Raw genomic sequence first — 51,613 nt, forward strand, 5'->3', positions numbered from 1 at the left:
GGGGGGGGGGGGGGGGGGGCCCGCCCCCCCCCTGGGGGGGGGGGGCCCCACCCCCCCCGGCCGGGGGGGGGGGGGCGGGGGGGGGCCGGGGGGGCCCGGGGGCCCCGCGCCGGGCACGGGGGTGGTGATGCTGACGACCTTCGGCGAGGACGACTACATCCTGCGGGCGCTGGCGGGCGGCGCCTCCGGCTTCCTGGTCAAGTCCGGCGCGCCCGAGGAACTGATCGCCGGGGTGCGCGCGGTGGCCGGGGGCGCCGCCTACCTGTCACCGGCGGTCGCCGCCCGGGTGGTCGCCCATCTCGCGGCGACCGGCGCCGGGACCGCCGCCGGCCGGCGCGCCGCCGCCCGGGAACGGGTGGCCGCCCTGACCGCCCGGGAACGGGAGGTGCTGGTCCATCTGGGGGCCGGGCTGTCCAACGGGCAGATCGCCCGGCGGCTGCATGTGGTGGAAGGCACCGTCAAGGCGCACGTCAGCTCGATCCTGGCCCGTCTGGGGGTGGACAACCGGGCCGCGGCCGCGGTCGTCGCCCACGAGGCGGGCGTGACCGCCGCCCCGGTTTCCCGGGAACCGTGAGTTCTTGAGGAACCGTGACACCGGCCGCAGGGCGAGCGGCAGGAGGAGGAGCCGGGCGGCCGCCGCGACGGCGGCGCCCAGCACGGCCCCGGCCAGGACGTCGTGGGGGTAGTGCGCGCCCACGGCGACGCGCAGGACGCAGGCCAGGACGCCCAGGGGCAGGACGAGCGCGGCGCTCTTGGGCCGCAGCAGGGCCAGGCCGGCCGCGAGCGCGGCGGCGAGGGTGGAGTGGTTGCTGGGGAAGGACCAGTCGCCGGGCGGCGGGCAGGGGTCGACGGTGTCCACCCCGCGCAGGGCCCGGCAGGGCCGTTCCTCGTCGACGAAGGTCTTGAGGACCTCGCTGACGGCGTAGGCGGCGACGGTCGCCGCGCCGGTCAGGAGCACCCCGGCGAGCGGGAGCGCCTCGCGGCGGCGCAGGGCGGTCCAGCCGTGCCACATCAGCAGCAGCCCGAGCACCACCAGGGTTCCCTCGGTGGCCAGGGCGAGGAGCGAGCCCGTCCAGCCCGGGGCGTCGGCCGCCGTGCCGGCGACGGAGCGGTAGAGGGAGGCGGAGGGACCGCCGGTGACCAGAGCCTTGCCCGCGGGGGCCGGTCCGCCCGGGGCCGTCCAGGCCAGCACTCCGGCCGCGGCGGCGAGGAGGCCGGTGGCCGCCGCCGCCCGCGCGCCGGTGCTCCGGGGGCGGTCGGCGCGGTGGTGTCGTGTCACGTGTTCCATGCCGCCGGACGCTACGGTTCCGCACCGGCCCGGCACACGGCCCGAAGGGCACGTTCCCACCCCTGACCTTCGTCGGGGTTGCGCCCGGGCCCCGGAATCCCACCTGACCTGCGAACTGTTTGCAATTACGATAGAGATGCAAGTGAGTCAGTGGTGACGAAGGGATCCGTGAGCACGACGTGCGTACCGCCGACATCCGTACCCGATTCCTGGAGTTCTTCGCGGCGCGCGGCCACACCGTCGTCCCCAGCGCTCCCCTGCCGACGCCCGATCCGACGCTGCTGTTCGTCAACGCGGGCATGGTGCCCTTCAAGCCGTACCTGACGGGCGAGTCGCCCGCTCCCTGGCCGCGGGCGACGAGCGTGCAGAAGTGCGTGCGCACCCTCGACATCGAGGAGGTCGGCCGCACCACGCGGCACGGGTCGTTCTTCCAGATGAACGGCAACTTCTCGTTCGGCGACTACTTCAAGGAAGAGGCGATCGCGCACGCCTGGGAGCTGTCCACGGCGCCGGTCGCCGACGGCGGCTTCGGCCTGGACCCGGCCCGGATCTGGGTGACGGTGCACCACTCCGACGGTGACGCCCGCGGCATCTGGCGGCGCGTCGCCGGGCTGCCCGACGAGCGGATCGTGGCCCGCGGCGACGAGGACAACTTCTGGTCCATGGGCGTCCCGGGGCCCTGCGGGCCCTGTTCCGAGCTGTACTACGACCGGGGCCCGGCCCTCGGCCCCGAGGGCGGCCCGGCCGTCGACGAGGACCGGTACATGGAGTTCTGGAACCTGGTCTTCATGCAGTACGAGCGCGGCGAGGGCCCCGGCAAGTCGGGCTACCCGATCCTCGGGGAACTGCCGCGCCGCAACATCGACACGGGCATGGGCATGGAGCGCATGGCCACCCTCCTCCAGGGGGTGGACAACCTCTACGAGATCGACGAGACCCGCCCGGTCCTCGACCGCGCCGCCGCCCTGGCCGGCACGCGGTACGGCGCGGACGACGGGGCCGACGTGCGACTGCGGGTGGTCGCCGACCACGTCCGCACGGCCCTGATGCTGCTCGCCGACGACACGGTCCCCGGCAACGAGGGCCGGGGGTACGTCCTGCGCCGGATCCTGCGGCGCGCGGTGCGCTCGATGCGGCAGCTCGGTCACGAGGACCCGGTCCTGCCCGAACTGCTCCCGGTGGCCCGGGATTCGATGGCCCCCGGCTACCCGGAGGTGGCCGAGAACTTCGGCCGCATCACCGAGCGGGCCCACGCCGAGGAGGACGCCTTCCGCGAGACCCTCAAGCAGGGCACCACCGTCCTCGACACCGCCGTCGCCGAGGTCAAGGCGGCGGGCGGCCGTTCGCTGCCGGGCAAGCAGGCGTTCCTGCTGCACGACACCTACGGCTTCCCCATCGACCTCACCCTGGAGATGGCCGCCGAGCAGGGCGTGGAGGTGGACCGGGAGGGCTTCACCGCGCTGATGAACGCCCAGCGCGAGCGCGCCCGCGCCGACGCCCGCGCCCGCAAGTCCGCCTCCGCCGACACGGCCGCGCTGCGCTCCGTCCTGGACGAGCACGGACCCACCGACTGGCGGGCCTGGGAGGCGCTGGAGAGCGAGTCCCGCGTCCTGGCCCTGCTCGGCCCGGCCGGTCCCGTGCCGGTGGCGCGCACCGGTGAGATCGTCACCGTCGTCCTGGACCGCACGCCGTTCTACGCCGAGTCCGGCGGCCAGGACAGCGACGCGGGCCGGCTCACGGGCGCGTCCGTGGAGGCCGACGTCCTCGACGTGCAGCGGCCGCTGCCGGGCCTGGTGGCCCATCAGGTGCGCATTACCGCCGGGGAGTTGGCCGCGGGGGACGGAGTGCGCGCGGCGGTCGATCCCGAGTGGCGGCTGGGCGCCAGGCAGGCGCACTCCGGCACGCATGTGCTGCACGCCGCGCTGCGCGAGGTCCTCGGCCCCACGGCCCTGCAGTCCGGCTCCTACAACCGCCCCGGCTACCTGCGCCTCGACTTCCCCTGGCGCGGCGCCCTCGGCCCGGCCCTGCGCGGCGACGTCGAGGAGGCCGCCAACCGAGCCCTGCGCCGCGACCTGCCGGTGGGCGTGCGGTGGATGACCCTGCCGGAGGCCCGGGAAGTGGGTGCCCTGGCCCTGTTCGACGAGACGTACGGCGAGCGGGTGCGCGTGGTCGAGATCGGCGGGCCGTGGTCGCGGGAGCTGTGCGGCGGTACGCACGTGGAGCGCTCCTCGCAGATCGGTGTCGTCTCGGTGGTCTCGGAGTCCTCGGTCGGCTCGGGCATGCGCCGCCTGGAGGCCGCCGTCGGTCTGGAGGGCTTCGACCATCTGGCGCGCGAGCGCGACCTGGTCTCCCGCCTCGCGGAGCAGTTGCAGGCTCCGCGGGCCGAACTCCCCGACCGGGTCGCGGCGTTGCTCGACCGGCTCAAGACCGTCGACCGGGAGAACCAGCGGCTGCGCGCCGGGGCGACCGCCGCCCGGGCGGCCGCGCTGGCGGAGGCGGCCGTGGACGCGGGCGGGGTGCGGGTCGTGACCGCCACGGCCGACGGGGGCGCGGACGCCGGGCGCGCGCTGGCCCTCGCCGTCCGGGACCGGCTGCCCGCCGGTTCGCCGGGTGTCGTCGCCGTCGGCGGCGGCACCGGCACGCTCGTGGTCGCCCTCAACCGCGCCGCGCGCGAACGCGGCCTGTCCGCCTCGGCTCTCGTCAAGCGGCTCCTCGACGGGCGGGGCGGTGGATCGCCGGACGTCGCCCAGGGCGGTGGAGTGCCGGAGGGGCGGATTTCGGGGGTGTTGGGGGATGTGGCGCGGGTGGTTGTGGAGGGGTAGGGGGGAGGGGGTGTGCGGTGGGGCGGGAGCGCGGCGTGGTTGTTGCCCCGGTCCCTCCCCCGGAGGGGGCACCCCCATTTCACCGTTTCCCGGGGCAAGCCCCGGACCCGGCGCCGCGCTGCGCGCGACGGGCGGGGCTCTGCCCCCCGCTTCCTCACTGCTCCGCCCCTGGCCCCGCTTCGGGGTCCGCCCCGGACCCCGCAACCGCGCTCCGCGCGGTTGTCCTCAAGCGCCGGACGAACTGGGGCGGTGCGGCTTCGCCGCAGGTCCTCGTCCGCACCAGGTGCGTCCCGGCCGGGAGTCCGGGCGGGGCACGCAGTTGGCGTGGACGGACGACCGGCCCGGGTTCCCGTCCGGGGCTTCCCCCCTTCGGCTTTGAGGACAGCGCCTGCAACGGCGCTTCGGGCTGCAGGGGCAGCACCCTCGGTTCGGGGGGGCCGGGGGGCGAACTTGCAGGGGCAGCCCGCCACGTGCCCGTAGGCGAAGCCCGGTCAGGGGTGCAGGGGGCGGAGCCCCCGCCTCCGCGTGAAGCGCGGGCCCGGCGCGACCCGCGCCAGCGGGTTACGAAGGGGCGCAGCCCCTGCGGAAACGGTGAAATGGGGGTGCCCCCTCCGGGGGAGAGGCCGGGGCGGACAACCAAAGCACCCCATCCACCCCGCCCCCTACTCCAGCCAGAACGCCGCCCCCGCCCTCCACCGCGCGAACAACTCCCCGTCCCCCCGCACCTCGACACGTCCCTCCGGCACGGGCCGCCCGTACATCAGCAGGAGCAGGTCCGTCGCGCCACCGCGCACGCTCACCGCGGCATCGCCGCCGCCCCGCCGCCACACCGGCGACGGCCCGGTCAGGTCCACGAACCACTCCGCCCCCTCCCCCGCCGAGAAGTGCAGCGTCCACCCGGGCCCCCTCAGGGGCGGCGCCTCGGGGGACGTGGAGAAGCCGATCCACTCGTCGAGGGCGTCCACCCCCGCCCAGCCGTCCAGTGCGTACCGCGCCCCGGTCGCGAACGCCGCGTCCGCCCGGTGCACCGCCGTCTCGTGGGCCATCCGCCGGGCCCAGAACGCCGTGGTCCCGCCCGGGCCCGCGGTCCACACCGTCGTGTCCGGGCCGGCCTCCCGCAGCGTGGCGGCGAGGTGCCCGGCGTTCTCGGCGCAGCGGGCGGCGAGGGCGGCCGGGTCCTCGTCGTCGGGGCCGGCGACGTCGTTGACCTGGTCCTCGGGGACGGGGGTGAGGGCTCGGGCCGCGACGACTCCCGTGGCCCAGGCGTGCGTTCCGGCCAGGTGCCGGAGCAGGTTCCCCAGGTTCCATCCGGGGCAGGTGGGAATGGGGGTGTCGGTCGCGGCGTGTGCGACGTGGGTCAGCAACAGATCTGTCTGGGACAGGATTTGCTCGCAGTGACGTTCGAAGTCCGAAGAGACGGAGGCCATCTCCTCACCGTACACCGGGGAGTTGACCTCAAGGCTCCTTGAACCGGCACGGTGAATCACCGAACCACACATCTCCCGGCACGAGGAAGTGATGGACATGCGTCCCCCGGCTGCGCGGTGAGGACCCCCCGGAGGCGCGCGTGCGGGAGCTCCTCCATCTCAGCCTCACCCGCTGGCTGGCGCTCATGCCGGACTTCAAGGACCGGATGAGCATGCGCACCGGGCTGGAGGTCCGCGTACCCTTCTGCGACCACCGCCTGGTCGCCTGTCCGTGGAACGTGCCCTGGCGCTTCAAGGCCCCGGGCGGCCTGGTCAAGGGCCTGCTGTGCGACGCCATGGCCGGTGCCGTGCCGGAGGAGGTCCTGCGCCGGCGCAAGACGTCCTTCCCGGTCGACGCCCACCCCGGTTACGAGAGCGCGCTCCGCGAGGAGCTCCGGGCCGAGCCGGCCGACCCCGGCTCGCCGCTCGCGCCCCTGGTCGACCGCCGCGCCCTGGAGTCGCTCCTGCGTCGCGGCGCCCCGCCACGGGGCGTGTGGCGCACGGCGGACACGTTCGCGACGCTGCTGCAGATCGCGGCGTGGCTGCGCGTGTACCGGGTCGGCCTGCTCTGACGCGGTCGCGCCCGGGCCGGAGTGCGCGGCCGCCTCGCCCGTCCGGTCCCCGGACAGGCGCCCGGTCCGCCGGGAAGGTAAGCAGGAGACATGCGCCGTACGCACCGGACGTCCGGGTTCGGGGAGGGCCGGCACCGCCGTCCCGCGCTGCTGGCCGTGCCCCTCGGCCTGATCGTGGTGATCATGGTGCTGGACCTGCTGACCGGGCCGGAGATCCACCTGGGCCCGCTGCTGGTCGTGGCACCGGCCCTGACGGCCGCGTTCGCGGGCCCGCTGGCGACCGGCGGCGTCGCGGTGCTGGCCGTGATCGCCCAGCTCGTGCTGGCGATGTCCCTCGGCGGGCTGACCACGTCCAACCACGAGGCGCAGTTGGCCGCCCTCGTCGCGATCTCCGGCTTCGTCGTGGTCTTCCGCTACGCGCACGAGCGCCACCTGCGGGAGCTGAACCAGGTGCGCTCGGTGGCCGACGTGACCCAGTCCGTGCTGCTGCGGCCGCTGCCGGAGCGCAGCGGCCCGCTGCGGATCGCGTCCTTCTACGTGGCCGCCGAGGAGGAGGCGCGGATCGGCGGCGACCTGTACGCGGCCGCGCGCAGCCGGCGGGGCACCCGGCTGATCATCGGTGACGTGCGCGGCAAGGGCCTGACGGCCGTGGGGGACGCCGCGCTGCTGCTCGGGGCCTTCCGCGCGGCCGCCCACCGTGTGCCCCCGCTGCCCCGGCTGGTGGCGCACCTGCAGAACACCGTGTACTGGGACGCGGCGGATCCGGAGGCGGGGCCGGACGCCTCCGAGACGTTCGTGACGGCCGCGGTGCTGGAGATCCCCGACGAGGAGCCCACGCTCGAACTGATCAGCTGCGGCCACCTCCCGCCGCTGCTGCTGCGCGACGGGAGGGCCACCCCGCTGGCGGTCCGTGACCCGGCGCTCCCCCTGGGGCTGGGTGAGGCGGACGTGACGGAGGACGACTACGCGGCCGAGGTCTTCGCCTTCCGCCCCGGTGACCTGCTGCTGCTCTACACGGACGGTGCCGTGGAGACCCGGGACGCGCGGGGCCGTTTCTACCCGCTGGCCGAGCGGGTCGCCGCCTGGCGGGAGGCGGACCCCCAGCGGCTGGTGCGCCGCATCCACGACGACCTGCTGGCGCACGCGGGCGGGGCGCTGGACGACGACGTCGCCGTCATCGCGGTCGAGCGCGGCGGCTGAGCGGTCGTCCCGTTCAGGCCCCGGCCGCCGGTGCGGGCTCCTGGCCGAAGACCCAGGGCGCCAGCACCACGACCCAGCCGTCCGGGTCCTCGAACAGCACGGCGCCGTGGTCGGTCCAGTAGGGGTTGGCCGCCGCGACCGGGCGGTGTCCGCGCTCCTCCAGGCGGCGCACCGCCGCGTCCCGTGCCCCGGTGCCGCGCAGGTAGAGCACCAGCTGGTTCTCCGGGTCGGGGGCGGGGATGCTCGGCCGGGTGCCGTGCTGGGTGATCTCCATCTGGACGGGGGTGCCGGGCAGGCCGAAGACGACGCCGTCGTAGCCCGCGTGGCCGCGGAAGGAGGCGAGCACGGGCAGGCCGAGGTCGTCCCCGTAGAAGGCCGTGATGGCCTCGTAGTTGGCGGTGGGGCGCGCGAACCGGACGGCGCCCACGGCGAGATGCTCGGGCCAGGTGTGTTCCATACGCCCACCCTGTCACACCGGCCCCACCAGCCTCTTCCGTCATGCGTCCTTGCCCTGCCTGGGTCCTCCGGCCTAGGCCGTTCTACCTGCCCCGGGCAGGGCCGTCCCCCGTCCCCGACGCGGCCAGGACCGCGTCCGCCACGTGGTCGCGGAACCAGCGGTGCCCCGGATCGGCCGAGTTGCGGGGGTGCCAGGCCATTCCGATGTCGAGGGAGGGCAGGTCGAGGGGGATGGGGAAGGTGCGCAGTCCCAGTGCGGCGATGGTGCCGGGGAGCCAGTCGGCCACGGTGAGCGCGACGAGGTCGGTGTCCCGGGCGAGCATCATGGCGCTCGTGTGGCTGGGGACGACGGCTGCGATCCGGCGTCGCAGTCCGAGTTCCGCGAGCGCGCTGTCGATGGGACCGAGGCGCTTGCCGAGCCGGGAGACGCCGATGTGGTCGGCGGCGGCGAACCGGCGGGCGTCGATCCGTCCGTCGAAGAGGGGATGGCCGCCGCGGGCGATGCCGACCGGCGTCATCCGGGTGAGCGGCCGGGTCCGGATCTCCGGGTCCAGGTTTCCGAGGACGCCGAGTTCGACGTCCACCCGGCCCTGCCGCAACGCGGGGCCGCCCTCCACCGCCTCCGGCAGGAAGACCACGTCCACGTGCGGGGCCTGCGCGTGGATCCGGTCGGTCAGGCTCCCGGCCAGTCCCACCAGGAGCAGGTCGGTGGCCTGCACGGTGAAGGTGCGCCGCAGGCGCGCGGCGTCGAAACCGGCCCCCGGCCGCAGGACGTTGTCGCAGCCGCGCAGCAACGCGCCCACCTCCTCCCGGAGTTCGACGGCGCGCGGGGTCGGGACCATCCCCTGGCCCGCGCGGACCAGCAGGGGGTCGCCGACGGTCCGGCGGAGCCGGGCCAGGGTCCGGCTGACCGCCGCGGGGGACGTGCCGAGTCGCTCGGCGGCGCGGGTCACGCTGTTCTCCTGGAGCAGGGCGTCCAGGACGCGCAGCAGGTTGAGATCCATGGGCACTCCTGAACTGCGGCTTTACGGATGGGGCAATGATTCGATGCCCATCTTTGCATTGCTCCGGGCACCCCCTCGCGCCGAGAGTGGAGATGCCCGCGAACGACGCGCGGCATCCCCTTCCGCCCCGTCAGAGGAGTCCTCTGTGCAGCAGTCCCCCCGCGCCGGCCGGGACGGCGACGTCCTGGCCGTGGTCAGCCAGAGCGGACCGACCGTCTCGTTCTTCGACGCCGCCTCCGACCGGTACCTCGGTGCGGTCGCGGTTCCCGCGGAGCCGCACGAGTTGTGCTTCGATCCGGCACAGCGGCTGCTGTGGTGCGCGACGACGTACCGCTCGGGCTACTACCACGCGAACAGCGGCCGGCGCACCGAGCTGACCGTCATCGACCCCGACACGCGCAGCATCGTCGAGATCGTCGACCTCCACCCGGAACACGGCCCGCACGGGCTGGCGTTGGACACCGCGCGTCAGCTCCTCTACGTCAGCGTGGAGAGCTCGGACGACCGGCCCGGCGGTGTCGTCGTGATCGACACGCGGACCCGTCGTCCCGTCGGCCGGATCGACACGGACGCGCCCGGCCCGCACTGGTTCGCCGTCGACCCGGCGGGGAGGACGGGTTACGCCACCAACAAGGAGGCGCCGTTCGTCTCGGTCGTCGATCTCCGACGGGGAACGCTCACCGCGAAGGCCGAAGTGCCGGGCAGCGAGGGGCTCGCCGTCTCCGCCGACGGCGCGCACATCTTCGTCGCCGCGCCCTACGGTTCCTTCTCCGGCGCCGACGAGGAGCGGCCGGTGCCGGGGATCCGGGTCATCGACGCCCGCACGGCGACCGTCGTCGACACCCTGCCCACGGAGGGCGTCGTCCTGCCGGTGCACCTGACATCGACCGGCAGGCTGCTCGTCGGCGAACTGGCCATGGAACCCGACCCGGTGTCCCGGCTGGGACGCCACGCGCCGGGCCGCCTCACGGTGTTCTCCGCCGACACCCACAAGCGCCTGGGCGACATCGAGGTCGGGCTCTTCCCGCTGACCATCACCTCGTCGCCCGACGGCCGGATCGCCTACGTGGCGTGCGTCGTCTCGTCCACCGTCGACGTCGTCGACCTGGAGACGCTGCGGCGCCTGGCGAGGCTGGACGTCCCCAGACTCGGCGAGGCGGGCGCCCACGGCCTGGCCTACGTCCCCCGCCCGGCCTGACCCGGTTCCCGGACACGACCGCCCGGTCCCCCACGACCGGGCGGTTCGCCGTCCGGGGGCCGCCCGCCCCGGCGTCGCCCCCGACCACGGCGGCCGCAGGGGCGGAGGGGACATGGCCGGGGCCGTGGAGCGGGTGGGGGTTCCCCGGCGGGCGCCTATGTGGCAGTGCTGGGCGCGGGGGCCGCCGGGCTGACGGCGGCGCACGAACGCGCCGAGCGGGGCTTCGAGGCGACGGTCCACGAACGCCGCCCCGTCCCCGGCGGCGGGACGGTGCACGGCAACCGGGCGGTGCGGGCGTGTTACCTCTTCGTCTCCTTGAGGGCCACCCCGGTGCCGCCGTCACCGGGCAGCTTCTCGTTGGGGCAGGTCTTCAGGACGCGGGCCATCGCGTCCTTCTCCCCCTGGTGGACGGCCAGCCCGTACTTCTTCTTCACCGCGATCTGACGGGCCACGTAGGTGCACTGGTAAGCGGTGTTGCCCGGAAGCCACTTGGAGGCGTCCTTGTCGGACTTCTGGCCGTTGGCCGGTCCGTCGGCCGCTATCAGGTTGAGCGGGTCGTTGGCCAGTGCCTCGCGCTGCCGCTGGCTGATCTTCTGCGCGCCGGAGACCCAGGCCTGGCCGAGGGCGACGACGTGGTCGATCTGCACGGCGGAGGACGTGCCCGTCCCGCGCTGGAACTTTATCTTCTTGCCGGTGTAGGGGTCGTCGAGCGTGCCGGAGGCGACGACGCAGGACGACGAGCCGTCGTTGCGGGGGCTCTTGAGGTCGCGGGCCAGGATGTCATTGCGGGTGTCGCAGCGGTTGCCGGAGCCGGGGGCGTCGGTCTTGTCGGACCAGGCGCGGCCGAACTTGCCCTCGCGGTCGTAGCCGGACTTGGCCGCGGGCTGCTTCACGCTCAGCGTGTCCAGCGCCGCCCGCGCGGTGCCGTTGGCGGCCTTGCCCTCGGCCTTGTCGTCCTTGGACCCCGAGCACCCTGTCACGACGACGGCGAGCAGCACGGCGGTGCACACGGCACCGGGGGTACGGGATTTCACGGGGCCTCACTTCTGCGTTGCGGATCGGTGTGCTCGTAAATGATCACTTATGCGACCCGGTGAGTCACATCGGCAGCGGGTGGGACACTTCTTGTCTAGCAACGGGAACCGGCAACTCGGTATCCGCCGAATGGAGTTGGCGGGTGGCTCCGGCGCGCGTTCAGTCGGTGCGGATCGCGGCGGTGACCGCGACTGCGGCGTAACGCATCGTGAAGCCGCCCCCCATCGCGTCGACGGCGGCACCGGTGCGCGTGAGCAGTTCCCGCAGCGCGGACGGGGCGAGCCGGCCCGCGAGCCCGCTGGTGGGCAGCTGGTCCAGCCACTCGTCGCGGCTGTACGGGCGCTCCCAGCCGACGCTCCACCGCTCGGGCTCGCCGAACGCGCCCGCCCGCCGCATGCCGTCGGCCGCCCTGGCCCACAGGGGCCCCTCCGAGGCGTCCGCCGCCCAGGGGTTGACCGGCGCGTCCGGCATGACCCGGCGGTGGATCCCGGCGAAGACCTCCGCGACCTCGGGCGAGGGCCGGAACACGTTCCAGAACACCGCCAGCCGGCCGCCGGGCCGCAGCACGGAGGCCGCCTTGGCCGCTCCCGCGACCGGGTCGATCCAGTGCCAGGTCTGCGCGGCGACGACCGCGTCGAACGAACGGCCGCCGGCGTCCCAGGACTCGAAGGGCGCCACCTCGGCCCGCAGCCCGTCGCGCCGCGCGAAGCCGGCCATCCGCGCGTCGGCGTCGACGCCGAGCACCCGGCACCCGGCCGCCCGGAACTGCCGGGAGGCGATGCCGGTGCCGCAGCCGACGTCGAGGACGTCGGGGCCGGGACTGCCCGCGACGATCCGCTCCACCAGGGCGTCGGGATAGCGGGGCCGGGCCCGGTCGTAGCGTTCGGCGTCCGATCCGAACGACTCGGCCATTTCGCGGTGTTGATGCGGCGCGGGTGCGGAATGATCGGACAGCGGAGCGCGCTCCGGCGGTATAGTGGGCATGCGCCCACTATCGTGGGCGCGCGCCCACTCGTCAACGGCTGGGCGGGGCGAGCGACATGAAGGAGATCCGTGCCGACAGGAGTGGCCATCCGTGATCCCCGGCGGCAGTTGTTCGCCGCCGCCGAACGCGTCCTGCTCCGCGACGGGCCCAACGCGCTCACCAGCCGGGCGGTCACCACCGAGGCGGGCTGCGCCAAGGGCGTCCTGCACCGGCACTTCGCCGACTTCGACGCCTTCCTCGCCGACCTCGTGCGCGACCACGTCGCCCGCCTCGACGAACAGGCCGCCACCCTGCGCGCGGCCGCCGGGACCGGCAGCGTCGCCGGCAACCTGGCCGGCGCGCTGACGACGCTGTTCGAGTCGGTCGCCGTCGCGATCGTCGGCCTCGTCACCTCCCGCGACGAGCTGCGCGCCCGGCTGCGCCGGGCCACGCCGGCCGGGGTCCCGCTCCTGACGGAGGCGACGGCCGTGCTCGCGGGCTACCTCACCGCCGAGCGCGCGCTCGGCCGCATCGCGGAGGACGCCGACGTCACCGCCCTGGCTCCCGCGCTGATCGGCACCGGCCACCTGCTCTTCGCCGACCGGAAGGGCACGCCGCCGCGGGCCGAGGCCGTCCGCCAAGCCGTGGAGACGGTGATCACCGGCGCCTTGCGGTAAGGGCCGTCCCGGACGGGCCGAAACTCCCTGTTCCCCTCCCGTACCGCCCGGCGTCACAGTGAGGCCACTGCCCCTTCGGCACGTCCCGCTGTCCTGGGGGCGCTTCTTCCGCTTCCGTCCCCCGACACCGCAGAGGTCACCTTGCCCATGGGAGAGATAGACCGCCGGCGCTTCCTCCAACTGGCCGGCGGGACAGCCGCCTTCGCCGCCCTGTCGGAGAGCATCGCCCGCGCCGCCGCCATCCCCGCCCGCCGGCGCACCGGCACCGTCCAGGATGTCGAGCACATCGTCGTCCTGATGCAGGAGAACCGGTCCTTCGACCACTACTTCGGCTCGCTGAGGGGGGTGCGCGGCTTCGGCGACCCGCATCCCGTGACCCTGCCGAGCGGCAGGTCCGTGTGGCACCAGTCGGACGGGATCCGCGACATCCTGCCGTTCCGGCCCGAGGCGGACGACCTGGGGATGCAGTTCCTCCAGGACCTCAACCACGACTGGGCGGGCGGCCAACGGGCCTTCAACAAGGGCAGGTACGACCGGTGGGTACCCGCCAAGACCGCGACGACCATGGCGTACCTCACGCGCGAGGACATCCCGTTCCACTACGCGCTCGCCGACGCGTTCACCGTCTGCGACGCGTACCACTGCTCGTTCATCGGCTCCACCGACCCCAACCGCTACTACCTGTGGACCGGGTACACGGGCAACGACGGCAAGGGCGGCGGCCCGGTGCTGGGCAACGAGGAGGCCGGCTACGGCTGGACGACGTACCCCGAGCGCCTGGAGAAGGCCGGCATTTCCTGGAAGGTCTACCAGGACGCCGGCGACGGCCTGGACGCCGCCGGCCACTGGGGCTGGACGAACGACCCCTACATCGGCAACTACGGCGACAACTCCCTGCTCTACTTCAACGCCTACCGCAACGCCAAGCCCGGCGACCCGCTCCATGAGAAGGCGCGCACCGGCACCAGCGCCAAGAAGGGCGAGGGCCCCTTCGACGTCCTCAGAGCCGACGTGAAGGCCCGCAGGCTGCCGCAGATCTCCTGGATCGCCGCCCCCGAGGCGTTCTCCGAGCACCCCAACTGGCCGGTCAACTACGGCGCCTGGTACATCGCGCAGGTCCTGGACGCGCTCACCTCCGACCCCGAGGTGTGGAGCCGGACGGCGCTGTTCATCACCTACGACGAGAACGACGGCTTCTTCGACCACGCCGTCCCGCCGTACCCGCCGGCCGACGCCGGCCGGGGCCGCTCCACCGCCGACGTCTCGGCCGACCTCTTCAAGGGCGACCTCGGACACGTCGCGGGCCCCTACGGGCTCGGCCAGCGCGTGCCGATGCTCGTCGTCTCGCCCTGGAGCACCGGCGGCTACGTGTGCTCCGAGGTCTTCGACCACACCTCGGTCATCCGCTTCATGGAGCGGCGCTTCGGCGTGCGCGAACCGAACGTCTCGCCCTGGCGCCGGGCCGTGTGCGGCGATCTGACCTCGGCCTTCGACTTCAGCCGGGCGCAGACGGAGCCGGCGGCGCTGCCGTCCACGGCCGGGTACGAGCCGCCGGACCGCGAGCGCCACCCCGACTACGTCCCCGAGCCGCCCGCCGTCGGCACCCTCCCCCGCCAGGAGCCGGGCACCCGTCCCGCGCGGCCGCTGCGCTACGCCCCGTCCGCCGACGCCGCGCCCGACCCGGCCACGGGCAAGGTCACCCTGACGTTCGGCGGCGGCGCGGAGGCGGGCGCGCAGTTCCTGGTCACGTCCGGCAACCGGACGGACGGGCCGTGGACGTACACCGCCGAGGCGGGCAAGCGGATCGCGGACACCTGGAACACGGCGTACTCCCGCGGCGTCTATGACCTGACGGTGCACGGCCCGAACGGATTCTTCCGGACCTTCCGCGGGGAGGGGAAGACGGCCGGCCCCGAGGTGACCGCCCGCCATGTCGCAGCCACCGGCCATCTGGAACTGACCCTGACCAACCCCGGCCCGCGCCCCCGCCACCTCACGGTGACCTGCGCGTACGGCACCCCGGCCGAGACGCTGACGATCGGTCCCGGCGCCACCGTGCGGCACGCGGTGCGGCCGCGCGCCGCCGGGCGCTGGTACGACGTGACGGTGACCTCCCAGGAGGACCCCGCCTTCCGGCGCGGCTTCGCCGGGCACGTGGAGACCGGGGCCTCGGGCGTGAGCGACCCGGCCCTCGGCCGGCGCTGAGCGCTCCGCCGGCAGTGCCGCGCCGGGTCGTCGATCGGCTGCGGCGCCGTCGTGGCCGGTCGCGCCCCACGCGGCGGAGCCGCACGGCGAAAGGGCACCACGCCCCTTCGGGGCGCTGCCGAACCACAGCGGACTTCGCCCGGCCCGCTCAGCCGGGCTCCGGCCACCCGCCCGTGCGCCACAGATGGGTGATGGCCCGGGCGATCTCCCGGGACTCCGGCGCGCTGACGCGGCCGGGGTCCCCGCCGGCCGCGGCGAGGTCGTCCAGGAAACGGCCCACCGCGGCCCGGCCCACCCGGGCGAGGGTGGTGGCGTGGTGACGCCCCACCAGCCCGGTGGCGCGCAGCTCGCCCTCGTCCCGTCCGGTCAGCCGGGCGGACAGGGCGAGGAAGCCGGGGTACTCGTCCCGCTCCATGACCTCCTTTTGTAGCGGAACTCCCGTACCGGGAGAAGACGGTGTCCGCCGGCCCCGGACCGGAATCCGTGCTGCCGCGCGGGCATACCCCACGGAACCAAGGGCAGGAGCGCACCGAACCGAACACCCGACAAGGAGGGCGCACGTGACCAGCACAGGCGTGACGCGAACGGCGACAGCCACGCGGAACGGCACTGCGACGTGCGGGCCCGTCGGTGCCGACCTGCCGCAGGTGGACGACGCGGGGGCGGTCGACCCGCGTGACGCCCGGGCCCTGACCTCGCTCTTCCTCCACCGCCTGGCGGTCCTGGAGGAGGGCACGCACGAGTACCAGTACGTCCGCAACACGCTCATCGAGATGAACCTGTCCCTGGTCCGCTTCGTCGCCGGCCGCTTTCGCAACCGGGCGGACCAGATGGAGGACATCGTCCAGGTGGGGACGATCGGACTGATCAAGGCGATCGACCGGTTCGACCTGACGCGCGAGGTCGAGTTCACCACCCTCGCCATCCCCTACATCACGGGCGAGATCAAACGCTTCTTCCGCGACACCAGTTGGGCGGTGCACGTCCCCCGCAGACTCCAGGAGCTGCGGGTCGAGCTCGTCAAGGCGACCGAGGAACTCTCCGGCCGGCTGGGCCGCTCCCCCACCGTGCGGGAGCTGGCCGGGGCGCTGGACCTGACCGGGGAGGAGGTGATCGAGGCCCAGGTCGCCGGCAACGGCTACACCGCCCACTCCCTCGACGCGCCGGCCGAGACCGGCCCCCGCGGCCCCGACCGTCCGCGCGCGTGGTCCGACCGCATCGGCGCCGCCGACGAGGGCCTGGAGAAGGCCGAGTCCCTCCAGGACCTCAAGCCGCTCATCCGGGAACTCGACGACCGGGAGCGGCTGATGCTGGAGCTGCGCTTCGGCCAGGAGCTGACGCAGTCACAGATCGGCGCCCGCCTGGGCATCTCCCAGATGCACGTCTCCCGGCTGCTCGGCCGCACCCTCGCCCGGCTGCGCACGCGCATGCTCGCCCAGGGATGAGCGCGGCGTCCGCGGCGGGCCGCGCGGAGGGGACCTCCGGCGGGGTTGACCGCGCGCTTCCGGGCGAGGCGTGGGGGAAACCGACCCGGAACGGAGGTCCGTGATGAAGGAGAAGTGGCGCGAGCACGCCGCGTGCCGGCACGAGGATCCCGACCTGTTCTTCCCCGTGGGCTCCGGCGCCCCCGCCCTGGCCCAGACGGAGGGCGCCAAGTCCGTCTGCCGCCGCTGCCCGGCGCGCGAGCCGTGTCTGCTCTGGGCGCTGACGACCCGCCAGGAGTACGGGGTGTGGGGCGGGACCACGGAGACGGAACGGCGGGCCCTGCGCCGGGGGAGCGAACCGCGGCGCGTGGGTAGCACTCCTCGGGACGGCGGCCCCGGCGCGCGCTCATGACCGCGTGCGCGCCAGGGCCCTGCGGGGAACGAGGTGACGTTGTGCACCACACGACGGCCGCGGACGGAGCGTTCGCCCACCCCGCGCTGTTCTACCGGGATCCGGACGAGTACCTGTCCGCCGTCGGGGCCTTCGTCCGCGCGGGCCTGGCGGCGGACGAGCCGGTGGCGGTGGTCGTCCCCCGGGTCAACCTGGAGCTGCTCCGCGGCGAACTGGGCGACGGCGCGCGGGCGGTGCGGTTCACGGACATGGAGGAGGCCGGCCGCAACCCGGGCCGGATCATCCCCCGGGTGCTGCGCGCCTTCGCGGACGCGCACCCCGGCCGCCGGGTGCGCATCGTCGGCGAGCCCGTGTGGGCCGGGCGCTCCCCGGCGGAGTACCCGGCGTGCGTGCAGCACGAGGCCCTGATCAACCACGCCTTCGCGGGGCGGCCGGTGACGATCCTGTGCCCCTACGACGCGTCCCGGCTCGGGCCCCGGGCGGTGGCCGACGCGTGCGCCACGCATCCGCTCGTCATCGACGGCGGACGCGGCGAGCCGAGCGCCTCGTACGCGCCGGACCACATGGTCTCCGCCTACAACCAGCCGCTGCCGGACCCGCCGGACGCCGTGGACGTCGTCTCGTTCGACTTCGACGACACGCTGCTGCCCGACGCCCGGCACCTGGTGGTGACGCGGGCCGCGCGGCTGGGCCTGGCCCCGGTCCGGTGGGACGACCTGGCGCTGGCCGTCGCCGAGCTGACCGCCAACAGCGTGGTGCACGGCGGCGGAAGAGGCACCGTGCGCGTCTGGGCGGAGGACGGCCGGGTGGTGTGGGAGGTGCGCGACCGCGGCCACATCCGCGACCCGCTGGCCGGCCGCCGTCCGGCCCGGCCGGGACTGCCCGGCGGGCGGGGGCTGCTGCTCGTCCACGCGCTGAGCGACCTGGTGCGCACGCACACCGGCCCGGACGGCACCACGACGCGGTGCCACCTGCGGCGTGCGCCGTCCCCGTGACCTCGCGAGCCCCGGCAAGCGGGTGAACCTCGCCGGGTTCGGTTGCGGCCGCGGACGAGGGCGGGCGAACGTGAACGGGCGCCCGTCAACCGGGATGTGGCGCGCGAATCCCGAAGAAAGCCAAGGAAAGCGGAGTAGATGAAGCGCATCGCTGTGAGAACCCGCTGGGCCCTGCGCGCGGTCGCGGCGGCGGTCGGCGCCGTGGCACTGTTCACCGCCACCGCGCCCCCGGCGTCGGCGAATTGGGGCGGCTGTGGGGGCCAGGCCTGCCTGGAGGTCGAGGGCTCGGGGCTGTACGTGGCGCGGCTGACGGTCACCCCGGCGCCGGGCTCCCATTTCTACGGCCACTTCCGCCTCTACGGCCCCGGCATCAAGGGGCAGAGCGCGGTGATGAACTGGCACACGGGCTCGCGGTACAGCGTCGGGGTGGGCCACGGGGTGAACAACCACACCAAGATCTGCGCCGAGGGGTGGGAGCACGACGCCTCCGGCGCCGTGAAGCGGGCCATCGGCCGGGCCTGCGTGGACGTGCACATGTGACGTGACGTCATGGGACGGGCGGTGGCCGGTGGCGGCCGCCGCCCGCCCTCAACCCCCGTACGACTGAAGCTCGATCAGGTTGCCCTCGGGGTCGCGGAGGTGTGCCGTGCGCAGGGAGGGGCCCCACTCGGGGCGGTCGGCGGGGGCGGCGACGGCGGTCCCGCCGCGGCGGAGGCAGAGCGCGAAGCCGGCGTCGACGTCCGCGACGCGGCTGACGAGCATGGTCCGGTCCTGGGCGGCGGGCGGTTCCGCGGGGAGGCCGGACGTGCCGAGGGTTTGGGCCATCGCGCCGCGGTCGAAGAGCATCAGCACGCCTTCGCCGTCGAGGTCCCAGTGGGCGTACGGGCCGTCCTCGGTCCCCTGGACCAGCCGGGCTCCGGTCAGTTCGGGCAGGACGGCGGCGTAGAAGCGGAAGGTGTCGGCGAAGCGCGAGACGAGCAGGCGGGAGTGCAGGGCGTCCACGGGAACCCCCATCGTGGGTTGCGGCCAATGATGGGTGACAACCTACAATAGTGGTGTGACCGAGACCGAGACACCCCCCAGCCTCACGGCCCTCACGACCTATCTGCTCTCCCGCGTGGGCAAGGACGCCCGCGGCCGCATCGCCGCCCGGCTGGCCCGACGGGAGCTGCGCATGTGGCACATGGCCGTCCTGGCGGCGCTCGCCGACTTCGGTCCGCACGCGCAGCGCGACCTGGGCGCCCGGCTCTCGATCGACCCCAGCGACATGACGAAGATCCTGGACGAGCTGGTGGCCCGGGGCCATGTGGACCGCACCCGCGACCCGCGCGACCGCCGCCGTTTCTCGGTCGCCGTCAGCCCGTCCGGCGTACGGGAGTTGGCCCGGCTCACGGCCGAGGCCCGCGCCGTGCAGGACGAGGTGCTCGCCCCGCTCGACGCCCGGGAACGGGAGCGGCTGCACGCGCTGCTGGCCAAGGTCTTCGCGCATCGGGACGTCCGCTGAGCGGACGGCGGGGCTGCACGCGACGGGACGGGGAGCGGACGGGGCGACGAGATGCCGCCGTGCGGCAAGGGTGACCTCGCGCATCGACACCCGGGGCATCCGCTCCGGCGCCGGACCGCGCTCCGGGGCGATCTCCCGCAGCCAGGCCCGCGCTTCGGACGTGACGGACCGGACTTCGTCGTCCGGACCGACGATGACGACCCCGGCCGGCAGGTACGGCCGGCCGGACCTCGGCCCGCCTGCGGTCGCATGGTGGCGCAGCAAGGCGATCAGGGGGGAGGAGAGCCGGGCGAGGGCGCAACCTGCGCTGGTTGTTCGGCGTCCTGTACGAAGCCGTGCTCATCACGGCTCATGAAGTCATGAACAGGAGGAACCGGGATCGTGGGTGCAGGGGACGACATAGGCGGTACGACGGCGCCGGCCGGGCAGGCGCTGTGTCCGCGGGGGCTGGTGGACCTGCGCGGGCACAAGCGCGGCCCGGAGGTGCTGGCCTACCCGCCCGGGGCCGTGGTCGTCGTCTCCGGCCTGCCGGGCAGCGGCAAGAGCACGCTGCTGCGCCGGTGGTCCGGGGCCGGCCGCGTCGTGGATCCCCGCGACGTGCACGTCGCCTGCGAGTCCGCGATGCCGGATTTCCTGCCGTACGCGGCCTACCGCCCGTGGGCGCGAGTGCTCCACTTCCTGCGGCTGCGGACCGGTGTGCGCGCCGGCGGCCCGCTCCTGGTGCACGACTGCGGGAGCCGCGCGTGGATGCGCCGCTGGCTCGGCCGCGCGGCCGGACGCCTGGGCCGTGAACTCCACCTCGTCCTGCTGGACGTCGGCCCGGCCGAGGCACTGGCCGGCCAGCATGCTCGCGGCCGCAGCACCCGCCCCCACGTCTTCGCCCGCCACCGCCGCGGCCTGTCCCGCCTCCTGTCCGCCCTGCCCGCCCCCGGCACGGCGACCCGCGGCCGCCGCCCGGTGCCGCCGATGGTGGCGGAGGCGGCATCGGTGGTCCTGCTGGACCGGACGACGCGGGAGCATGTGAGAGTTGTGACGTTCGGGGCGGCGTAGCCCCGACGTTCGGGGGGGTAGCCCGTGCAGGGTGCCTGAGCCGAGGCGGCCGAGCCGCTCACGGATCGGGTGGGGCCCGGTATCGGGTCACGGTCGGGCGTGGGAAGCGGAACCTCCGGCAGGGAGCAACCGCCGCGCGGAGCGCGGTACCGGGGTGCAGGGGCGGAGCCCCCGCTGCCGCCCGAAGGGCGGTCCGGGGACCGGGGCTTGGCCCCGGGGAAACGGTGAAAGGGCGGGGCCGGGGCAAACCCCTCCCACAACTCCCCTCGCCCAAGCCCCCACTCAACCCCCTGCTAGATTCCCCTCCAGCAAAGCCAGACACTCCGCAACCCCCGCCCCAGTCTCCCCCACCTCCCGCAACCGCCCGTCGTCCCGCCGCAGTTCCCGCAACGCCGCGTCCATCGCCGTCTGCGCGGCGAACAGACACGGCGTGCTGTACACGGCGACATCCACGCCGAGCCCGGCCAGCTCGCGCAGGCTCAGCCGCGGCGACCGTCCCCCGGCCATCTGGTTGAACACCAGCGGCTTGGCATCGGCCACGGCCCGGATCCTCCGGATCCACTCCACGTCGCGCACTCCGTCGACGAGGACCGCGTCCGCCTCCGTGGCGGCGAGCGCCTTCGCCCGGCGGAGGATCTCGTCGCCGTCGGTGGCGTCGGTCCGGGCGACGACGACGAGGTCGCGGCGGGCGTCCAGGACCCGGACGATCTTGTCCAGATACTCCTCCAGCGGCAGGATCCGCTTGCCGTCCACGTGCCCGCACCGCCGCGGCCGTTGCTGGTCCTCCAGGATCACTCCGGAGGCGCCCACGGCCTCCAGCTGCCGCACGGTGTGGCAGGCGATCTCGGGATCCCCGTAACCGTCGTCGATGTCGACGAGCAGGTGCCCGTCCGGGAAGGCCGCCCGAAGGCGCTGGACGAAGGCGAGCATGTCCGGCCAGGCGATGAAGCCGATGTCCGGCAGCCCGTAGTGGGAGGCGGCGAAGCCGAACCCGGAGACGAACAGGCCGTCGTAGTGCCGCGCCGCCACAGACGCGGAGAACATGTCGAAGACCCCGATGAGCGGCGTCGTGCCCTCCGCGGCCATCGCGGTGCGCAGGCGGTCAGGATGGTTCACGGCGTCCCCCGTCGTGCCGGAGCGGTGCGCCCGCCGGTGCGGCGGCGGACGCGTCGTCCCCCGAGCCGTACCCCCGTACCCGAAGCTTCACGCACAGTGATCGGCATTGGTCAGGTCCGGCCCCGGACCGTGAACGGACGTACGGATACCGGCCGTCCATGGCCAAGACCGATCACCGATGGCACCCCGTCCGCGCACGCGCCCCGGCACCCGTCATACCGGGGGGGCAGACGCAACCTGGCTCCCCGGTATGACGTCCTGCTCCGGGCCGGGTCCCTACCTTCCCTCCACCACGCGCGCCACCCGCGCGACCGCCCGGAAGGAAGCCCCATGCCCGGACCACGCGCCCTGGCCCATGCCCTCGACGCGGCGACCCCGCCGGACCGCGACCGCGCCCTCGACGCCCTGCGCGCCGTCGCGATCCTCGGGGTCGTGCTGGGCCATTGGCTGGTCACCGCGCTCGTCGCCGGTGACGGCGGCACGCTGAGCGGCGCGAGCCCGTTGCAGCACATGCCCTGGCTGGCACCGGTGTCCTGGATGTTCCAGACGCTGGCGCTTTTCTTCTTCGTCGGAGGCGTCTGCGGGGCCCGCAGCCTCGCCTCCGCCCGTGCCCGGGGCACGGCCTGCATGAACTGGCTCGGCGGCCGGCTCGGCCGCCTCGGGCGGCCCGTCCTCGCCGTGCTCGCCGTCTGGGCGGCGGCCTGCGGCATCGCCCTGGCGTGCGGCGCGAGCCCGGGCGCGCTGCGCACCCTGGTGAGTCTGGTGGTCTCCCCGCTGTGGTTCCTCCTGGTGTTCGCGGCGCTCACGGCGGCGACACCGCTGGTCGCCCGCATGCACCCGCTGGTGCCGCTGGCCGTCGTCGCGGCCGTGGACGCGACCCGCTTCGGACTCGGCGGGCCGTCCTGGCCGGGCTGGATCAACGTGGCCGCCGGCTGGCTCGTGCCGTACACCCTCGGCACGGCCTGTGCCCGGGGCAGGTTCGCGAGCGGGCGCTCCGGCGTGCCGCTGCTGGTCGGCGGAGTGCTGGCCACGGCCGCCCTGGTCGTGTTCGGCGGCTATCCGGCGAGCATGGTCGGCGTCCCCGGCGCGGCGATATCCAACCTCAATCCCCCGACCCTGGCCGCCGTCACCTTCGGTCTCGCCCAGTGCGGCCTGGCGCTGATGCTCCGCGAACCGCTGCGGCGGGCGATGCGGCGCCCGCTGCCCTGGGCGGCGGTGGCGCTGACGAACCTCTCCGCCATGACGATCTTCCTGTGGCACCAGACGGCGATGATGGCGGTCACCACCGCAACCCTGGCGGCCGGTCCCCTGCCCGGCCTGCACACGACGCCCGACGGCCCCGGCTGGGTGGCGGTCCGGCTGCTGTGGCTGCCCGTCTTCGCCCTCGCCCTGGCCGTGCTCCGGCAGGTCTTCGGCCGCTTCGAGCGCCCGCGTGCGCGTCACTCGGCGAGGAAGGCGCGCACCTGGCGGGAGACCGTGGGGTCGGAGAGGAAGTCGTTGTGGCGCAGGCAGCCCGTCGCGGTGTTGACCGCCCCGGCCAGCCGGGTGCTCTCGACGGGGTCGATCTGCTCGTCGCACGACGACCACCACGTCGCGTACTCCGCCGGCCCGGGCGTCTCGGCCCCTTCGTTGAGGCGGGTGAGGACGTAGGAGCCCGGTGTCATGTCCCGGCATCCCTGGTCCCACAGGGCGCAGAGCCACGCGACACCGGTGCCGTGGTTGGGCCCGGCCAGCGAGGCCCAGTGGGCCACCTTCCGCCCGCCGTCGCCGAATTTGACGTACCAGCGCGTGGGGAGGCTGCCGAGGCTGTGGGCGACGAGGTCGACACGGGAGGCTCCGGTGTCGGCGAGGACCGTGTCGACGTAGGCGGAAAGCCGTTCGCCGAGCGCCTCGTTGGTGGAGGCGGTGGTGTCGTAGGACCAGGCGAAGATCCGGTCCTCCGGGTAGCCGGCCGCCGTGAAGTCCGCCGTCATCGCGCCCCAGACGCCGGGCCCGGCGTTCCGGCCGTGGACGAAGACCACCGGGTCGGGCGGTGGCGCCGCGGACCGCGCGGGAGGGCCGGCGAGAACTCCCGCGCCGAGGACGGCGGTCAGGGCCGCGGCGAGAACTCCGCGCATCGAGGCACCTCCTGGGGCCGCCGGGTCACGGGCGCGGACCGGTACGGACTATGGCAGGGCGTGCGCCCGCTGCCAAGGGTTCGGGCACGGCGCCCAGGGGGGCGTTGTCAGACCCCTCTGTCACGATCGCCGTGTGAGCATCCGTGAGGACGGGTGCGGGAGGGCCGGTCATGCGATATCCGTGACTCTCGACGACCTTGGCCACGGCGAGTGGCGCGCTCATGGGCCGGAGGGCCCCGGAGACGTCCACACGGCCAGGGCCCGGTCACGTTCGACGGCACGGGCCCCGGGGTCGGTGGTGCGGGTGGCCCAGGCGACGTGTCCGTCGGGGCGGATCAGAATGTCCGTGGCGCCGTCGAGGCCGGGGTGGTCCTGGTGCCGCCGCGCGTGGACGAAGGTGACGGGGCCGGTCGTTCGGCGTCCGTGGCCTTCACCGCTCAGGTGCAGCAGGAGGAAGCGGCCGTCGTGCAGGAAGTCGTTGACGCGCGCGGCCCCCTGGTCCGCCGTGAGCCCGATGTCGGGCATGCGGGCGCCGGTGAGCGGGTGGGCGTCCGGCTCGTCGGAGGGGTAGACGGTGTCGAGGGCGGAGAGGCGCCCGGCGATGTGGCGGTTGGCGGCCCCGATCCCGAGGAGGTCGTCGAACAGTTCGCACAGGAGCGTCGCGGAATCGCCGTACTCCGGGGTGAGCGGCAGCTCGACCAGCAGGGTCTGGGCGCGGGTCAGGGTGGTGACCGCGTGGCCGACGGCATGGCGTTCGCGGTGGTACGTGTCCAGGAGGCCGGGAGGCGCCCAGCCGCGCAGTGTCGCGGCGAGCTTCCAGCCGAGGTTCATGGCGTCCTGGAGGCCGGTGTTCATGCCCTGGGCGCCGACGGGGAAGTGGATGTGCGCGGCGTCCCCGGCCAGCAGTATCCGGCCGCGGCGGTAGTTCTCGGCCAGGCGGGTGCTGTTGCCGAACCGCGACAGCCAGCGGGGCCGGCCGATGCCGCAGTCCGTACCGCACACCCGTCTGAGCGAGTCGCGGAACTCCTCCGGCGTCACGGGTTCGGTGGAGGGCACCCGGATGCGCCGTGGGTCCATGACCACGTACCGGGTCAGCCCGGCCTCGAGCCGGGCGACGAGGACGCCGTGCCGCCGCGCCCGGTCGTTGTCGGTGTGGTCGGCGACGGCGAAGTCCCCCACGACCGCGGTCATCGACTCCTCGGTGCCCGGGAAGCCGATGCCCGCCGCCTGCCGGACGACGCTGCGCCCGCCGTCGCAGCCGGCCGCGTACGCGGCCCGGAGCGTGGTCCGGCCGCCGGGGCCGTCGACGTCGGCCTCGACGCCGTCGGCGTCCTGGCGCAGGGAGAGGACTTCGTGTCCCCGTCGTACCGGCACGCCGAGTTCCGCCGCCCGCCGGGCGAGCAGTTCCTCGGTGCGGGACTGGGCCAGCATCAGGGCGTAGGGGTGGCGGGTGTCGAGGACGGTGAAGTCGAGCGGGCGCCTCACGGGTGCGGCGAACGACCAGCCGGGTACGGTGCGGCCCGCGGCGAGGAAGCGGCCGGCCTGGCCGCGCATGTCCAGCAGTTCCAGGCTGCGCGGGTGCAGGTTGAGCGCCCGGGATTCGCGGTGGGCGCGGGCGCGCTTGTCCACCACGAGGGTCCGGACGCCGGCGAGGGCCAGTTCGCAGGCGAGCAGCAGTCCTGCCGGTCCCGCGCCGACGACGAGCACTTCGGTGTCCGGTGGGGCGTCCACGACCATCACCTCTTCACCTCGGGAGGGCCTTCACCCTTGGCCGGAGGTGTGGATCCGGTCAACCACCGCCTTTTCGCCAACCGGGCGCCCGGGGAACGACGTTGGCCTGGACGTGTGCTTGGCGGCGGCCCGCCTTCCGTACTGGAATGACGGTGCCACCAGGTGCCGTGAGGGGAGCCGCTCGTGATCCACATGACCGAGACCCTGGCCGTCCAGACCGTCGAGGGCTTCCTCACGCCGGAGGAGACCGCCGATCTCACCAAGCTCCTGGACGACCATCTCGCCTCCACCGGCTGGGTCCCCGCGCGGCCGAGCGAGGGACTGGTCCCGCCCCCGGCCGCGCACGCCCTCCTCGACCACGCCTTCCGGCGGGCGCTGCCCGTCCTGTGCCGGGCCTTCCCGTCCGCCGTGGGCGTCGATCCGTGGCTCTACCACGACCTCAAACCCGGGAACGGGATCCGGCCGCATGTCCACGGCCTGGGCGACCCCGGCGCGAGCCCGCAGCGGATCGCGCGCGTCGCCTTCGATCTCCAGGACGCCGAGGAGGGCGGCGAGTTCTATCTGGACACGTGCTCGGCCGACGCCCTGTGGAGCGATACCCCGGCACCCGCCGATGGCGCGTACGCGCCGGGCACGCGGTTCGTCCACGAGATCACCGCCCGCACCGGACCTGTCCGCCTCGCCGACGTCCCGCACACGCGGTGGACGTGCAGCCCGCCGCCCGGCGCCCTCGTCGTCTACGGTGCCCAGCTCGTCCACGGTGTCCGGCCGGTGGTCGCGGGACGGGTGCGCAAACTCATCACCAACCTTCTCGCATGAGCCTCAGGGCAGCGGCCCCGCAGGCGAGTTGGGCGACAGCCTCGTGCGGGGTGTTCAACAGCGTGCCCGGGGCCAGGGATATCAGCCAGTCGCGCGCGGCTCCCTCGAGCTCCGCCGGGACGCCGAGGACCGGCCTGCGCAGCCCGCTGACCCCGGGCGCGGGATTGGTCGGGCTGCCCGGGAACGGCAGGAGTTCCGTCCCGGGCGGCCCGGGCGGCAGCACGGCATCATCGGGAACCGGGAGTTCGAGCGCGACCCGGCGGGCGGGGGCGTCCTCGGGAGGGCGGCCCAGCACGGCCCGGGCGTGGGCGGCGTGCGGGTCGAGGCCCGTGCCGGCCCAGCTCATGTTGGACACGCCGCCGAGCCGGCCGTTCAGCTCGATGACCCGCAGCCGTCCGTCGTCGGTGACGGCGAGGTCCATCTGCCAGGGGCCGCGCGGGCCGAACCTCCGCACCAGGTCCGTGACCACGGCGTCCAGCTCGCTCCGCGCCCGCGCGGGCAGCACCGCGGGCGCCACGCGCACCCGCCGGCCGGGGGCGCACTCCTCGTCGAGCCGCCCCAGGGACGCCACCGGCCACGCCACGGTGGAGCCGGGCCCGGAAAGGAACTCCACCCCGAACTCCTCGCCCACCACCGCCTCTTGGACCAGCACCGGGAAAGCCGCCTCGGCGCACACCCGGTCCGACCCGCCGCCGTCCCGCACATGGTGGCGCCCCGCGTGGAACTCGCTGCGCGCCTCCTTGACCAGCACCGGCAGTCCCAGCTCCCGGACGGCCCCGCGCACCGCTCCCGGCCCGTCGCACACCCTGCCCCGGGGAACGGGCCAGCCCCGCTCCCCCGCGACCCGGTGCAACGCCACCTTGTCACTGGCCAGCGTCGCGAAGCCCTCCGGGTGCACGGGCATCGCCCGCCCCGCGCCGCGCCACCGGGCCGCGGCGGAGGCGTAGACGGGGAGGAACTGCTCCTGTCCCGGGCACCCCATGTTCGGTACGGCGACGTCCGCGCCGTGGTCGTCGAGCAGGCGCAGCAGGGCCCGCTCCCCCAGCCGCGCGGGCAGTCGCCCGCACACCACACCGTTCCCCAGGAACGAGCCGAGGTCCGCGAACCCCAGCACCACGACGTCGGCCCCGGCGGACCGCAGCGGCGGCACCACCCGGTCCGCCCGGAACTCACCCAGGAGCACCACCCGCACCAGACCCACCCCCGCTGCCCAACGGCGACATGGACACGCACCACCCCATCGGCCCACCGCCGGCAGAGGCCGCCGGGCCGGGCGTCGGTGATAAGTATGGGGCTCCCCTCTGACACCGCCCCGTTTCTCCCGCGAGGAGACCGCGTGCCCGGACGCACCCCGCCCACGACGACGCCACGACGGAGTCCCCCGCCCGACGGGGCGCGGGTGCTGCGCGTCACCGACGTCCACAAGGCGTACGGCCGGCACCAAGTCCTGCGCGGGGCGGGCCTGGAGCTGCCGGCCGGGTGCCTGGCCGGGATCGTCGGTGAGAACGGGTCGGGGAAGACCACGCTGCTCCGGATCCTCGCCGGCCAGCTCAGGCCGGACCGCGGCACGGTCGAGTGCCCGGGGCCCGTCGGGTACTGCCCCCAGGAGACGGTGCTCAACCCGGCTTTCACCGTGGACCAGCACCTGGAGCTGTTCCGGGTCGCCTACCGGCTGGCCGGTCCGGGCAGGGCCCACGAACTGCTGGACATGCTCCGCTTCACCGCGTACCGGCACCATCGCATCGGCACGCTCAGCGGCGGCACCCAGCAGAAGCTCAATCTCGTCCTCGCCCTCATGCACGACCCGCCGCTGTTGCTGCTCGACGAGCCGTACCAGGGTTTCGACTGGGAGGCGTACCAGCGCTTCTGGGAGCTGGCCGCCGCGCTGCGCGAGGCGGGCCGTTCGTTCCTCGTGGTCTCCCACATCGCCTACGACACCGGCCGTTTCGACCGGCTGTGGCGGCTGGAGGGCGGCCGGCTGGTGCGCGAGGGCCGTTCCGCCCACGGCCCGGCCGCGGAGGGATGACCGTGTCGCCCACGTCCTGGACGTACTTCTCGACCGCCGCCCGGTTCGCGTTGATCGAGCACTCCCGCAACCGGCTGGCCCTCGTCCTGGTCGTGTTGTTCGTCCCGCTGTGGATCTCGCTCGGGCACGCGGTCGTCGACCGGGCCGAGGTGCGTTTCCTGCTGCGTGCCGTGAACGCGACGGTCACCGCGCACGGCAACGATCTGAGCAACATCTCCGGCGCTCTCAACGCGGTCACGCTCATCGTCGGATTCATGATGTTCTCGGTCACGTTCAAGGCCGGCAGTTTCGACCAGCGGCTGGCGATGGCCGGTTATCCGCGCCCGCACCTCGTCGCGGCCAAGTTCGCCGCGCTGGTGGTCGTCGCGGCGGTGACCTGTACCTACGCGACCCTGTCGGTCTGTTTCTACTGGACTCCGCGGCAACCGGTGCTGCTCGGGCTCGCCTTGGGCAGCGGGGCCCTGACCTACGGCGGGTTCGGGGTGATGCTCGGCGCCATGCTGCGCGGCGAGCTCGCGGGCATGCTGCTGATCATCATGACCAGCATCATCGACACGGGCCTGCAGAGCCCCATCGCCAACCCGGTCGCCGACAAGGCCATGATCCGCTTCCTGCCTTCGTACGGTGCCATGCAGGTGGCCGCCACAGCCGGTTTCCGCGACTCGGTTCCCGTGCGGTACCTCTGCCTGGGGCCGGTGTGGTTCCTCGGCGCGGTCCTGGTGGCCGCCCTCGCCTTCCAGCTCCACACCCGCGACCGGCGGTACGCCTTCCTCGGCCGGTGAACGCCCGTGTCACGCCGTGGTATTGGCGAGCGGCCCGCCGTACAGCGCCTCCCCCATGGGTGACTCCTCGCCGGTGACATGGGCACGGATCGAGGCGATGTAGTCGGCGCGGACGACCCGCCCGTCGCCGTCGGTGTCCAGCGCGGCGAACGCCGCTTCGGCATTGCCCGCCGGATTGCCCAGCGCCGTGCGCAGCGCCGTGAATTCCGGCAGGGCCAGCGAGCCGTCGGCGTCGGAGTCGGCGAGGTCGAACAGGGCGCCGAGCACGGGCTCGCAGACGGTGTCGAACGCCTCGGCGCCCGCCCAGGCCGCGTACTCGTCGAAGGTCATCCCTCCGTCGCCGTCCGCGTCCATCGCCGCCCATGCGCGCTCACCGACCGTGCGGGCGGCCAGAACGAGGGGATCGTCCGCGGCGCGCCCGGTCGCCCGGGTCACGCGCTCGACCCGCGCGGCGTACTCGGCCCGGGAGACGATGCCGTCGCCGTCGGTGTCCAGCATGGCGAAGACGAGCCTCTTCGCGGCCTTTTCGTCCATGACGGTCCTCCTGTTCGGTGTGTTCGGCTCGGTGTGTTTGGCCAGGGGAGCTGTATCCCGGATCCGAAGGTCCAACCCCTCGCCCGGGGGCTCAGGGCATACGACCGGCGCGCGGGGAGGAATACGCGCCGCCACCGCACTGCCGAGAGCCCTGAGTGACGACGGTAACCCTGGGTAGTCAAGGTTCGGTATCGGATCATCTTCCGGGAGGGCCTGTGTTCGGCAAGCGCATTGCGGTGATGGTGGTGAGTTCCCTGATGCTGTTGGGAACTTCCCTGGTCTGGGCCCCGGCCGGAGAGGCGGACGGGGGCAGACACGGAGGGGGTGTCCTGTGCACGGGCAGTAGTCACGCGGACTACGACCCGCCGCTGACTCTCCTGCCACAGGAAGCTCACGTGTATACCCATGCCAGTTACACGTGCACGGTCGCTCCCGGCCGGACTGTTCCGGCCACCAGCACTCTGGACGGCGTGTCCCCGGCAGCCTCCTGCCTCCAGCTGGACAATCCGCGCCTCACGGAAAAGGTCCAGTACGCCGACGGCGAGCGCTCGTTGATCGTCTACGACAGCGGCACCAGCATCCGTGCCGTGAACGTCCTCTTCGTCAGGCTGACGGGCCGGGTCGTCAAGGGGCGCGGCGAAGGGCTGCCGGCCGCGCGGACCGTGCCCGCGATCGCCGGTCAACTGCCCACGGACTGCCTGACCTCCGGCCTCCGGAGCAGCGACGGTCAGGCACAACTGGAGGTCGGGCCGTGACCCTTCCCACCGAGCCGATCGGCAGCATTCCCCGCCCCGCCGAGCTGCTGGCCGCCCTGGACGACCATGCCGCCGGGCGGATTGACGACGAGCAGCTCGCCGCCGTCCGGGACGCGGCGGTCCGCGACACCGTCCGCCGGCTGGAGGAGACCGGTTCCCCGGTCGTCACCGACGGCGAACAGGCCAAGCCCAGCTTCGCCACCTACCCCCTGGCCGGTCTGGACCGGCTGGCGCCGGACGGCGTCGTCATCCCGTTCGCCGACGGGCACCAACGGCAGTTGCCCCGCCTGACGGCCGGCCCCCTGCGCTACGGCCTGCGTGCCGACCAGTACCTGCGGGCCGCGCTCCGGCACGCCACGGTCCCCGTCAAGCAGGCCGTCATCGCCCCCTCGGCGCTCAGTCTGCTCTTCCCGCCGGACGGCATCGACGGCTATCCCCGCGAGACCTTCCTCGACGATCTCACCGCCGAGGCCGAGGCCGAGATCCGCGGCTGCCTGGATGCCGGCGCGCACAGCGTCCAACTCGACTTCACCGAGGCCCGCCTGGCCCTGAAGCTCGATCCGAGCGGAGGCGTGCTGGAGCAGTTCATCGCGCTCAACAACCGCGTGCTGGAGCGCTTTTCCACCGAGGAACGGGCCAGGATCGGCGTCCACACCTGCCCGGGCGGGGATCAGGACTCCACTCACAGCCTCGACGTGGACTACGCCGCGCTGCTGCCCTCGTTGCTCCGGCTCAAGGCGGGGATCTTCTACGTGCAGCTCGCGAGCGAGCCCGAGCCGGACAAGGCCCTCGGCGTCCTCGCCGATCACCTTCCCGCGCAGGCCCGGGTGTTCGTTGGCGTCACGGACCCGATCGACCCGCGTGTGGAGACCCCCGCGCAGGTCCGCGACCGCGTCCTGACCGCCGCGCGCCACCTGCCCGTAGATCGCCTGGGCACGTGCGACGACTGCGGCTTCTCCCCCTTCGCCGACGACACCTCCACTTCGCGCGAGACCGCCTTCGCCAAGATCCGTGCCCGGGTCGAGGGCACTGCTCTGGCCTCCCGCGAGCTGGGCTGCTGAGAGAGGGGCATGTCGCTCGGCCGGACCCGTCGCCGGATCGCCGCGGCGAAGCGCTCAGGGGCTTCCACCGGTACGAAGTGGCCGACGCTGTCGACGGGTTCGACCGTCACGTCGTGGAAGAACACGTCGTGGAAGAACACGTCGTGGAAGAACACGTCGTGGAAGAACACGTCGTGGCGCTTCGGGGCTCCGCCCCGGGCCCCGCAAAGCGGCTGCGCCGCTTTGTCCTCAAACGCCGGACAGGCTGGATCGGTGCGCCAATCCAGCGTCTGGGGGCACCCCCTCTGGGGGAGTTTGAGGACAGCGCCCGGAGGGCGCTTCGGGGGTGCAGGGGGCGAAGCCGCGATGGGGGTACCCCCTCTGGGGGAGGGCCCCGGGGCTTGCCCCGGAAGAAACGGTGAAAGGGCGGGCCGGGGGCAAAATCCCCCGCCGACTACCAGTCCGCCTTCCCGTAATCCTTCAGGAAGCACCCGTAAAGATCCTCCCCGTCCTCCCCCCGGACGATCGGGTCGTATACCCGCGCCGCCCCGTCCACAAGATCCAACGGCGCGTGGAAGCCCGCCGCCGCCATCCGCACCTTGTCCGGATGCGGACGCTCATCCGTGATCCAGCCGGTGTCGACGCTCGTCATCAGGATCCCGTCCGCCTCGAACATCTCCTGCGCACTCGTGCGCGTGAGCATGTTGAGCGCGGCCTTGGCCATATTTGTATGCGGGTGCCCGGCCCCCTTGTAGCCCCGGCTGAAGACACCCTCCATGGCGGAGACGTTCACGACGTACTTGCGCCGGGCCGCCGCCGCGGCCATGACCGGCCGCAACCGGCTGATCAGGATGAACGGCGCGGTCGAGTTGCACAGCTGGACCTCCAGCAGCTCGACCGGGTCGACCTCCGAGACCGTCTGGATCCAGCTGTTGGTCGCGTCCAGGTCCGGCACCAGCCCGCCCGCGTCGATCGCCGTGCCGGCCTCGATCCGGGCGAGCGACGCGGACCCGCCGACGAGCGCGAGATCGGTGACGTCCTGCGCGGTCAGCCCGTCGCCCCGCCCGGCCGGCAGCGCGGCCACGGAGTCCACGGCACCGCTGCCGAAGGCGCCGATGACCTCGGCCGCGGGCAGCTCCCCGGCCGGCAGCGGCGCCGACTCTGCGGCGATCAGCTCGCCGTAGGCGCGCGGGGAGCGCCGCACGGTCTGGGCCGCGTTGTTGATCAGGATGTCGAGCGGGCCCTCGGCCGCGACGGAGTCGGCCAGGGCGACGACCTGCGCCGGGTCGCGCAGGTCGATGCCGACGATCTTCAGCCGGTGGATCCACTCGTCGCTGTCCGGCATCGCCTTGAAGCGGCGGATCGCGTCGTTGGGGAACCGCGTGGTGATCGTGGTGTGCGCACCGTCCCGCAGCAGCCGCAGCGCGATGTACATGCCGATCTTGGCCCGGCCGCCGGTGAGCAGCGCGCGGCGGCCGGTCAGGTCGGCGCGGGCGTCGCGGCGGGCCCGGTTGAAGGCGGCGCACTCGCGGCACAGCTGGTGGTAGAAGGCGTCGACCTCGACGTAGCGGGCCTTGCAGGTGTAGCAGGACCGGGGCCGCTCCAGGATGCCGGCGATCTCGCCGAGCGCGGTGGAGCTGGGCAGGATGCCCTGCGTCTCGTCGTCGATCCGCTCGGCGGACCCGGTGGCGGTGGCCTCGGTGACCGCGCGGTCGTTGGCGGTCTTGGCGGCCCGGCGCTCCTGGCGGCGGCGCTGCTTCACCGTGCGGTAGATGCCCGAGGTGGCCCGCCGGACGGCGACCGCGTCGGGGTGGTCGAGCGGCAGTGCGTCCAGTTCCTTGAGTACGTCCAGGCAGATCGCCAGGCGCTCGGGGGTGATGCCCGCCTGCCCGGCCGTACCGTGCGCGTCGCCGCGGCTCTCTTCTGTGACCGTCATAGCCGCTTGCAGTTCCCAGTCCATGCGTTCGATTGAAGCTTTCAGGAAACTGTACGGAAGCACGGCTGTGGCACCAAACCGCGCCGGTGACGCGAGGGGCGCCCGGGAGCAGCGGCAGGACGACCCCGCCACCACCCCAGGCATCAGGCGACTTCTCAAACCCCGTGCATCACATCTGACTTATTGCACTCAATGGGTTAATTCTGGCTTCACCAGCCATTTTTGGAGCATCACCACCCGAACCCCCGGCCACAATGGCCGCTCAACACCCCTTAGAAAGGCTCAGTCCATGTCGCGTATCGCCAAGGCCGCACTCCTGACCGCCGCAGCCGGCGCCGTCGTCACCGGCGCCTCGGGCATCGCTTCCGCCGACGCCGACGCCAACGGCGCGGCCGTCGGCTCCCCCGGCGTGATCTCCGGCAACGTCATCCAGGTGCCGATCCACCTGCCGATCAACCTGTGCGGCAACTCGATCGACATCGTCGCCCTCCTGAACCCGACGTTCGGTAACACCTGCGTCGCCGACTGATCAGTTCCGAAAGAGCGATCAGCCTCGAAAGACTGCGGTACACCGGACCGCAAAGCCGCGCGGGGCGGTCACAGTCAGCCGCCGGAACCGCCCGTCGCGCACCCGTGGCGCCCATCACCCTCGTGATGGGCGCCACACCCTTGTCCGGGCGAGGACGGGTCGGGGGCGGGAGTGCCCTCCTCCGACGCCCCCGGGAGGTCGGGAACCTCGACGAGCGGTGGCAGGTCCGGGGTCAGGTGCGTGTGCCGGGTCGTCATGGTGGTGAGCCCCTCGTCGTCAGGCCGGCGCGAGCAGTTGCCGGCGCAGGTGGGCGCAGGTGCGGCTGAGGATGCGGGAGATCTGCATCTGGGAGACGCCGAGGCGCGCGCCGATCTGCTGCTGGGTGAGATTGCCGAAGAAGTGCCAGTAGAGGACGGACTTCTCCCGCTCGGGGAGGGCGTCGAGCAGCGGGCGCAGCGACTGCCGGTCGATCACCAGGTCCAGCGCCCGGTCGATACGGCCGAGGGTGTCGGCCAGCGGCAGTTCGCCGGCGCCGTCGACAGGGTGGTCGAGGGAGAGGGTGTGGTGCACCCCGTCCGCGTCGATCCCCCGGCGCACCTCCGCCTCGGTCAGCCCGGCCTCCTCGGCCAGGGCCGCCTCCGTGACGCGGGCGCCGGCGTCCCGCTGCTCCAGCCGCGAGCGCGCGGCGCGCACGGCGGCCCTCAACTCCTGGTCGCGGCGCGGGATGTGCAGCGACCAGACGTGGTCACGGACGTGGCGTTTGAGCTCCCCGTTGATGGTGGGGACGGCGAAGGACTCGAAGGCGAAGCCCCGGGCGGGGTCGAACCGGTCCACGGCGCGGACCAGGGCCAGCGCGGCGACCTGCCGCAGGTCGGCCGGGCTCTCGCCGCTCGACCGGTAGCGCAGGCTGATCCGCTCGGCCATGGGCAGCCACGCGGCAATCAGCTCCTGCCGCAGCCTGGTGCGCTCGGGCCCGTCCGGGAGGGCGGCGAGCCGCGCGAACAGCCCGGGCGCGGCCGGGGTCTGGCGCGCACGGCGCCGGGTGGCAGCTTCCGTCATGGTCACCGTGGTCCCCTCACTCGTACGCCAAGGAGTGACTGCCGGCGGTTTCAGCATGACCCGGGGGCCGGTGATGCGCGACTCGACGCAACAACGCGGTCACCCTGAGCGAAGGACGCCGGTGGGGTGAGGCTGCGGCGTCTCCGCGCGTGTGCGTGCCCGGATCGCCGGGGGCGTCTCCGTCGGGCGGAGCGCGCGCGGTGCGCCGAGGGCGCGGGAAACGTCCTGCATGGCAGGGCAGTTGAGGGTCGAGGGGCGAAGGAGACCTCCGCGGTGAGCCGCCGAGGCCGCATGGACGTCCGGGGGCACGCCCCGACAGGCCGGGGCAGGCCGTGAGGACAGTTGCGTCCGGGGCTCTTCCGGCCGGGCGGCGGGCCCGCGTACCCAGGTCCGCCGCCCGACCCGTACCGCAGGGCTCAGGCCTCGACGCGGTCGCCCCGCGAGAGTCCGGACCCCTCCGGTACGGCGGCCGGGTCGCCACCGAGGTCCACGACGGCGTTGCGCTCGTCGACGAAGACCACGCGCGGCTCGAAGCCCTTGGCCTCCGCGTCGTCCATCGCGCCGTAGGCGATGACGATGACCAGGTCGCCGGGGCTGATCAGCCGGGCCGCCGCGCCGTTGATGCCGATCACTCCGGAGCCGCGCGGGCCCTCGATGACGTAGGTCGACAGCCGGGCGCCGTTGTTGATGTCGACGATGTCGACCTTCTCCCCGGGCAGCAGGTCGGCGGCGTCCATCAGATCGGCGTCGACGGTCAGCGAACCGACGTAGTGCAGGTCGGCCTGCGTCACCGTGGCACGGTGGATCTTGGACTTCATCATGGTGCGGATCATGGAGATACTCCGGAAGGTAGGCTCCCTGCCTGCGTTTTTGCAGGTCAAGGGCGGTTTCCCAGTTTACCCGTCCGGCCGCGCGGGCACTGTGGAGTACTTCACGGCGGACTACTTCACAGTGGACTGCTTCACGGCGGTGACCAGGTATCCCTGGGGGACTCCGGGGGTGCCACGGGGCGCGTCCGGGAGGGGCCACCTGCCGAGTCGTTTGCCGGCGACTCCCAGGCGTGTGGCGTCTGCGTGCCAGCCGTGGCGGGCGAACAGTTCCTCGGGGGTCTCGTTGCCGTATTTCCACGTCATGCCCCGGTTGAGGAAGAGCTTGAGCATGGGTGCCATGACGGGGCTGTCCAGGAACGACCGGCCGACGAAGTCCATCACGAGGCGGCTGCCGGGCGCCGACAGGGACGTGATGCGGTCCGCCAGGCCGAGCACCGCGTCCTCGTCGAGGTACTGGCTGAGCCCCTCGGCGGCCCAGCAGGCGGGCAGATCCCTGCGGAGCCCCGCGTCGAGCAGTTCCCGCGTCCAGTCCCGGGACAGATCGAATACTCACTGCGACCCGCGAGCCGCCTCTGCCGGACCCCCTCGGCGCAGGCGCCCCGCAGCACTTCGTCGAAGAAGTGGGTGCGTACGGGATGGCGGGGTTCGCCTCCAGCAGTGCGCCCTCGTACTCCCTCAGCAGCTTCTCCCCGTCCGGGCCGGCCAGCAGTTCCGCCCACGGGTCGATGAAGAGGCGGTCGGTCCGGCGCGGCTCGCGGGCGCGCTCGGCGGCGGTCAGCCGGGCGGTGCCGGAAACCGGGTCGAAGAGTTCTGTCATCGGTGGTCCTCCTGGAATCGGTAATGGATCAGTGGCGTTGCGGCGCCGGCGAAACCGGAGTTGGCCTGCGGCGATGCAGGGAACTGAACTCGACCGTCTTGACCGGCAGTTACTTCACGCGCTTCAGGTCGACGGGCGGGCACCACTCAGTGGCATCGCCTCGGTGATCGGTGTTTCGGACCGGACGTTGGGGCACCGGTTCCGTCGGCTCAGGGAGTCGCACGGGCTGCGCGTGGTGGGAGTACCGAACAGTCCGAGAATCGGGCGCAGGGACTGGTTCGTCAGGATTCGCCGGGCGGGGGAGGCGACGGTCGGTCTGGCCGGGCGTCTGGCGCGGTGCCAGGACGTGTCCCGGGTCGGCATCGTCTCTGCGGGCACCGAGATCGTCGCATCGTCCACACTCCGCTCGGCGACGAGCCGGCCGGCCTCTGGCAGGCGATGGAACGCGTCCCCGGCTCGGCCGTGGTCAGCGCAGTGCATCCTGCGGCCCGTCGCCGGGGCTTCGGGGTGGCAGGTCCGTATGGCCTCCCTGAGCCCCGAAGAGGTGCTGGGCCTTCACCCACCTCTACCGGACGGCGGTCCCGGCGAGCCGGTGGAGCTCCGGGACGGTGACTGGCGGACGATGCGCGCCCTGGCCGGGGACGGCCGCACGGGCTTCTCCCGACTGGCCGGGATCACCGGCTGGTCGGAGGCGAGCGTCCGGCGCCGGCCGGCGAGGCTCCGTTCCCGTGACGCGCTGCGGTTCTCGGTCGAGATCTCCCCCGCGCTCTTCGGTTACGGGGTCGAGGCCGTTGTCCGGCTCAAGGTGGCCCCCAGCCGGCTGCCCGGCGCGTCCGATGCCCTCGCCGGTCATCGCGAGGTGGCGTTCGCCGCGCATGTGACCGGAAGCAGCAATCTCGTGGCCATGGTGATGTGCCGGGACATCGGAGAGCTCTCGCGCTACGTGTCCGAGCGGCCGAGGCGCAGATCGTCGACCGCCGGACCAAGCGCGCCGGGTCCCTGCCGCCCGGCCGGTCCACTGCCCGGCCCTCCGCCGGGACGGCGGAAGTCCGATGCCGGAGCCCGCGACGCCGGCGTCGGTTTTTCACCGGACATCCGGACATAACGCCCTCTCATGGGAATTCGCCCCGGCCGCAGGCTTGCACACGGGTGAGCAGATAGCGCGTGAGTTCGATGCGATCGACGCTTTCCGCCTCCTGCACCCCGGCAGGTGACGGATGCACTCAGCGCCGATGACCCCGGCGGACGGATCGCGGAGGGGGAATGGCGGCCGGCGGCACTCAAAGCACCCCCGTGGCTTTGAGCGGCCGCCGACCGCACCACCGCGGACGTTAGCCATCCACATCCTGGGATTGCAACTTGCTGCACCGGAATCGCAATGTATTGCACCGAAAGTCGGTCCTGTATCGGCCATCTTCATTGGCAAATTGGACAATCACCCACATAGGGAGGCGATGTCGCCCGGGAGTTGACATCACACCCTCGCCGGAGAGCGCTAAAGTCCTCGGGTCGGAGCGGTGGGTGAGAGGTCGGACGATGCATCAGGGGGGCGGGCCGGAAGGGCCCCGGGCACACTCCTCCCTGGAGGAGCGGATCAATACGGCGAAGGGCGACATCGCCCGGCGCCTGCGGTACATACGTCACCACCATCCCGACGGCCCCTTCACCCTCGCGGGGCTCGCCGAACGGGCGGGGGTGTCCAAGCGGACGCTGTCGCACGCCGAGTCGGCGGACGGGTCGAACCTCACCCTCGAGACGCTGCTCAAGGTCTGCTACAGCCTGGGCATTTCGCGCGACGCCTATTTCCTGGACGAACAGGTCTTCCAGCAGGTGAACGTGGAGCTGGAGGCGCGCGCGGGCCGGGAGGCCGGCTGCGCCGCCCATGTGGACCTGCTGTGCCACCTGCTGACGGACATCCTCGACTCCGCCGCGCAGGCACGCAGCGCGCTGCGTGCCGTGCCCCCGGAGCAGCGTCGGCCGCCGGGGCCGCACGGGCTCAGCTGACCTCGGCGATCAGCAGGGCGGCGTCGTCGTCGTTGCCCAGGCGGAAGGTCGACAGCAGCAGGTCGCAGGTCTCCTCCAGGCCGCGCCGGGCGCCGCCCAGGACCCGGACGAGCTCGGCGAGGCGGTCGTCGATGGACTCGTCGCGGGTCTCCACGAGACCGTCGGTGTAGAGGACGAGCCGGTCCCGGGGACACAGGTCGAGGACGACGCTCTCGAAGGGGACGTCACCGACGCCGAGCGGCGCACCGGTGGGCAGTTCGAGCAGGACGGGCGGCTCGCCGTCGCGGATGAGGACGGGCGGGAGGTGCCCGGCGTTGGCGACGCGGCAGCGGCCCTCCTCCGGGTCGTAGACGGCGTAGACACAGGTGGCGATCAGCTGGCCCAGCCCGGTGGCGGACTGGTCGAGGTGGCGCAGCACCCGGTCGGGTTCGAGGCCGAGGCCGGAGAGGGTGCGGGCGGCGGTGCGCAGCTGGCCCATGGCGGCGGCCGCGGCGATCCCGCTGCCCATGACGTCGCCGACGACCAGGGCGCTGCGGCCGCCGGCCTGCGGCACCACGTCGAACCAGTCGCCGCCGACCTGGCTGGCGGCGCCGGCGGGCTGGTAGCGGTAGGCGACCTGGAGGCCGACGGGGTTCGGGGGGCGCTGGGGCAGCAGGGTGCGCTGGAGGCTGAGGACGGTGGCGCGTTCGCGCTGGTACCAGCGGGCGTTGTCGATGCAGACGGCGGCGCGGGCGGCGAGCTCGCCGGCGAGGACGACGTCGTCCTCGCCGAAGGGGACGGGGTTGTCGGTGCGTTTGAGGTCGAGCGCGCCGAGCACCTCGCCGCGGGCGATCAGCGGGACGGCGACGTAGGAGTGCAGGCCGGATCTGGCGAGGACGGCGGCGGACGTCCGGTCGCGGGCGATGCCGGGCAGGTCGCGGATGCCGACGCGGGGCAGGTGGACGGGCCGTCCGGTGGTGACGCAGCGGGTGACCAGCCGGTCGGCCGGGTACTGGGCGATCTCGCCGGGCGGGTCGGCGGCGCGGGCGGCGTCTGCGGCGCCCGCCGTGCCGGCGGCGGCCACGGCGAGGGCCCGGATGACGACGGCCCGGCCGTCCTGCGGGGCGGCGCGGTTGCCCTCCAGGGCCGTGTCGAGGACGTCGACGGCGGCGACGTCGGCGAGGTCGGGCACGACGACCTCGGCAAGCTCGCGGGCGGTCTGGTCGAGGTCGAGGGTGGTGCCGATGAGCACGGAGGCGTCGGCGATCAGGGCGAGCCGGCGGCGGGCCTCGGCGGCGGCGATGTCGGCGCGGTAGCGGTCGGTGACGTCGACGACGGAGGCGGCGAGGCCGAGGACGTGCCCGCCGGCGTCCTCCAGCCGGTAGTAGGAGACGAGCCGGGCCCGCTCGTCGGCCACGCCGGCGAGGCCGCCGGAGACGAACCGGTCGAGCAGCGGCCGTCCGGTGGCGAGCACCCGGCGCATGGCCCGCTCGCTGGTGTCGACGTCGATGTAGGGCAGGACGTCCCGGACGCGGCGGCCGATGTGGTCCTCGGCGGGCAGCCCGTGGATCCGCTCCAGGGCCGGGTTGACCATGACGTAGCGCAGGTCGGTGTCGATGACGGCGAGCCCGATCGGGGACTGGGCCACCAGCCGCAGCGACAGCGCCAGATCGCGCTCGACCTTGTGGAGGACCTCGTGGTCGGTGGCGATGCCCAGGGCGTAGAAGGCGCCGTGCCGGTCCTCCAGGCGGACGTTGCGCAGATCGACCAGGCGCGGGCGGCCGTCCTTGTGCCGGACGGGGAAGACGCCGGCCCAGCTCTCGCCCTCGCCCATGACCCGGGAGAAGAGGCCCAGGACGACGTCCATCTCCTCGTCGGAGACCAGCAGCCGGGCCGCGTACCGGCCGAGCGCCTCGGCGGGGGTCCAGCCGAAGAGCTTCTCGGCCTGCGGGCTCCACAGGACGATGCGGCCCTCGCGGTCCAGCACGACGGCGGCCACGCTCAGCACGTCGAGGAGGCTGCCCGTCCCGTCCGGGGCGCCGCCGGCACGGCCGGGGCCCGGCCGGTGTGCGTCGGTGGTGCCCATGGGAGGTCCTCCTTGCGCCCGCGCGGGGGTGGTGCGGCGGCCCGTCCCGGCGGTCGCGGCTCCCTTCCCGCTCGTACTCCCGCTCCATCGCGCCGCAGCGGTATCCATCGTCTCTCCGATGGGGCGCACCGCGCAGCCCGGTACGGGTGTGCACAGCGGTGCCACGCGCCCCTCGGGCCGCCCGCGCGCCGGTGGGGTCCGGTGCGGCCCGGGGACCGTCCTAGGCGGCGCCGGGCAGGGGGAGGGCGAACCAGACGGTCTTGCCCTCGGGCGAGGCGTGGTGTCCCCACTGGTCGGCGATCTGCTCGACGAGCCACATGCCGCGTCCGCCCTCGCTGTCGTCGCCCGCGAGGGAGCAGGCCGGCAGGGCGGCGCCGCAGTCGGTGACCTGGGCGAGGAGGTGGGCGGGGGTGCGGGTCAGGGCCAGCTCGACGCCGCCGGAGCCCTCGGGGACGTGCACGACGGCGTTGGTGACCAGCTCGGACAGCAGCAGGGCTGCGTCGTCCGTCAGCTCGTCCAGCCCCCACTCGGCGAGCAGCACCCGGGAGAACCGGCGGGCCAGGGCCGCGGAGCGCGGGGACGCGGGCAGCGAGAGGGTGCGCGCGGGCGGCGGCGCGGGGAGCTCCGGCTGCCGCGGGCGGGCGAGGCCGGGCAGGACCGGGGGGAGGAAGCCGCCCGGCTGATGGGTGCCGGACGGCCACGGGACGACCGGGGCCGGGGCGCCGGGGAAGACGTCCGCCGGGAACGACGGGCTCAGGGTGTCGCGGCTGGAAGCAGGCATGTGGCTCTGGGCTGTCGAGGGGGGAGCGCGAAGGCGGGGGCGTGGGGCCCATTGGTCGTCCTCGCGGTGGTTTTCCCCACACTCGCTCGATTTCCGCCAGAGGTCTATACCCTATGGGTCACCGGTTCCTCGCGGAGTGCAATATTCGCAGGTGACGCCGCATGAACGGGCCGTAAAGTCACGGTGACGTCTCCGCGGCACGGGCCGCGGAGACGCTCACTTCGGGCGGACGCCCGCGGCGGCTACTTCTTCGCCGGGCACTCCTTCCAGGCCAGGTGGTAGAGGGTGTTGAGGCTGCCGTCCGTCGAGTCCATGGTCATGAAGCTGGTGGTCTTCGAGGTGTCCGAGGTGCCGGGGTAGACCCGCAGCTCGGTGTTGATGTTGAAGTTGCGTCTCTCGCCGCAGGGGGCCCAGACCAGGCTGGTCACCGGCACCTGGTCGGTCGTCTGCCAGTTGTCCCCGTAGGCGCCTCTGATGGTGTGGGTGCTGGGCACCGTCTGCGACGAGCCCTGGAAGTAATAGGACGCCTTCTCGGTTCCGTAGGCGCCCGCCTCCAGCTTGGCGTAGCCGCGGTAGTCGGCCTGGGCGATGGCGTAGGTGAAGCCCTGCGGTACGTGGACGTCCAGGTTGAGCTGGCAGTTCTTGCGGAAGTCGGTGGGCTTGGAGCCCACTCCGACCTGGGCGAGGTAGTCGCTGTAGGTCACGGTGAACGCGGTGTTGTCGGGCGAGACCGCCACCGCGGCGGTGCCCGCCGGACACCCGGAGCCGTTCACGGTCGCGATCTCGATCACGATCTTGTCCGGCGGCGGGTTGGTGATGACGGAGGGCTGCTGGGTGGAGAACGCCGAGGCGAACATCGCCGCGAGCGCACCGGCGGTGACCAGACCTGCGGGCATGGCGCTCCAATCGGTTGTCCTCGGGCGGCCGCCCGAGGGACGACAGGGGATCCCGGGACAGCCGTGACCGGACGGCCACCCGGCGACGGGCATGCGCGGGGGACTGCCGTGCCAGGCACCGGGATCTTGGTGACGGGCCGGAAGAAGAGCAGGTCAGGAGCGTAGTAAGTCATGCTCATGACATCCACGCGGCCCGCTGGGACGGGGAGCGTTCGAATGATAGGAAGCGGCGCGGGGGTTGGCTAGGGCTACGGGCGTACGCCCTCCGCGCCCCTGTACACCCGGAGGCAACCGCCCTCACGCCCCCCGCCGGAGTGACGCCCCGAATCTGGCCGAAATCCGCCGTACGCCGTGAACCCGCTGGTCATGCGACGGCGTTCGGCCAACTCCACGGTAATGACCGGCTTTTTGCCCCGCTCCCGGCTTTTAGCTACGCCTAAAGGTGGCATCCTGCCGTTGGTGAACGGACAACCGACGGCAGCAGCCGCAGGCGACTGGGGGGAACGATGAGCTGGCGCACGAGAACGGCGGACGACCGGACCGCCGACCCGGCCGGAGGAAAGCTGGCCCGGCAGGCGACCGCCTCCCTGGCCGGACTGCTCGCGGAACGCGGCCTGTCCCGCAAGGACCTGGCCGACCGCATGGGGGTCTCGCCCGGCAGGGTCAGTCAGATCCTCTCCGGCGGCGAGAACCTGACGCTCAAATCGCTCGCCGCCGTCGCCGACTCGCTCGGCGCACGGGTGGAGATCTCCTTCTCGGAGCCGTCCGGCACGCCGGCGACGCCGTCCCCCTCCCCCGCCGCACCCCTTCCGGTGACCACCGGAGCCCCGCACCGCGACTCCTGAACCGGGCGCGTGCCGTCGGTCCTCCGCGCCGGGCGGGCCCGGACCGGAGGACCGGTGGATCCCGTCACCGTCCGACCGTCACCGCGTCATCCGCTTCCTCACGGGACATGTGACGCTCCCTGAGCTCCAGGAGCCTGCGGGCGTCACTGCGCTTGCCGTACGCGTGCCCCAGCTCCAGCAGGTGCCTCAGGTACTGCTCCGCCTCCCCGAACGCCCGCCGCACCAGGCGGGCCTCCTCGGGGGTGGGGCGCCGCCCCTGCTGCTGGCACGCCTTGTCGACCTTGGTCTCCGCAGTGATCCACTTCTGGGCCGCGGCCCGGACCTCGGCGTGCCGTTCGGCGATCTCCTTGCGCAGGGCGGTGCGCGCCCGGCCTGTGCGCCCCGGCACGTCGACCCGCATCAGCAGATGGTCCTTCAGGGCGGTCGCGAACGCGTCCAGGTCCCAGCAGTCGCGGAACCCCTCGGCCATCCGGTCGCACCAGTCGGCCCGGTCGCTGCGCAGCCGCAGGGCGAGCTGGTGCAGCAACAGCGAATCGCCCAGGGTCAGTACGGCCAGGACGGCCCGGGCCCCGGTCTGTTCGGCGCGGCCTCGCGGTATCACCCCCGTACCGGCCACGGCCCCCACGGCCACCGGCGGCACGCTGGAGGCGTGCGGCAACAGCAACCCGCCGGCCACCGCCGCCACCGCCGACGTCCACAGGACGACGCCGACGGTGAGCGCCGCCGACCGCGCGGTGCCCAGGAGCCTGCCCTCCTCGCGGAAGCGGAAGACCAGGCTCACCCAGGTCACCGGTGCGCAGACGACGGCGGGCAGCAACCACTCCGAGATCACGGACACCTGGCCCCCTGTCACATGGACCCCCAGCTGCTGGTGGACGGCGGGGCCCGGTGACGGGCGGGCCCCCACCGGGTGTCACGCGCTCCCCGCGAGCCCGCACGGCTCGCCGACCGTCACGCTGCGCCCCACCACGATCACCAAATGATGTTCCCACCAGGGGCCGTTACCGCGTGCAACGATCCGGCCAAGCATAGTGACGACCGCATGGATCGCGCCATCCCCACGCGTCCCCCTCGCCCCCTGCCGGGACGGCCCCGGCGAGCGCCCGTCGATGCACATATTTCGTTTGCCGCCCCAAAGGGGATCATCCCCGGAGCGCGGGAGGAAGGGGGCGGGTGCCGCCAGGGCCCGGGGGCCGCGGCCGGGGGCGCGGCCGTTTGCGGGAACTCCCGTTTCCCGGGCCTGGTTCCGGGGCGGCCGCCGGCTCTGTTCCGGCATCCTTCGGTGCCCGGCCCGACGGGGGCGGACGGTCGCTGTTCCGGGCCTCGGTTTCGGTCGCTGCTGCAATGCCGGCGCCCGGCTGCCGGTCGTCGTCCCGCTCGGCAGGCGTGCCGTCCCGTGGACGGTGGACGCCTGCCCGGAGCGGTCCGAAAAGCGGGTGGACAGGGGGCGGGGCGCCGCTGTCGCGCGGGCCTTGTCCTAGGCGTGCTCGGGTACGGGCTCGGCGCCGGCGGCGCCGGGCACGCCGTCCACGCCGTCGGGCTCCTCGTCGGGCACGTCGTCGTCCTCGACGACGAGGACGATCTGCCGCGCGAGGCGGCCGGCCAGTCCCTCCAGTCCGTCCGGGGCCGCGGCGCCGGTCACGAAGGCCCCGGGCCGGCCGATGGCGTCCCGCTCCGCCGTGACGGTGCCGCCCGGTGCCACGGCGAGGCCCGCCGTGAGGACGTTGGGGTGGCGCAGCAGCTCGTCCCAGCCGTGCACGGCGCACAGCCGGCCGGGCGGGGCGAGCAGGAAGTCGGCGCGCGCGGCCCCGGCGGGGGCGGGCGGCGGCCGCCGCTCGCAGCCGAGCAGGTCGTCGACGAGCATGCCGTAGAGCTCCAGTCCGGGGCGGGTGTACTCGACCAGGGCGTGGACGTACTCGCCGCCCGCGCGGCAGTGGACGTCGCCGACGACGATCCCCGAGCCGTTCGCCCAGAAGCCGACGTGGAAGATCCCGTGCGTGACGCCGAGGACGTCGAGGGCCTCGGCGACCGTTTCGCAGGCGCGTTCCGCGGTGGCCGCGTCCAGTCCCGCGGGCTGGGCGCGGGCGGTCGTCAGGAGGGCGTCGGTGACGGTCCTGCGGGTGAGGGCGAGGACGTGGGCCTCGCCGTCGAGCATCACGCCCTCCGCGGAGTACGCGTCGCCCGGGACGAAGGTCTCGACGAGGAAGTACGGCGCGGCGTCCGGCTCCGTCGCCCGGCGCACCGCTTCGGGGAGTTGGCCGAGGCGGTCCACGCGGGAGACGCCGGTACCGTCGAGGCCGTCGCGCGGGGCGACGATCCACGGGCCCGGGAGGGTCTCGCGCAGGAAGCGCTCGGCGCCGTCGGCGTCCTCGCAGACGGCGCTGTACGGCTGGGGGAAGCCGGCGTCGCGCAGCCGCTGCCGGCAGAGGTCCCTGGTGCGGACGCATCGCACGACGTCCGGGTCGTTGCCGGCCAGGCCGAGTTCGCGGGCGACGACGGCGGTCGGCAGGACGGCTCGTTCTCCGATCGTCAGTACGCCGTCGATCGGGGGGTCGGTGGCGGCCCAGGCGCGGCATGCCTCCGGGTTGAGCACGTCCAGTGCGACGACGTCGTCGACGTACGCGAGCTCCTCGGCGGTGGCCGATCGCAGGTTCGCCGGGGTGTCGGCGCCGACGAGGGTGATGCCGCGGGGGCGGGCCTGGGCGCTGAGGCGGCGGATCTGGTCGCGGTCCCAGGGGGTGGTGGCGGTGGTGCCCATGAGGAGGAGGGTGGTGTCGAGGTCGGTCATGCGGGGGTGCTTGCCTTTCTCGGACTTGGTCCGAGTTGCATTGACTTGGGTTGTTTTGGATTGTTTCGGATTGGTTTGGCCTGGTGTGGTGGGACGACGGTAGCGGGGTGCAGGGGCGGAGCCCCGCTCGCCGCGCGGAGCGCGGTGCCGGGGCCGGGGCCTGCCCCGGGAGGGGCGGTGAAAGGGCGGGCCGGGGGCTCTCCAACCGTGCGTTCTGCACGCCCCCTTCATGACATCTGTGACTGTCCCCGCTCCCCACCTCGTGGAAATCTCGGTTCATCACCACCGAGGGGGATCACATGGACAAGCGGTACGAGGTCTACTGCCTGGCTGACAGGCACTTCTACGAGACCCCCGACACCGCTGCCCACGACGGCGCGCTCTTCCCCACCGCCCAGCGGCCCGTTCCGGACGGCTGGGAGGCCACCCGCTCCGGCGACTGGCTCAACCTCCGGCCCGGAGCCGCCGGCCCCGGCCCCCTCCAGGGGTGGAAGGTCCACGTCTCCGCCACCGCGGACACCGCGGACAAGACCGCGGCCGACGTCTGGGAGTACTGCGTCCCCCGCGGCATCCCGTTCAAGTTCGTCCCCGCGCCGCACCTCCTGCACCTGCGCAACACCAAGTACGCCGCCCGCGACCACAGCGGGAAGTTCGTCACCGTCTACCCGGCGGACGAGGCGCAACTCCACACCGTCCTCGACGAGTTGCACGCGGTCGTCGGCGGGCGGCCCGGGCCGTACATCCTCACCGACCTGCGCTGGCACGAGGGCCCGCTCCACGTCCGTTACGGCGCGTTCGTCCGCCGTTTCTGCGTCGACGGGCGCGGGACGCTCGTCCCGGCGATCGAGGACGGCGGGGGGCAGCTGGTCCCCGATCCCAGAGAGCCGGCGTTCCAGGTGCCGTCGTGGGTGACCCTCCCGGAGTTCCTCGCCCCGCACCTGGCCGCGCGCAACGCGACCACCGTCGCCGGCCTCCCGTACCGCATCGAGAAGGCCCTGCACTTCTCCAACGGCGGGGGCGTCTACCGCGGCACCGACACCCGCAACGGACGGCGGGTGGTCCTCAAGGAGGGCCGTCCGCACGCCGGGCTCGCAGCCGACGGGGCCGACGCCATCGCCCGGCTGGAGCGCGAGAAGGACGCGCTGGAGCGGCTGTCGGGGCTCGGCGTCGCGCCCGAGGTGCGCGACTGGTTCACCCTCGGCGACCACCGGTTCCTGGTCATGGACTTCGTCGAGGGCAAGCCCCTCAACTCCTTCTTCGGCGAACGCCATCCGCTGCTCGTCGCCGCCCCCGACCCCGCGGCCGTCGCCGCGTACACCGAGTGGGCGCTGCGGATCCACCGGGCCGTCGAGGAGGCCGTGGCCGCGGTGCACGCGCGCGGGCTGGTCTTCAACGACCTCCACATGTTCAACATCATGGTCACGCCCGACGAACGCTCCGTGCGGCTCATCGACTTCGAGGCCGCGGCGCCCGCGGCGGAGCACGGGCGTCAAGTGGTCGCCCACCCGGGCTTCTTCGCCCCGCCCGACCGCCGCGGCGCCGACGTGGACCGGTACGCGCTGGCCTGCCTGCGGCTCGCGCTGTTCCTCCCGGTCACCACGCTGTTCGTCATCGACCGGGGCAAGGCCGCCCACCTCGCCGAGGTGATCGCCGAACAGTTCCCGGTGCCGGGGGAGTTCCTCGACGAGGCCGTGGCCGAGATCCTGCGCGACACCGCGCCGCCCACCCGGGCGCGCCCGCCCGCGCCCGACGACTGGCCCGCGAGCCGCGACTCCATGGTCCGCGCCGTCCTGGCCTCCGCCACCCCGGACCGCGACGACCGCCTCTTCCCGGGCGACATCGCCCAGTTCGGCGAAGGCGGCGGCCTCGGCCTGGCGCACGGCGCGGCGGGGGTGCTGTACGCCCTCGACGAGGCCGGGGCCGAGCGGTACGAGGCGGGCGAGCGCTGGCTGCTCGACCGCACCGATCCCCTGCCGCCGGGCACCCCGCTCGGGCTCTACGACGGCGTCGCCGGCGTCGCCCTCGTCCTCGACCGGCTCGGCCACACCGGCCGCGCCCTCGACCTGATGGACAGCGTCCTGCGCGAGAACTGGCTGCGGCTCACCTCCGACCTGCGCGGCGGCGTGGCCGGCATCGGCCTCGTCCTGGACCACCTGGCCGCCACGACCGGCGAGGCGGGCCTGCGCCGGCAGGCCCTCGCCGCAGCCCGGTCGCTCGCCGAGCGGATGACCGCCGAGGGCGCGTCCGCCGGGCGCCGCGCCGGGCTGATGCGCGGCGCGACCGGGCCCGCGCTGCTCTTTCTGCGCCTGTACGAGCGGACCGGCGCCCCCGAGCTGCTCACCCTCGCCGAGGCAGCGCTCCGCACGGACCTCGACCGGTGCGTGACGACGGAGAACGGCGGCCTCCAGGTCGACGAGGGCTGGCGCACCATGCCGTACCTCGGCGACGGCAGCGCGGGGATCGGCATGGTCCTCGACGACTTCCTGGCCCTGGCGGCCGGTGACGGCAGGGCCACGGATCCCGGCCTCGCCGCCGCCCGCGACGGCATCCTCACCGCGGCCCGGTCCCGCTTCTACGCCCAGCCCGGCCTGCTCCAGGGCCGCGCCGGAATGATCCTCCACCTCAACCGCACCACCGCCCCCGCCGTCACCCGCGACCAGGTGACCGGACAGACCCGCGGCCTGGGCTGGTACGCCATGGACTACCGGGGGGAACTCGCCTTCCCGGGGCACCAGATGATGCGGCTCTCGATGGACCTCGCCACCGGAACGGCCGGCTGTCTGCTGGCCCTGAGCGCCGCACTCGGCGGCCGCCCCGCCCAACTGCCCTTCCTCCCGCCCCTCAAGGGCGCGCCCGCCTCCGCGGGCTCCTAGACCCGGTGCCGTCACCGAGTGGCACCGCGCACCAAATCCGTCCCCAGGAAAGGAAACATCATGGCTCTTCTCGACCTGCAGAACCTGGAGTCCGAGCAGAACGACGGCGGCCCCGGCGGAGCGAGCACCGTCAGCCTGCTCTCCTGCATCAGCGCGGCCAGCGTTCTGCTCTGTCTGTGACGGACCGTCCGTGACGGCTCGTCCGGCATGAACGGCCCCGGCCGGCCTCCCCGTGGGGGGGCGGCCGGGGCCCACCCGCACCGACGCGACGCGAAGGCCCGCCATGACCAGGACCGCTCCCGCCCACGCCGTCCCCGACGGCGACCGCGTGCTGCTCGGCGCGGTCCGGCAGGCCGCCGCGCCCGCCGCCGTCCTCGGCCTGGCCACCCTGCTGTCCTCCGCCGCCGGCCTCCTGCTGCCCGCGGCCCTGGGCCACGCCCTCGACCTGCTGATCGCCCGCGACGCGGCCGCCGGCCGGTGGGTCGCGCTGTGCACCGCGCTGATCTGCGGGCCCGCCGCCCTGGACGCCCTCTGCGACCTGCTCGGCGGCACCACCGCCGCCCGGTCCACCGCCTGGCTGCGCCACCGGCTGCTGCGCCACGTCCTCGCGGCCGGGCCGCGCGCCACCGACCGCACCGCGCCCGGCGACCTCGTGACCCGCCTCGTCGGCAACACCGCCGACGCCGCGGCCGCCCCCGCCACGGTCGCCACCGCCGCCGCCACCGTCGCCGGCCCAGTGGGCGCGATCGTCGCCCTCGGCCTGATCAGCCCCTGGCTGGCCGCCGCCTTCCTCGCGGGGGCGCCCCTGCTCTTCCTGCTGCTGCGCTCCTTCGCCCGCGCCTCCACCGACTGCGCCGAGCGCTACCAGCGGATCCAGGGGGACATCGCGGGCCGCCTCGCGGAGGCCGTCACCGGCGCCCGCACCATCGCGGCCGCCGGGACCGAGGCGCGCGAACGCGCCCGGATCCTCGCGCCGTTGGGCGGGCTCTCCCGGCAGGGGCACCGCATGTGGCGGATCCAGGGCCGGGCCGGCGCCCGGGCCGTCACCCTCGTACCGCTGCTCCAGATCACCGTCCTCGCCGTGGCCGGGGTGCTGCTGTCCCGGGGCCGGATCAGCGTGGGCGACCTGCTGGCCGCCTCCCGGTACGCCGTCCTCGCCACCGGGGTCGGCATGCTCACCGGGCGGATCGCCACCCTGGTCCGCGCCCGGGCCGCGGGCCGGCGGATCGCCGAGGTCCTCGCCGTGCCCGCGGTCCGCCACGGGGCGCGGCGGCTGCCGGACGGCGGGCCCGGCACCCTGGAGCTGCGCGGCGTCGGCGCCGTGCGCGACGGCCGGCCGGTCCTGCGCGACGTGGACCTCGTCGTCCCCGGCGGCACCTCGCTGGCCGTCGTCGGCCGCTCCGGCAGCGGCAAGTCGGTGCTCGCGGCGCTGGCCGGGCGGCTCGCCGACCCCGACACCGGGAGCGTCGTCCTCGACGGCGTCCCGCTGCCGGACCTCACCCACGACGAGCTGCGCCGCGCCGTCGGCCACGCCTTCGAACGGCCCGCGCTGCTGGGCACCACTGTCGGGGACGCGCTCGCCCTCGGCGTCCTCGACCCCGGCCGGGAGGCGGTGACGGCCGCCGCCCGGGCCGCGTGCGCGGACGGGTTCGTCCGGCGGCTTCCCGAGGGGTACGACACGCCGCGCGCGGCCGCGCCGCTGTCCGGCGGAGAAGCCCAACGCCTCGGCCTGGCCCGGGCGTTCGCCCACGCCGAGCGCGTCCTGGTCCTCGACGACGCCACGTCCGGCCTCGACTCCCCCACCGAGCGGGAGGTCGGCCGGGCCCTCGCCCACGACGTCGCCGCCCGCACCCGGGTCGTCGTCGCCCGCCGCGCGTCCACGGCGGCCCGCGCCGACCGGGTCGCCTGGCTCGACGACGGCCGGCTGCGCGCCACGGGCACGCACGCCGAGCTGTGGCGGCTGCCGGAGTACCGGGCGGTGTTCGGTGCGGTCTGAACTCTCCTGGTCCGGGCTGCGGTTCCTGGCCGCCCGGCGCGGCGCGCTCGCCCGGCTGGGCGCCTGGTCCGCCCTGGAGGCGGCCCACACCTTCGCCATGGGCTACGCCCTGGCGCACGCCCTGGACGGGGGGTTCCTCGCCGGCCGCACCGGCGCGGGGCTGGGCTGGCTGGCCGTCGCCGCGCTCGCGGTCCTCGCCGGGGCGTACGGCACCGGTCGGACGTACCCGGCGCTGGCCGCCGTCGTCGAGCCGCTGCGCGACGCCCTCGTCCGGCGGGTGGTGGCGCGCGCCCTGCGCGACGGGGACGGCGCGGCGGTGTCCCGCCTCACCCACCAGGTGGAGATCGCGCGGGACGCGTTCGCGGGGCTGCTGATGGTCACGCGCTCCTTCGTGTTCACGGCGGCGGGCGCGCTGACCGGGCTGTTCCTGCTGGCGCCGGCGCTGCTGCCGCTGGTGGCGGGGCCGTTGGCGCTGGGCCTGGCCCTGTTCCTGGTGACGCTGCGCGTCCTGGCCCGGCGCCAGGAGGCGTTCCTCGTCGCGGACGAGGCGATCGCCCGGTCGCTGGGCGAGGTGTGCCAGGGGCTGCGGGACGTGGCGGCGGGCGGGGCGGAGGCGCGGGTGGGCTCGGAGGCGGGGGCGCTCGTGGACGCGCAGCGGGCGGCGGCGGGTTCGCTGGCGCGGTGGTCGGTGGCGCGGGTGGTCGCGCTGACGGTCGCGGGGCGGGTGCCGGTGGTGCTGCTGCTGGTGTCGGCGCCGTGGCTGCTGGAGGGTGGGGTGACGCCGGGGGCGCTGGTGGGTGCTCTCGCGTATCTGACGCAGTCGCTGCTGCCGGCGGTGCAGGATCTGGTGCGGGGGGTGGGGGCGAGTGGGGCGCGGCTGGCGGTGGTGGCGGGGAGGTTGATGGACCCCACCCCCTCCCTTCCACCGTTCCCGCAGGGGCTGCGCCCCCGCGCCCCCCCCCGTGCGCGCCCCGCGCCCCCCGGCGCGGGGGGGCCCCCCCC

45 protein-coding genes and 6 pseudogenes are annotated in these 51,613 nt (G+C 74.0%); 29 read left to right on the forward strand and 22 right to left on the reverse strand.

Annotation, left to right across the window (positions count from 1 at the left end; translation table 11 throughout):
* Window positions 1-109 precede the first annotated feature (109 nt).
* Window positions 110-574 (forward strand): annotated as a pseudogene (locus I5Q34_RS24245) (LuxR C-terminal-related transcriptional regulator); the annotation flags it as partial.
* A gap of 63 nt (window positions 575-637) precedes the next feature.
* On the opposite strand, the pseudogene I5Q34_RS35850 reads toward I5Q34_RS24245, so the two are convergent.
* Window positions 638-1,288 (reverse strand): annotated as a pseudogene (locus tag I5Q34_RS35850) (phosphatase PAP2 family protein); the annotation flags it as partial.
* A 179-nt stretch (window positions 1,289-1,467) separates the two neighbouring features.
* On the opposite strand from I5Q34_RS35850, the gene alaS reads away from it, so the two are divergent.
* On the forward strand, window positions 1,468-4,110 hold the full coding sequence (gene alaS, locus I5Q34_RS24255; RefSeq protein WP_199894509.1) for an alanine--tRNA ligase: 2,643 nt from the start codon (window positions 1,468-1,470) through the stop codon (window positions 4,108-4,110).
* Between the two features lie 662 nt (window positions 4,111-4,772).
* On the opposite strand, the gene I5Q34_RS24260 is transcribed toward alaS, so the two are convergent.
* Window positions 4,773-5,537 carry a maleylpyruvate isomerase family mycothiol-dependent enzyme gene (locus I5Q34_RS24260; RefSeq protein ID WP_199894510.1) on the reverse strand — a complete coding sequence of 255 codons (765 nt, stop codon included), beginning with the start codon at window positions 5,535-5,537 and terminating at the stop codon, window positions 4,773-4,775.
* Between the two features lie 110 nt (window positions 5,538-5,647).
* Here I5Q34_RS24260 and I5Q34_RS24265 point away from each other — a divergent pair, with 110 nt between their 5' ends.
* Together I5Q34_RS24265 and I5Q34_RS24270 are read left to right on the forward strand one after the other, a co-directional pair.
* A complete protein-coding gene (locus I5Q34_RS24265; RefSeq protein WP_199894563.1) occupies window positions 5,648-6,148 on the forward strand; it encodes an asparagine synthase C-terminal domain-containing protein in 501 nt (166 codons plus the stop codon).
* 90 nt (window positions 6,149-6,238) lie between these two features.
* Window positions 6,239-7,348, forward strand: coding sequence for a PP2C family protein-serine/threonine phosphatase (locus I5Q34_RS24270; protein ID WP_199894511.1), 1,110 nt, complete (start codon window positions 6,239-6,241; stop codon window positions 7,346-7,348).
* A gap of 13 nt (window positions 7,349-7,361) precedes the next feature.
* Here the strand turns inward: I5Q34_RS24270 and I5Q34_RS24275 are convergent, their stop codons facing one another.
* Together I5Q34_RS24275 and I5Q34_RS24280 are read right to left on the reverse strand one after the other, a co-directional pair.
* A complete protein-coding gene (locus I5Q34_RS24275) occupies window positions 7,362-7,805 on the reverse strand; it encodes a VOC family protein (protein ID WP_199894512.1) in 444 nt (147 codons plus the stop codon).
* Window positions 7,806-7,887: 82 nt separating this feature from the next.
* Entirely contained in the window at window positions 7,888-8,808 is a 921-nt protein-coding gene (locus I5Q34_RS24280; protein ID WP_199894513.1) for a LysR family transcriptional regulator, read from the reverse strand.
* Window positions 8,809-8,953: 145 nt separating this feature from the next.
* Between I5Q34_RS24280 and I5Q34_RS24285 the strand changes: the two genes are divergently transcribed.
* On the forward strand, window positions 8,954-10,006 hold the full coding sequence (locus I5Q34_RS24285; RefSeq protein WP_199894514.1) for a YncE family protein: 1,053 nt from the start codon (window positions 8,954-8,956) through the stop codon (window positions 10,004-10,006).
* A 165-nt stretch (window positions 10,007-10,171) separates the two neighbouring features.
* A pseudogene (locus I5Q34_RS24290) lies at window positions 10,172-10,279 on the forward strand (NAD(P)-binding protein); the annotation flags it as partial.
* A 26-nt stretch (window positions 10,280-10,305) separates the two neighbouring features.
* Here I5Q34_RS24290 and I5Q34_RS24295 read toward each other — a convergent pair.
* Window positions 10,306-11,040, reverse strand: coding sequence for an HNH endonuclease family protein (locus I5Q34_RS24295; protein WP_199894515.1), 735 nt, complete (start codon window positions 11,038-11,040; stop codon window positions 10,306-10,308).
* A gap of 160 nt (window positions 11,041-11,200) precedes the next feature.
* Window positions 11,201-12,025, reverse strand: a complete 825-nt coding sequence (locus I5Q34_RS24300; protein ID WP_199894516.1) for a class I SAM-dependent methyltransferase — start codon at window positions 12,023-12,025, stop codon at window positions 11,201-11,203.
* Between the two features lie 69 nt (window positions 12,026-12,094).
* On the opposite strand from I5Q34_RS24300, the gene I5Q34_RS24305 reads away from it, so the two are divergent.
* Entirely contained in the window at window positions 12,095-12,682 is a 588-nt protein-coding gene (locus I5Q34_RS24305) for a TetR/AcrR family transcriptional regulator (protein ID WP_199894517.1), read from the forward strand.
* 147 nt (window positions 12,683-12,829) lie between these two features.
* Window positions 12,830-14,887, forward strand: coding sequence for a phosphocholine-specific phospholipase C (locus tag I5Q34_RS24310; RefSeq protein ID WP_199894518.1), 2,058 nt, complete (start codon window positions 12,830-12,832; stop codon window positions 14,885-14,887).
* A gap of 148 nt (window positions 14,888-15,035) precedes the next feature.
* Here the strand turns inward: I5Q34_RS24310 and I5Q34_RS24315 are convergent, their stop codons facing one another.
* Complete coding sequence (locus I5Q34_RS24315; RefSeq protein WP_199894519.1) at window positions 15,036-15,302, reverse strand: hypothetical protein; 267 nt, start codon at window positions 15,300-15,302, stop codon at window positions 15,036-15,038.
* A gap of 145 nt (window positions 15,303-15,447) precedes the next feature.
* Between I5Q34_RS24315 and I5Q34_RS24320 the strand changes: the two genes are divergently transcribed.
* The 4 genes from I5Q34_RS24320 (at window position 15,448) to I5Q34_RS24335 (ending at window position 18,258) form a co-directional block, all read left to right on the forward strand.
* Window positions 15,448-16,332 (forward strand): SigB/SigF/SigG family RNA polymerase sigma factor, encoded by an 885-nt coding sequence (locus I5Q34_RS24320; RefSeq protein ID WP_199894520.1) that lies wholly within the window; start codon window positions 15,448-15,450, stop codon window positions 16,330-16,332.
* A gap of 103 nt (window positions 16,333-16,435) precedes the next feature.
* The gene (locus I5Q34_RS24325; protein WP_199894521.1) at window positions 16,436-16,723 is read left to right on the forward strand and encodes a WhiB family transcriptional regulator; all 288 of its coding nucleotides are present in this window, start codon (window positions 16,436-16,438) and stop codon (window positions 16,721-16,723) included.
* 41 nt (window positions 16,724-16,764) lie between these two features.
* Entirely contained in the window at window positions 16,765-17,718 is a 954-nt protein-coding gene (locus I5Q34_RS24330) for a sensor histidine kinase (protein WP_277965464.1), read from the forward strand.
* A 138-nt stretch (window positions 17,719-17,856) separates the two neighbouring features.
* Entirely contained in the window at window positions 17,857-18,258 is a 402-nt protein-coding gene (locus tag I5Q34_RS24335; protein ID WP_199894523.1) for a hypothetical protein, read from the forward strand.
* A gap of 48 nt (window positions 18,259-18,306) precedes the next feature.
* Here the strand turns inward: I5Q34_RS24335 and I5Q34_RS24340 are convergent, their stop codons facing one another.
* Entirely contained in the window at window positions 18,307-18,720 is a 414-nt protein-coding gene (locus I5Q34_RS24340) for a VOC family protein (protein ID WP_199894524.1), read from the reverse strand.
* A 55-nt stretch (window positions 18,721-18,775) separates the two neighbouring features.
* Between I5Q34_RS24340 and I5Q34_RS24345 the strand changes: the two genes are divergently transcribed.
* Window positions 18,776-19,222 (forward strand): MarR family winged helix-turn-helix transcriptional regulator, encoded by a 447-nt coding sequence (locus tag I5Q34_RS24345; protein WP_199894525.1) that lies wholly within the window; start codon window positions 18,776-18,778, stop codon window positions 19,220-19,222.
* Window positions 19,223-19,603: 381 nt separating this feature from the next.
* Window positions 19,604-20,272, forward strand: coding sequence for an AAA family ATPase (locus I5Q34_RS24350; protein ID WP_277965463.1), 669 nt, complete (start codon window positions 19,604-19,606; stop codon window positions 20,270-20,272).
* 282 nt (window positions 20,273-20,554) lie between these two features.
* Here I5Q34_RS24350 and I5Q34_RS24355 read toward each other — a convergent pair whose 3' ends face one another.
* Window positions 20,555-21,358, reverse strand: a complete 804-nt coding sequence (locus I5Q34_RS24355; RefSeq protein ID WP_199894565.1) for an oxaloacetate decarboxylase — start codon at window positions 21,356-21,358, stop codon at window positions 20,555-20,557.
* A 360-nt stretch (window positions 21,359-21,718) separates the two neighbouring features.
* Between I5Q34_RS24355 and I5Q34_RS24360 the strand changes: the two genes are divergently transcribed.
* Entirely contained in the window at window positions 21,719-23,038 is a 1,320-nt protein-coding gene (locus I5Q34_RS24360; RefSeq protein WP_234429452.1) for an acyltransferase, read from the forward strand.
* Here the strand turns inward: I5Q34_RS24360 and I5Q34_RS34980 are convergent.
* Together I5Q34_RS34980 and I5Q34_RS24370 are read right to left on the reverse strand one after the other, a co-directional pair.
* Window positions 23,011-23,505: pseudogene (locus I5Q34_RS34980) on the reverse strand (esterase/lipase family protein); the annotation flags it as partial. The gene I5Q34_RS24360 and the pseudogene I5Q34_RS34980 sit on opposite strands and share 28 nt — an antisense overlap.
* 219 nt (window positions 23,506-23,724) lie before the next feature.
* The gene (locus tag I5Q34_RS24370; RefSeq protein WP_277965462.1) at window positions 23,725-25,236 is read right to left on the reverse strand and encodes an FAD-dependent monooxygenase; all 1,512 of its coding nucleotides are present in this window, start codon (window positions 25,234-25,236) and stop codon (window positions 23,725-23,727) included.
* Window positions 25,237-25,419: 183 nt separating this feature from the next.
* Here I5Q34_RS24370 and I5Q34_RS24375 point away from each other — a divergent pair, with 183 nt between their 5' ends.
* Window positions 25,420-26,055, forward strand: coding sequence for a hypothetical protein (locus tag I5Q34_RS24375; protein WP_199894528.1), 636 nt, complete (start codon window positions 25,420-25,422; stop codon window positions 26,053-26,055).
* On the opposite strand, the gene I5Q34_RS24380 is transcribed toward I5Q34_RS24375, so the two are convergent.
* Window positions 26,036-27,247, reverse strand: coding sequence for an acetyl-CoA carboxylase biotin carboxylase subunit family protein (locus tag I5Q34_RS24380; protein ID WP_199894529.1), 1,212 nt, complete (start codon window positions 27,245-27,247; stop codon window positions 26,036-26,038). The two genes, I5Q34_RS24375 and I5Q34_RS24380, sit on opposite strands and share 20 nt — an antisense overlap.
* Before the next feature lie 210 nt (window positions 27,248-27,457).
* On the opposite strand from I5Q34_RS24380, the gene I5Q34_RS24385 reads away from it, so the two are divergent.
* Window positions 27,458-28,081 carry an ABC transporter ATP-binding protein gene (locus I5Q34_RS24385; protein ID WP_199894566.1) on the forward strand — a complete coding sequence of 208 codons (624 nt, stop codon included), beginning with the start codon at window positions 27,458-27,460 and terminating at the stop codon, window positions 28,079-28,081.
* Window positions 28,078-28,863 carry an ABC transporter permease gene (locus tag I5Q34_RS24390; RefSeq protein WP_234429453.1) on the forward strand — a complete coding sequence of 262 codons (786 nt, stop codon included), beginning with the start codon at window positions 28,078-28,080 and terminating at the stop codon, window positions 28,861-28,863. The genes I5Q34_RS24385 and I5Q34_RS24390 overlap by 4 nt, the downstream gene beginning before the upstream one ends.
* Before the next feature lie 9 nt (window positions 28,864-28,872).
* On the opposite strand, the gene I5Q34_RS24395 is transcribed toward I5Q34_RS24390, so the two are convergent.
* Window positions 28,873-29,397, reverse strand: a complete 525-nt coding sequence (locus I5Q34_RS24395; protein ID WP_199894530.1) for an EF-hand domain-containing protein — start codon at window positions 29,395-29,397, stop codon at window positions 28,873-28,875.
* A 470-nt stretch (window positions 29,398-29,867) separates the two neighbouring features.
* Between I5Q34_RS24395 and I5Q34_RS24400 the strand changes: the two genes are divergently transcribed.
* Together I5Q34_RS24400 and I5Q34_RS24405 are read left to right on the forward strand one after the other, a co-directional pair.
* Window positions 29,868-30,152, forward strand: a complete 285-nt coding sequence (locus I5Q34_RS24400; protein WP_199894531.1) for a hypothetical protein — start codon at window positions 29,868-29,870, stop codon at window positions 30,150-30,152.
* Window positions 30,149-31,213, forward strand: a complete 1,065-nt coding sequence (locus tag I5Q34_RS24405; RefSeq protein WP_199894532.1) for a cobalamin-independent methionine synthase II family protein — start codon at window positions 30,149-30,151, stop codon at window positions 31,211-31,213. The genes I5Q34_RS24400 and I5Q34_RS24405 overlap by 4 nt, the downstream gene beginning before the upstream one ends.
* Before the next feature lie 433 nt (window positions 31,214-31,646).
* On the opposite strand, the gene I5Q34_RS24410 is transcribed toward I5Q34_RS24405, so the two are convergent.
* Entirely contained in the window at window positions 31,647-33,128 is a 1,482-nt protein-coding gene (locus tag I5Q34_RS24410) for an SDR family NAD(P)-dependent oxidoreductase (protein WP_199894568.1), read from the reverse strand.
* Window positions 33,129-33,417: 289 nt separating this feature from the next.
* On the opposite strand from I5Q34_RS24410, the gene I5Q34_RS24415 reads away from it, so the two are divergent.
* Entirely contained in the window at window positions 33,418-33,657 is a 240-nt protein-coding gene (locus tag I5Q34_RS24415; RefSeq protein WP_199894533.1) for a chaplin, read from the forward strand.
* Window positions 33,658-33,933: 276 nt separating this feature from the next.
* Here the strand turns inward: I5Q34_RS24415 and I5Q34_RS24420 are convergent, their stop codons facing one another.
* From I5Q34_RS24420 to I5Q34_RS24430, 3 genes are all read right to left on the reverse strand, one after another.
* Window positions 33,934-34,716, reverse strand: a complete 783-nt coding sequence (locus I5Q34_RS24420) for a sigma-70 family RNA polymerase sigma factor (protein WP_199894534.1) — start codon at window positions 34,714-34,716, stop codon at window positions 33,934-33,936.
* 416 nt (window positions 34,717-35,132) lie between these two features.
* On the reverse strand, window positions 35,133-35,549 hold the full coding sequence (panD, locus tag I5Q34_RS24425; protein WP_199894535.1) for an aspartate 1-decarboxylase: 417 nt from the start codon (window positions 35,547-35,549) through the stop codon (window positions 35,133-35,135).
* A 108-nt stretch (window positions 35,550-35,657) separates the two neighbouring features.
* Window positions 35,658-36,086 carry a class I SAM-dependent methyltransferase gene (locus I5Q34_RS24430; protein ID WP_199894569.1) on the reverse strand — a complete coding sequence of 143 codons (429 nt, stop codon included), beginning with the start codon at window positions 36,084-36,086 and terminating at the stop codon, window positions 35,658-35,660.
* A gap of 350 nt (window positions 36,087-36,436) precedes the next feature.
* Between I5Q34_RS24430 and I5Q34_RS36140 the strand changes: the two are divergent.
* The 3 genes and pseudogenes from I5Q34_RS36140 to I5Q34_RS24440 all read left to right on the forward strand — a co-directional run.
* Window positions 36,437-36,571 (forward strand): annotated as a pseudogene (locus I5Q34_RS36140) (AsnC family transcriptional regulator); the annotation flags it as partial.
* Between the two features lie 312 nt (window positions 36,572-36,883).
* Window positions 36,884-37,468, forward strand: coding sequence for an Lrp/AsnC family transcriptional regulator (locus I5Q34_RS34985; protein ID WP_234429455.1), 585 nt, complete (start codon window positions 36,884-36,886; stop codon window positions 37,466-37,468).
* Window positions 37,469-37,899: 431 nt separating this feature from the next.
* Complete coding sequence (locus I5Q34_RS24440) at window positions 37,900-38,367, forward strand: helix-turn-helix domain-containing protein (RefSeq protein WP_199894537.1); 468 nt, start codon at window positions 37,900-37,902, stop codon at window positions 38,365-38,367.
* Here the strand turns inward: I5Q34_RS24440 and I5Q34_RS24445 are convergent.
* The 3 genes from I5Q34_RS24445 to I5Q34_RS24455 form a co-directional block, all read right to left on the reverse strand.
* Entirely contained in the window at window positions 38,360-40,432 is a 2,073-nt protein-coding gene (locus I5Q34_RS24445; protein WP_199894538.1) for a SpoIIE family protein phosphatase, read from the reverse strand. The genes I5Q34_RS24440 and I5Q34_RS24445 overlap by 8 nt on opposite strands.
* 220 nt (window positions 40,433-40,652) lie before the next feature.
* Window positions 40,653-41,213 (reverse strand): ATP-binding protein, encoded by a 561-nt coding sequence (locus I5Q34_RS24450; RefSeq protein ID WP_199894539.1) that lies wholly within the window; start codon window positions 41,211-41,213, stop codon window positions 40,653-40,655.
* Between the two features lie 242 nt (window positions 41,214-41,455).
* Window positions 41,456-42,109 carry a DUF4360 domain-containing protein gene (locus tag I5Q34_RS24455; RefSeq protein WP_199894540.1) on the reverse strand — a complete coding sequence of 218 codons (654 nt, stop codon included), beginning with the start codon at window positions 42,107-42,109 and terminating at the stop codon, window positions 41,456-41,458.
* 506 nt (window positions 42,110-42,615) lie between these two features.
* Between I5Q34_RS24455 and I5Q34_RS24460 the strand changes: the two genes are divergently transcribed.
* Complete coding sequence (locus tag I5Q34_RS24460; RefSeq protein WP_199894541.1) at window positions 42,616-42,954, forward strand: helix-turn-helix transcriptional regulator; 339 nt, start codon at window positions 42,616-42,618, stop codon at window positions 42,952-42,954.
* Window positions 42,955-43,018: 64 nt separating this feature from the next.
* Here the strand turns inward: I5Q34_RS24460 and I5Q34_RS24465 are convergent, their stop codons facing one another.
* Both I5Q34_RS24465 and I5Q34_RS24470 read right to left on the reverse strand, forming a co-directional pair.
* Window positions 43,019-43,792, reverse strand: a complete 774-nt coding sequence (locus I5Q34_RS24465) for a hypothetical protein (RefSeq protein WP_199894542.1) — start codon at window positions 43,790-43,792, stop codon at window positions 43,019-43,021.
* 639 nt (window positions 43,793-44,431) lie between these two features.
* On the reverse strand, window positions 44,432-45,742 hold the full coding sequence (locus I5Q34_RS24470) for an ATP-grasp domain-containing protein (RefSeq protein WP_199894543.1): 1,311 nt from the start codon (window positions 45,740-45,742) through the stop codon (window positions 44,432-44,434).
* Between the two features lie 299 nt (window positions 45,743-46,041).
* On the opposite strand from I5Q34_RS24470, the gene lanKC reads away from it, so the two are divergent.
* From lanKC to I5Q34_RS24490, 4 genes and pseudogenes are all read left to right on the forward strand, one after another.
* Complete coding sequence (gene lanKC / locus I5Q34_RS24475; RefSeq protein WP_199894544.1) at window positions 46,042-48,615, forward strand: class III lanthionine synthetase LanKC; 2,574 nt, start codon at window positions 46,042-46,044, stop codon at window positions 48,613-48,615.
* A 60-nt stretch (window positions 48,616-48,675) separates the two neighbouring features.
* On the forward strand, window positions 48,676-48,795 hold the full coding sequence (locus I5Q34_RS24480; protein ID WP_199894545.1) for a SapB/AmfS family lanthipeptide: 120 nt from the start codon (window positions 48,676-48,678) through the stop codon (window positions 48,793-48,795).
* Between the two features lie 103 nt (window positions 48,796-48,898).
* On the forward strand, window positions 48,899-50,611 hold the full coding sequence (locus I5Q34_RS24485; protein ID WP_199894546.1) for an ABC transporter ATP-binding protein: 1,713 nt from the start codon (window positions 48,899-48,901) through the stop codon (window positions 50,609-50,611).
* Window positions 50,601-51,613: pseudogene (locus tag I5Q34_RS24490) on the forward strand (ABC transporter ATP-binding protein); the annotation flags it as partial. The gene I5Q34_RS24485 and the pseudogene I5Q34_RS24490, both read left to right, overlap by 11 nt.

Origin of the sequence: Streptomyces sp. AV19, from assembly GCF_015999245.1 — a bacterium.
Taxonomy (GTDB): domain Bacteria; phylum Actinomycetota; class Actinomycetes; order Streptomycetales; family Streptomycetaceae; genus Streptomyces.

Coding starts and splice junctions, on each gene's coding strand:
- I5Q34_RS24260 (WP_199894510.1), bottom strand. CDS start 5,537: ATGGCCTCCGTCTCTTCGGACTTCGAACGTCACTGCGAGCAAATCCTG.
- I5Q34_RS24270 (WP_199894511.1), top strand. CDS start 6,239: ATGCGCCGTACGCACCGGACGTCCGGGTTCGGGGAGGGCCGGCACCGC.
- I5Q34_RS24275 (WP_199894512.1), bottom strand. CDS start 7,805: ATGGAACACACCTGGCCCGAGCATCTCGCCGTGGGCGCCGTCCGGTTC.
- I5Q34_RS24280 (WP_199894513.1), bottom strand. CDS start 8,808: ATGGATCTCAACCTGCTGCGCGTCCTGGACGCCCTGCTCCAGGAGAAC.
- I5Q34_RS24300 (WP_199894516.1), bottom strand. CDS start 12,025: ATGCCCACTATACCGCCGGAGCGCGCTCCGCTGTCCGATCATTCCGCA.
- I5Q34_RS24310 (WP_199894518.1), top strand. CDS start 12,830: ATGGGAGAGATAGACCGCCGGCGCTTCCTCCAACTGGCCGGCGGGACA.
- I5Q34_RS24315 (WP_199894519.1), bottom strand. CDS start 15,302: ATGGAGCGGGACGAGTACCCCGGCTTCCTCGCCCTGTCCGCCCGGCTG.
- I5Q34_RS24325 (WP_199894521.1), top strand. CDS start 16,436: ATGAAGGAGAAGTGGCGCGAGCACGCCGCGTGCCGGCACGAGGATCCC.
- I5Q34_RS24335 (WP_199894523.1), top strand. CDS start 17,857: ATGAAGCGCATCGCTGTGAGAACCCGCTGGGCCCTGCGCGCGGTCGCG.
- I5Q34_RS24355 (WP_199894565.1), bottom strand. CDS start 21,358: ATGGCCGCGGAGGGCACGACGCCGCTCATCGGGGTCTTCGACATGTTC.
- I5Q34_RS24360 (WP_234429452.1), top strand. CDS start 21,719: ATGCCCGGACCACGCGCCCTGGCCCATGCCCTCGACGCGGCGACCCCG.
- I5Q34_RS24390 (WP_234429453.1), top strand. CDS start 28,078: ATGACCGTGTCGCCCACGTCCTGGACGTACTTCTCGACCGCCGCCCGG.
- I5Q34_RS24395 (WP_199894530.1), bottom strand. CDS start 29,397: ATGGACGAAAAGGCCGCGAAGAGGCTCGTCTTCGCCATGCTGGACACC.
- I5Q34_RS24410 (WP_199894568.1), bottom strand. CDS start 33,128: ATGACGGTCACAGAAGAGAGCCGCGGCGACGCGCACGGTACGGCCGGG.
- I5Q34_RS24415 (WP_199894533.1), top strand. CDS start 33,418: ATGTCGCGTATCGCCAAGGCCGCACTCCTGACCGCCGCAGCCGGCGCC.
- I5Q34_RS24420 (WP_199894534.1), bottom strand. CDS start 34,716: ATGACGGAAGCTGCCACCCGGCGCCGTGCGCGCCAGACCCCGGCCGCG.
- panD (WP_199894535.1), bottom strand. CDS start 35,549: ATGATCCGCACCATGATGAAGTCCAAGATCCACCGTGCCACGGTGACG.
- I5Q34_RS34985 (WP_234429455.1), top strand. CDS start 36,884: ATGGCCTCCCTGAGCCCCGAAGAGGTGCTGGGCCTTCACCCACCTCTA.
- I5Q34_RS24440 (WP_199894537.1), top strand. CDS start 37,900: ATGCATCAGGGGGGCGGGCCGGAAGGGCCCCGGGCACACTCCTCCCTG.
- I5Q34_RS24445 (WP_199894538.1), bottom strand. CDS start 40,432: ATGGGCACCACCGACGCACACCGGCCGGGCCCCGGCCGTGCCGGCGGC.
- I5Q34_RS24450 (WP_199894539.1), bottom strand. CDS start 41,213: ATGCCTGCTTCCAGCCGCGACACCCTGAGCCCGTCGTTCCCGGCGGAC.
- I5Q34_RS24455 (WP_199894540.1), bottom strand. CDS start 42,109: ATGCCCGCAGGTCTGGTCACCGCCGGTGCGCTCGCGGCGATGTTCGCC.
- I5Q34_RS24460 (WP_199894541.1), top strand. CDS start 42,616: ATGAGCTGGCGCACGAGAACGGCGGACGACCGGACCGCCGACCCGGCC.
- I5Q34_RS24470 (WP_199894543.1), bottom strand. CDS start 45,742: ATGACCGACCTCGACACCACCCTCCTCCTCATGGGCACCACCGCCACC.
- lanKC (WP_199894544.1), top strand. CDS start 46,042: ATGGACAAGCGGTACGAGGTCTACTGCCTGGCTGACAGGCACTTCTAC.
- I5Q34_RS24480 (WP_199894545.1), top strand. CDS start 48,676: ATGGCTCTTCTCGACCTGCAGAACCTGGAGTCCGAGCAGAACGACGGC.
- I5Q34_RS24485 (WP_199894546.1), top strand. CDS start 48,899: ATGACCAGGACCGCTCCCGCCCACGCCGTCCCCGACGGCGACCGCGTG.